54 protein-coding genes and 1 pseudogene (1 of these 55 only partly in view) are annotated in these 56310 nt (G+C 62.6%); 31 read left to right on the top strand and 24 right to left on the bottom strand.

The window, feature by feature from the left end; genetic code table 11:
• Both BLS08_RS21745 and BLS08_RS21740 read left to right on the top strand, forming a co-directional pair.
• Positions 1 to 924: the 3' portion of an efflux RND transporter permease subunit gene (locus BLS08_RS21745; RefSeq protein ID WP_017676912.1), read on the top strand. The gene continues 2256 nt to the left of window position 1, outside the view; the window shows 924 of its 3180 coding nt (coding positions 2257-3180); its start codon lies beyond the left edge, outside the window; it ends in the stop codon at positions 922 to 924.
• The gene (locus BLS08_RS21740) at positions 921 to 2309 is read left to right on the top strand and encodes an efflux transporter outer membrane subunit (RefSeq protein WP_017676913.1); all 1389 of its coding nucleotides are present in this window, start codon (positions 921 to 923) and stop codon (positions 2307 to 2309) included. Before BLS08_RS21745 ends, BLS08_RS21740 begins: the two co-directional genes overlap by 4 nt.
• A gap of 77 nt (positions 2310 to 2386) precedes the next feature.
• Here BLS08_RS21740 and BLS08_RS21735 read toward each other — a convergent pair whose 3' ends face one another.
• On the bottom strand, positions 2387 to 4231 hold the full coding sequence (locus BLS08_RS21735) for a sensor domain-containing diguanylate cyclase (protein ID WP_017676914.1): 1845 nt from the start codon (positions 4229 to 4231) through the stop codon (positions 2387 to 2389).
• Positions 4232 to 4462: 231 nt separating this feature from the next.
• On the opposite strand from BLS08_RS21735, the gene BLS08_RS21730 reads away from it, so the two are divergent.
• Positions 4463 to 4816 (top strand): MmcQ/YjbR family DNA-binding protein, encoded by a 354-nt coding sequence (locus BLS08_RS21730; RefSeq protein WP_017676915.1) that lies wholly within the window; start codon positions 4463 to 4465, stop codon positions 4814 to 4816.
• Here BLS08_RS21730 and BLS08_RS21725 read toward each other — a convergent pair.
• Both BLS08_RS21725 and BLS08_RS21720 read right to left on the bottom strand, forming a co-directional pair.
• Positions 4802 to 5524, bottom strand: coding sequence for a DUF1294 domain-containing protein (locus BLS08_RS21725; RefSeq protein WP_017676916.1), 723 nt, complete (start codon positions 5522 to 5524; stop codon positions 4802 to 4804). The genes BLS08_RS21730 and BLS08_RS21725 overlap by 15 nt on opposite strands.
• A complete protein-coding gene (locus BLS08_RS21720; RefSeq protein ID WP_017676917.1) occupies positions 5521 to 6351 on the bottom strand; it encodes an undecaprenyl-diphosphate phosphatase in 831 nt (276 codons plus the stop codon). Before BLS08_RS21720 ends, BLS08_RS21725 begins: the two co-directional genes overlap by 4 nt.
• Before the next feature lie 251 nt (positions 6352 to 6602).
• Between BLS08_RS21720 and BLS08_RS21715 the strand changes: the two genes are divergently transcribed.
• Genes BLS08_RS21715 through BLS08_RS21700 form a run of 4 tightly spaced genes read left to right on the top strand, consistent with a single transcriptional unit; the run spans position 6603 to position 10027 of the window.
• Positions 6603 to 8237, top strand: a complete 1635-nt coding sequence (locus tag BLS08_RS21715) for a methyl-accepting chemotaxis protein (RefSeq protein ID WP_017676919.1) — start codon at positions 6603 to 6605, stop codon at positions 8235 to 8237.
• Positions 8238 to 8244: 7 nt separating this feature from the next.
• On the top strand, positions 8245 to 8859 hold the full coding sequence (locus BLS08_RS21710) for a hypothetical protein (RefSeq protein ID WP_017676920.1): 615 nt from the start codon (positions 8245 to 8247) through the stop codon (positions 8857 to 8859).
• A gap of 50 nt (positions 8860 to 8909) precedes the next feature.
• On the top strand, positions 8910 to 9479 hold the full coding sequence (pnuC, locus tag BLS08_RS21705; protein ID WP_017676921.1) for a nicotinamide riboside transporter PnuC: 570 nt from the start codon (positions 8910 to 8912) through the stop codon (positions 9477 to 9479).
• Complete coding sequence (locus BLS08_RS21700) at positions 9476 to 10027, top strand: AAA family ATPase (protein WP_017676922.1); 552 nt, start codon at positions 9476 to 9478, stop codon at positions 10025 to 10027. Before pnuC ends, BLS08_RS21700 begins: the two co-directional genes overlap by 4 nt.
• Here the strand turns inward: BLS08_RS21700 and BLS08_RS21695 are convergent.
• Entirely contained in the window at positions 9995 to 10462 is a 468-nt protein-coding gene (locus BLS08_RS21695; protein ID WP_017676923.1) for a DUF3429 domain-containing protein, read from the bottom strand. The two genes, BLS08_RS21700 and BLS08_RS21695, sit on opposite strands and share 33 nt — an antisense overlap.
• Before the next feature lie 69 nt (positions 10463 to 10531).
• Positions 10532 to 11557 (bottom strand): sigma-54-dependent transcriptional regulator, encoded by a 1026-nt coding sequence (locus BLS08_RS21690; protein ID WP_236699062.1) that lies wholly within the window; start codon positions 11555 to 11557, stop codon positions 10532 to 10534.
• A gap of 413 nt (positions 11558 to 11970) precedes the next feature.
• Between BLS08_RS21690 and BLS08_RS21685 the strand changes: the two genes are divergently transcribed.
• From BLS08_RS21685 to BLS08_RS21670, 4 genes are all read left to right on the top strand, one after another.
• On the top strand, positions 11971 to 13845 hold the full coding sequence (locus BLS08_RS21685; RefSeq protein WP_017676925.1) for a di-heme-cytochrome C peroxidase: 1875 nt from the start codon (positions 11971 to 11973) through the stop codon (positions 13843 to 13845).
• A gap of 33 nt (positions 13846 to 13878) precedes the next feature.
• Positions 13879 to 15072 (top strand): catalase family protein, encoded by a 1194-nt coding sequence (locus BLS08_RS21680; RefSeq protein WP_017676926.1) that lies wholly within the window; start codon positions 13879 to 13881, stop codon positions 15070 to 15072.
• 181 nt (positions 15073 to 15253) lie between these two features.
• Entirely contained in the window at positions 15254 to 15523 is a 270-nt protein-coding gene (locus tag BLS08_RS21675) for a hypothetical protein (RefSeq protein ID WP_003460201.1), read from the top strand.
• A 101-nt stretch (positions 15524 to 15624) separates the two neighbouring features.
• The gene (locus BLS08_RS21670; RefSeq protein WP_003460203.1) at positions 15625 to 15852 is read left to right on the top strand and encodes a DUF1272 domain-containing protein; all 228 of its coding nucleotides are present in this window, start codon (positions 15625 to 15627) and stop codon (positions 15850 to 15852) included.
• A gap of 51 nt (positions 15853 to 15903) precedes the next feature.
• On the opposite strand, the gene nfuA is transcribed toward BLS08_RS21670, so the two are convergent.
• Positions 15904 to 16488 (bottom strand): Fe-S biogenesis protein NfuA, encoded by a 585-nt coding sequence (gene nfuA / locus BLS08_RS21665; protein ID WP_003460205.1) that lies wholly within the window; start codon positions 16486 to 16488, stop codon positions 15904 to 15906.
• 142 nt (positions 16489 to 16630) lie between these two features.
• On the bottom strand, positions 16631 to 18907 hold the full coding sequence (locus BLS08_RS21660; protein WP_017676927.1) for a fatty acid cis/trans isomerase: 2277 nt from the start codon (positions 18905 to 18907) through the stop codon (positions 16631 to 16633).
• Between the two features lie 152 nt (positions 18908 to 19059).
• On the opposite strand from BLS08_RS21660, the gene metH reads away from it, so the two are divergent.
• Positions 19060 to 22770 carry a methionine synthase gene (metH, locus tag BLS08_RS21655; RefSeq protein ID WP_017676928.1) on the top strand — a complete coding sequence of 1237 codons (3711 nt, stop codon included), beginning with the start codon at positions 19060 to 19062 and terminating at the stop codon, positions 22768 to 22770.
• A 152-nt stretch (positions 22771 to 22922) separates the two neighbouring features.
• Entirely contained in the window at positions 22923 to 23258 is a 336-nt protein-coding gene (gene osmE, locus BLS08_RS21650; protein WP_003460211.1) for an osmotically-inducible lipoprotein OsmE, read from the top strand.
• Between the two features lie 41 nt (positions 23259 to 23299).
• On the opposite strand, the gene BLS08_RS26855 is transcribed toward osmE, so the two are convergent.
• Together BLS08_RS26855 and BLS08_RS21645 are read right to left on the bottom strand one after the other, a co-directional pair.
• The gene (locus BLS08_RS26855) at positions 23300 to 23386 is read right to left on the bottom strand and encodes a small membrane protein YohP (RefSeq protein ID WP_442873392.1); all 87 of its coding nucleotides are present in this window, start codon (positions 23384 to 23386) and stop codon (positions 23300 to 23302) included.
• Between the two features lie 88 nt (positions 23387 to 23474).
• Positions 23475 to 23768 (bottom strand): DUF1883 domain-containing protein, encoded by a 294-nt coding sequence (locus tag BLS08_RS21645; protein ID WP_003460213.1) that lies wholly within the window; start codon positions 23766 to 23768, stop codon positions 23475 to 23477.
• 139 nt (positions 23769 to 23907) lie between these two features.
• Here BLS08_RS21645 and BLS08_RS21640 point away from each other — a divergent pair, with 139 nt between their 5' ends.
• From BLS08_RS21640 to BLS08_RS21630, 3 genes are all read left to right on the top strand, one after another.
• Positions 23908 to 24933 carry a DUF5924 family protein gene (locus BLS08_RS21640; protein WP_017676929.1) on the top strand — a complete coding sequence of 342 codons (1026 nt, stop codon included), beginning with the start codon at positions 23908 to 23910 and terminating at the stop codon, positions 24931 to 24933.
• 15 nt (positions 24934 to 24948) lie between these two features.
• On the top strand, positions 24949 to 25989 hold the full coding sequence (locus BLS08_RS21635) for an RNA methyltransferase (RefSeq protein WP_017676930.1): 1041 nt from the start codon (positions 24949 to 24951) through the stop codon (positions 25987 to 25989).
• A 147-nt stretch (positions 25990 to 26136) separates the two neighbouring features.
• Complete coding sequence (locus tag BLS08_RS21630; RefSeq protein WP_017676931.1) at positions 26137 to 28020, top strand: methyl-accepting chemotaxis protein; 1884 nt, start codon at positions 26137 to 26139, stop codon at positions 28018 to 28020.
• 69 nt (positions 28021 to 28089) lie between these two features.
• Here the strand turns inward: BLS08_RS21630 and BLS08_RS21625 are convergent, their stop codons facing one another.
• Genes BLS08_RS21625 through BLS08_RS21610 form a run of 4 tightly spaced genes read right to left on the bottom strand, consistent with a single transcriptional unit; the run spans position 28090 to position 31865 of the window.
• Positions 28090 to 29166 (bottom strand): polyamine ABC transporter substrate-binding protein, encoded by a 1077-nt coding sequence (locus BLS08_RS21625; protein ID WP_017676932.1) that lies wholly within the window; start codon positions 29164 to 29166, stop codon positions 28090 to 28092.
• Positions 29167 to 29215: 49 nt separating this feature from the next.
• On the bottom strand, positions 29216 to 29557 hold the full coding sequence (locus BLS08_RS21620; RefSeq protein WP_090337532.1) for a cupin domain-containing protein: 342 nt from the start codon (positions 29555 to 29557) through the stop codon (positions 29216 to 29218).
• Positions 29558 to 29591: 34 nt separating this feature from the next.
• Complete coding sequence (locus BLS08_RS21615; protein ID WP_090337529.1) at positions 29592 to 30998, bottom strand: NAD(P)/FAD-dependent oxidoreductase; 1407 nt, start codon at positions 30996 to 30998, stop codon at positions 29592 to 29594.
• Positions 30999 to 31043: 45 nt separating this feature from the next.
• A complete protein-coding gene (locus BLS08_RS21610) occupies positions 31044 to 31865 on the bottom strand; it encodes a helix-turn-helix domain-containing protein (protein ID WP_090337526.1) in 822 nt (273 codons plus the stop codon).
• 118 nt (positions 31866 to 31983) lie between these two features.
• Here BLS08_RS21610 and BLS08_RS21605 point away from each other — a divergent pair, with 118 nt between their 5' ends.
• The gene (locus tag BLS08_RS21605; protein WP_017676936.1) at positions 31984 to 32211 is read left to right on the top strand and encodes a DUF2970 domain-containing protein; all 228 of its coding nucleotides are present in this window, start codon (positions 31984 to 31986) and stop codon (positions 32209 to 32211) included.
• Here BLS08_RS21605 and BLS08_RS21600 read toward each other — a convergent pair whose 3' ends face one another.
• Positions 32212 to 33240, bottom strand: a complete 1029-nt coding sequence (locus BLS08_RS21600; RefSeq protein WP_090337537.1) for an ABC transporter substrate-binding protein — start codon at positions 33238 to 33240, stop codon at positions 32212 to 32214. It abuts the gene before it with no gap.
• 465 nt (positions 33241 to 33705) lie between these two features.
• Between BLS08_RS21600 and BLS08_RS21595 the strand changes: the two genes are divergently transcribed.
• The 3 genes from BLS08_RS21595 to BLS08_RS21585 all read left to right on the top strand — a co-directional run bounded on the left by BLS08_RS21595 (position 33706) and on the right by BLS08_RS21585 (position 36388).
• Positions 33706 to 35364, top strand: coding sequence for a nitrite/sulfite reductase (locus BLS08_RS21595; RefSeq protein WP_090337523.1), 1659 nt, complete (start codon positions 33706 to 33708; stop codon positions 35362 to 35364).
• On the top strand, positions 35348 to 35845 hold the full coding sequence (locus BLS08_RS21590; RefSeq protein ID WP_064494784.1) for a DUF934 domain-containing protein: 498 nt from the start codon (positions 35348 to 35350) through the stop codon (positions 35843 to 35845). Before BLS08_RS21595 ends, BLS08_RS21590 begins: the two co-directional genes overlap by 17 nt.
• A gap of 141 nt (positions 35846 to 35986) precedes the next feature.
• On the top strand, positions 35987 to 36388 hold the full coding sequence (locus tag BLS08_RS21585; RefSeq protein WP_090337522.1) for a transcriptional regulator: 402 nt from the start codon (positions 35987 to 35989) through the stop codon (positions 36386 to 36388).
• Positions 36389 to 36618: 230 nt separating this feature from the next.
• Here BLS08_RS21585 and BLS08_RS21580 read toward each other — a convergent pair whose 3' ends face one another.
• Together BLS08_RS21580 and BLS08_RS21575 are read right to left on the bottom strand one after the other, a co-directional pair.
• The gene (locus tag BLS08_RS21580; protein WP_090337520.1) at positions 36619 to 38310 is read right to left on the bottom strand and encodes a DEAD/DEAH box helicase; all 1692 of its coding nucleotides are present in this window, start codon (positions 38308 to 38310) and stop codon (positions 36619 to 36621) included.
• 289 nt (positions 38311 to 38599) lie between these two features.
• Positions 38600 to 39379, bottom strand: coding sequence for a spermidine synthase (locus tag BLS08_RS21575; protein WP_017676943.1), 780 nt, complete (start codon positions 39377 to 39379; stop codon positions 38600 to 38602).
• Between the two features lie 136 nt (positions 39380 to 39515).
• Between BLS08_RS21575 and BLS08_RS21570 the strand changes: the two genes are divergently transcribed.
• The 8 genes from BLS08_RS21570 (at position 39516) to BLS08_RS21535 (ending at position 47870) form a co-directional block, all read left to right on the top strand.
• Entirely contained in the window at positions 39516 to 40844 is a 1329-nt protein-coding gene (locus tag BLS08_RS21570) for a flavin-containing monooxygenase (protein ID WP_090337518.1), read from the top strand.
• The gene (locus BLS08_RS21565) at positions 40841 to 41779 is read left to right on the top strand and encodes a bile acid:sodium symporter family protein (protein WP_017676945.1); all 939 of its coding nucleotides are present in this window, start codon (positions 40841 to 40843) and stop codon (positions 41777 to 41779) included. The genes BLS08_RS21570 and BLS08_RS21565 overlap by 4 nt, the downstream gene beginning before the upstream one ends.
• Complete coding sequence (locus tag BLS08_RS21560; protein ID WP_017676946.1) at positions 41779 to 42561, top strand: SDR family NAD(P)-dependent oxidoreductase; 783 nt, start codon at positions 41779 to 41781, stop codon at positions 42559 to 42561. Before BLS08_RS21565 ends, BLS08_RS21560 begins: the two co-directional genes overlap by 1 nt.
• Entirely contained in the window at positions 42561 to 43301 is a 741-nt protein-coding gene (locus BLS08_RS21555) for a sulfite exporter TauE/SafE family protein (protein WP_017676947.1), read from the top strand. Before BLS08_RS21560 ends, BLS08_RS21555 begins: the two co-directional genes overlap by 1 nt.
• Positions 43298 to 45091 (top strand): N-acyl-D-amino-acid deacylase family protein, encoded by a 1794-nt coding sequence (locus tag BLS08_RS21550; RefSeq protein ID WP_055985620.1) that lies wholly within the window; start codon positions 43298 to 43300, stop codon positions 45089 to 45091. Before BLS08_RS21555 ends, BLS08_RS21550 begins: the two co-directional genes overlap by 4 nt.
• Positions 45092 to 45165: 74 nt before the next feature.
• Entirely contained in the window at positions 45166 to 46512 is a 1347-nt protein-coding gene (locus BLS08_RS21545; RefSeq protein ID WP_017676949.1) for a class II 3-deoxy-7-phosphoheptulonate synthase, read from the top strand.
• Positions 46513 to 46673: 161 nt separating this feature from the next.
• Positions 46674 to 47429 (top strand): metalloprotease LoiP, encoded by a 756-nt coding sequence (gene loiP, locus BLS08_RS21540; RefSeq protein WP_017676950.1) that lies wholly within the window; start codon positions 46674 to 46676, stop codon positions 47427 to 47429.
• 51 nt (positions 47430 to 47480) lie between these two features.
• Positions 47481 to 47870 carry a lysozyme inhibitor LprI family protein gene (locus tag BLS08_RS21535; RefSeq protein ID WP_017676951.1) on the top strand — a complete coding sequence of 130 codons (390 nt, stop codon included), beginning with the start codon at positions 47481 to 47483 and terminating at the stop codon, positions 47868 to 47870.
• Here the strand turns inward: BLS08_RS21535 and BLS08_RS21530 are convergent.
• Genes BLS08_RS21530 through BLS08_RS21515 form a run of 4 tightly spaced genes read right to left on the bottom strand, consistent with a single transcriptional unit; the run spans position 47867 to position 50765 of the window.
• Positions 47867 to 49060 (bottom strand): winged helix-turn-helix domain-containing protein, encoded by a 1194-nt coding sequence (locus BLS08_RS21530; protein WP_017676952.1) that lies wholly within the window; start codon positions 49058 to 49060, stop codon positions 47867 to 47869. The genes BLS08_RS21535 and BLS08_RS21530 overlap by 4 nt on opposite strands.
• Before the next feature lie 38 nt (positions 49061 to 49098).
• The gene (locus tag BLS08_RS21525; RefSeq protein ID WP_017676953.1) at positions 49099 to 49545 is read right to left on the bottom strand and encodes a DUF3291 domain-containing protein; all 447 of its coding nucleotides are present in this window, start codon (positions 49543 to 49545) and stop codon (positions 49099 to 49101) included.
• A 26-nt stretch (positions 49546 to 49571) separates the two neighbouring features.
• A complete protein-coding gene (locus BLS08_RS21520; protein ID WP_017676954.1) occupies positions 49572 to 50516 on the bottom strand; it encodes a DMT family transporter in 945 nt (314 codons plus the stop codon).
• A gap of 24 nt (positions 50517 to 50540) precedes the next feature.
• Positions 50541 to 50765, bottom strand: a complete 225-nt coding sequence (locus BLS08_RS21515) for a DUF1127 domain-containing protein (protein ID WP_017676955.1) — start codon at positions 50763 to 50765, stop codon at positions 50541 to 50543.
• A 97-nt stretch (positions 50766 to 50862) separates the two neighbouring features.
• Here BLS08_RS21515 and BLS08_RS21510 point away from each other — a divergent pair, with 97 nt between their 5' ends.
• A complete protein-coding gene (locus BLS08_RS21510; protein ID WP_017676956.1) occupies positions 50863 to 51717 on the top strand; it encodes a LysR family transcriptional regulator in 855 nt (284 codons plus the stop codon).
• On the opposite strand, the gene BLS08_RS21505 is transcribed toward BLS08_RS21510, so the two are convergent.
• Positions 51712 to 52479, bottom strand: coding sequence for a sulfite exporter TauE/SafE family protein (locus tag BLS08_RS21505; protein ID WP_017676957.1), 768 nt, complete (start codon positions 52477 to 52479; stop codon positions 51712 to 51714). The genes BLS08_RS21510 and BLS08_RS21505 overlap by 6 nt on opposite strands.
• 100 nt (positions 52480 to 52579) lie before the next feature.
• Between BLS08_RS21505 and BLS08_RS21500 the strand changes: the two genes are divergently transcribed.
• A complete protein-coding gene (locus BLS08_RS21500; RefSeq protein WP_017676958.1) occupies positions 52580 to 53542 on the top strand; it encodes a LysR family transcriptional regulator in 963 nt (320 codons plus the stop codon).
• A gap of 99 nt (positions 53543 to 53641) precedes the next feature.
• Here BLS08_RS21500 and efp read toward each other — a convergent pair whose 3' ends face one another.
• The 3 genes from efp to BLS08_RS21485 form a co-directional block, all read right to left on the bottom strand.
• Entirely contained in the window at positions 53642 to 54214 is a 573-nt protein-coding gene (gene efp / locus BLS08_RS21495; RefSeq protein ID WP_003460252.1) for an elongation factor P, read from the bottom strand.
• 34 nt (positions 54215 to 54248) lie between these two features.
• The gene (gene earP / locus BLS08_RS21490) at positions 54249 to 55391 is read right to left on the bottom strand and encodes an elongation factor P maturation arginine rhamnosyltransferase EarP (protein ID WP_017676960.1); all 1143 of its coding nucleotides are present in this window, start codon (positions 55389 to 55391) and stop codon (positions 54249 to 54251) included.
• Positions 55392 to 55499: 108 nt separating this feature from the next.
• Positions 55500 to 55706 (bottom strand): hypothetical protein, encoded by a 207-nt coding sequence (locus tag BLS08_RS21485; RefSeq protein WP_017676961.1) that lies wholly within the window; start codon positions 55704 to 55706, stop codon positions 55500 to 55502.
• 381 nt (positions 55707 to 56087) lie between these two features.
• Here BLS08_RS21485 and BLS08_RS21480 point away from each other — a divergent pair.
• Positions 56088 to 56310 (top strand): annotated as a pseudogene (locus tag BLS08_RS21480) (IS21 family transposase); the annotation flags it as partial.

Below are 56310 nucleotides of genomic sequence, written 5' to 3'. Positions count from 1 at the left end.
ATCAGCGACATCTTCGACACCCTGCAGGTGTACCTGGGTTCGCTGTATGCCAACGACTTCAACCGTTTCGGCCGCACTTACCAGGTCAACGTTCAGGCCGACCAGCAATTCCGCCTGGAGCCGGAGCAGATCGGTCAGCTCAAGGTGCGTAACAACCGTGGCGAGATGGTGCCGCTGTCGACCTTCGTCAAGGTCGATGACAGCGCTGGCCCGGACCGGGTGATGCACTACAACGGCTTCCTCACCGCCGAGATCAACGGTGCCGCCGCGCCGGGTTACAGCTCGGGCCAGGCCGAAGCGGCTATCGCCAAGCTGCTCAATGAGGAACTGCCGATCGGCATGACCTTCGAGTGGACCGATCTGACCTACCAGCAGATCCTCGCCGGCAATACCGCGATCTTCATTTTCCCGCTCTGCGTGTTGCTGGCCTTCCTGGTGCTGGCCGCCCAGTACGAAAGCTGGAGCCTGCCAATGGCGGTGATCCTGATCGTGCCGATCGTGCTCTTCACCGCCATCACCGGGGTGATCATCGCGGGCCTCGACAACAACATCTTCACCCAGATCGGCCTGATCGTGCTGGTAGGCCTGGCCTGCAAGAACGCCATTCTGATCGTCGAGTTCGCCAAGGAGAAACAGGAAGAGGGTCTCGATCACGTCGCAGCGGTGCTGGAAGCCTGCCGCCTGCGTCTGCGCCCGATCCTGATGACCTCGATCGCCTTCATCATGGCCGTGGTGCCGCTGGTGCTGTCCAGCGGCGCAGGCGCCGAAATGCGCCATGCCATGGGCGTGGCGGTGTTCTCCGGGATGATCGGCGTGACCTTCTTCGGTCTGCTGCTGACTCCGGTGTTCTATGTCCTGATCCGCGGCTTCGTCGAAAAACGCGAAGCCCGCAAAGCCGCCCGTCTGCAGGAGTCGCATGCATGAAAGCCTTTGCCCCCGCTCTCCTGACCCTGGCGCTGTCGGCGTGCGCCGTCGGCCCGGACTATCGAGCGCCCGTGACCGATCCAGCGCGCATTGCCGCGCTGGAAGCGGCCGATTACGACCGCAGTCGCTTCGAAGCCGCCTGGTGGCAGCAGTTCGACGACCCGACGCTGAACCAGCTGGTGCAGCGTTCGCTGCAGGACAACCGTGAACTGCGCGTGGCGTTCAACCGCCTGCGTGCAGCACGGGCGATACGCGATGACGTGGCCAACGACCGCCTCCCAACCGTCACCAGCCGCGCCAGCGGCGAGTTCGGCAAGGCCCAGCAGCCGCCGGTCAGCGAGGAACGCATCCGTCAGGAACGCTACGACCTGGGTCTGGACATGGCCTGGGAAGTGGACCTGTTCGGCCGTATCCAGCGCCAACTGGAAGCCAGTGAAGCGCGCATCGAAGTGGCCGAAGCGGATTATTACCAGTTGCAGGTCAGCCTGATCGCCGAGCTGGTTGATGCCTACGGCACCCTGCGTGGCGCACAGCTGCGCGAAAGCATCGCCCGCGAGAACCTGAAGAACCAGCAGGATTCGCGCTCCATCACCGAGCAGTTGCGCGACGCCGGCGTCGGCAACGAGTTGGACGTCCTGCGCGCCGATGCGCGCCTGGCCGCCACCGAAGCCAGCCTGCCGCAACTGCAGGCGCAGCAGGTGCGGGCGCAGAACCGCATCGCCACCCTGCTCGGCCAGCGCCCGGAACAGCTGCAGATCGACCTGTCGCCCAAACCACTGCCGGTGATCGCCAAGGCATTGCCCATCGGCAACCCGAGCGAACTGCTGCGCCGTCGCCCGGACATCCAGGCGGCCGAGCGGCAGCTGGCGGCGGCCACGGCCGAAGTCGGCGTGGCGACTGCCGACCTGTTCCCGCGGGTCAGCCTCTCCGGCTTTCTCGGCTTTACCGCCGGGCGCGGCTCGCAGCTGGGTTCATCAGCAGCCCGTGCCTGGGGCGTAGCGCCGAGCATCAGCTGGGCGGCCTTCGATCTCGGCAGCGTACGAGCGCGCCTGCGCGGCGCCGAAGCCGAGGCTGATGGCGCGCTGTCGCAGTACGAACAGCAGGTATTGCTGGCACTGGAGGAGTCTGAAAACGCCTTCAGCGACTACGCCAAGCGCCAGCAGCGCCTGGTTTCCCTGGTGCGCCAGGCCGAAGCCAGTCGTGCTGCAGCCGATCAGGCCGCGATCCGCTATCGCGAAGGCACGGTGGATTTCCTCGTGCTGCTGGACGCCGAACGTGAGCGCCTGGCCGCCGAAGATGCCCAGGCCTCGGCTGAGGTCGAGCTCTACAGCGGTATCGTCGCGATCTACAAGGCGCTCGGCGGCGGCTGGCAGCCTCAGGCCTGAACCCACTCTCCCCGGTCGGCGCCATGCCGACCCTCCTCAGCCCCAGGGTTCGATGCTCTGGGGCTTTTTTATTTCTCTCAGCCGCACTCCACCCGATTACGGCCTTGTGCCTTGGCCCGATACAGCGCCGCATCGGCCCGCTGCACGAGCGTTTGTGCCGGGCTGTTGCCATCGTTTCGCATCGAGGCAATGCCGACACTGATACTGACGTGGCCCAAAGGCGAGCGCTCATGTGGCAACGCCAGGGCCTCGACGGCCCGGACCAGTTTCTCGGCCATGCTGTGCGCCCCATCGGGCCCGGTCGACGGCGCGAGAAAGACGAACTCCTCGCCGCCATAGCGCGCCACCAGATCGGTAGAACGGCTGATGGTGGCGGCCAGGGTTTGCGCGATCTGCTGCAGACAGCTGTCGCCAGCCGGGTGGCCGTAGTGGTCGTTGTAGGTCTTGAACCAGTCGACATCCAGCACGGCCAGGGCCAACGGCTCGCCGACGCGCTGGGCGCGCTTCCATTCCTTGTCTAGCACCTCGTCGAAGTGGCGACGATTGGCGATGCCGGTCAAGGCATCGGTCAGGCTCAGGGTCTCCAGACGGCTGTTGAGCACCTGCAGCTCTTCGGTGCGCGCGGCGACGCGTTGCTCCAGTTCGCGCTCGGACCGTTGCAGGGTATCCACCAATTGCTCCCGGGTTTGCAACAACCTGGCCTGGGCCTGCAGTTTTTCCTGACGCATGACGTTGATGCGGTCGGCCAGGGCGAAGGCCAGCAACAGCATCTCCAGCGACGAGCCGAGCTGCAGGCCGTCGACCGTGAAGGCGTTGGTCGGCAACAGGCCCATGGCGCGCAGGCTGGTGCTGGCACCGCCGAGGATCAGCAGGCCGAAGGCAGCGAGGAAGAAGTAGGCGCTGCGCTGACGCTTGAGGGCGCAGGCCACGCCCACGCCGAGCATGACGAAGGCAGTGAGCAGGTTGACCACGATGGCCACGCGCGACACCTGGGGCAGCGCGAAGGCATAGATCAGCGGCGAAAGCAGATACAGAGCAATCAACGCGCGCAAGCCAGGATCGACCCGTGGCAGCAGGCGCGCGGTCTGTAGCATGCCGCGCATGAACAGCAGCATGGCGCTCAAGGTCAGCGAGACCGCCGAGTAGTAGACCACGTTGCTGTTGAGCGTCTGGCCGAGCAGCTTCCAGTCCGGGGCCATGCCGTTCTTGATCGTCAGGGCGCTGGCGGTGATCAGCACGAAGGTCACATAGAGCAGATAGAGGCGATCTCGCAGGGCGATGAACAGCATCAGGTTGAACAGCAGCATCGCGACGGCGATGCCCATGTAGCCGGCGCGGGCCATATCGTCTTCGCGCTCGTAGCCGCGCAGCGCGTCGGCCGTCCAGAGTTGTAGCGGTACGTGCAGGCCGATGCTCGACTCGACGCGCAGGTACACCACCTGTTGCGCGTGCGCCGGCAGGTGCAGCGGGAAAACGAAGTTGCGGTTGGCGTAGGCCTTGCCCGTCTGCGGGCGATCCGCGCCGGTGAACCAGGTGCGGTAGCCACCCTGCCCGTCCGGCACGTACGCATCGACCAGGGATATACGCGGGTTGTCGACCACCAGCAGGCGCGTCAACGGCTGGTCGCCGGAGTTGCCAACGTCAAGCCGAAACCAGTAGGCCGAACGGGTGAAGCCCAGGGCGAAGGAAGCGCTGGGGGACTCCTGATAACGGAAACGTGCGGCCATCTCTGCTGATCGCACGTCCGAAAGCTGCAGCGCCCGCGAGGCATCCTCCAGGATTCCGGCATGGGTGGTTAGCGACAGCGGCTGCTCGCTCGGCTGGGCGACATCGAGAGGGACGGCACCGGCCCATGTCGACCAGCACAGCAACAGGCTCAGCAACAGCCAGGGAGAGAAGCGCAGGCGGCGACGGGCATTCATGGCGGGTATCGACGGGGCTCGGACGAGCGATGACCACGGGGAGGCAGAGTCTACAAGACAACCGGGCGGCGCCAAAACGGGCCCTGAGGCTTGCCGGCGCTGCTGCGGGCGATCTGCCTGAACGCGCGCAGGCAGCGACACAATGGATCGCCTGCCGGCGAAAACGGAGCGCGCCTACGCAGGCTCTTCAGCCTTCTATAGACTGACCTGCGTACCACCAGGGAAAGACCAATGACACCGGATCAGATCGCCGCCTTCTGCCTCGCCCTGCCCGGCGCCCGCGAAGACCTCAAATGGGGCAGCAACCGGGTGTTCTCGGTGGCTGGCAACAAGATGTTCGCCATTCTTGATTTTCTTGGCGAGGATCTGGCCTTCAAGGTCGATAACGACCTGTTTCTCGGTCATGTAGACCGTCCGGGCATCCGCCCTGCCCCGTATCTGGCTCGTGCTTACTGGATCAGTATGAGCGCCCACCGGCCGCCGCTGGGCGACGATGAGCTGCGCCAGTTGCTGACGCGCTCGCATCAACTGGTGGTGCGCCGCCTGCCCAAGCGCCTGCAACCCGGCCTGCTACTGGACGAATAAGGGTATGTGGCGGGCGATGTAGGTACCGTCGAGCAGCAGCAGATCGATCCAGAACAGTTGATGAACTGCGACGATCAGCCAGAAAACAGCCTGATAGGAAGCCTTACGCGTCTTGTGCCGGAATGTCTGCTGAGCGATCAGCGCACCTGGCCAACCACCAGCCAGTTCGACCAGATGCAGGGTGTTTTCCGCCGTGCGCCGGTCACCGCTCTGAGCGCTGCGTTTATCCAGCCAGTACTGCAGGAAACTCAGCAGACTGGCCAGCAGATAAAGCGGCAATACCCACCAGAGCCCCTTGCCGAACAGCGTCACGCAGCCGAGCAATGGCAGGATGCACAGCAAAGCGAGCACCAAGGCCTTGCTGGAGAAGTTCTGGATGGAGCCTTGAGTCGCTGACCGGTGCGTGGATTTGGCAGCAGCCTTGCGCACTACCGGTGCCGCCGTGCTGGGTGTTTTCGGTTTGCGCCGGATCGACTGGCGATCAAGGCTGAACTCGCCAGCCAGGCGCAAGTGCTCGGCCCTTGGCCGCCCTCTTTCGTCACGCCCTTCGATGAACAGCACCTCGTCACCCGGCAGCGGGCGGCGATCACCGCGCATCGCCGAGATATGCGCGAAGACTTCAGCACCGCCGCTCAGCGGCTGGATGAAACCAAAACCCTTGGCGTCATCCCAGCTTTTAAGGCGCCCCTTGCGTTCGGTACCGATCACGGTTGCGCCGTGCTCCAGTCGATCAGGTGCAGCTGCCAGGTGGCGAGAATCACCAGGCCGAAGGCAATGCGGTACCAGGCGAACACCGCATAACTGTGGCTGGTGATGAACTTGAGCAGTGCGCGCACGGTAATCATCGCCACGATGAAGGTGCTGACGAAACCGATGGCGAAGATCGGCAAGTCGCTCATCTGCAGGATGTCGCGGTACTTGACCAAAGAATAGACCGTAGCCGCGACCATGGTCGGCATGGCCAGAAAGAAGGAGAACTCGGTCGCGGCCTTGCGCGACAAACCAAACACCAGGCCGCCGATGATGGTGGCGCCCGAACGCGACGTACCCGGAATCAGTGCCAGACATTGCGCAAGACCAACCTTCAATGCCAGCTTCCAGGTCATGTCGTCGACCGTTTCGGCCTTGATCGCGTGTTCGCGCTTCTCCGCCCAGAGCATGATGATGCCGCCAATGATCAATGCCATGGCCACTGTGATCGGATTGAACAGCCAATGCTCGATCAGATCGGCGAAGGCCAGGCCAAAAATCACCGCAGGAATGAATGCCAGCAGCAGGTTGAAGGTGAAACGCTGCGCGTTCGGGTCGCTGGGCAAACCGACGACGACGCCGAGCACCTTGGCTCGAAACTCCCAGATGACCGCCAGGATGGCGCCGAGCTGGATGATGATCTTGAACGCCGTCGCCTTTTCGCCATTGAAGCCCAGCAAGTCACCGACCACGATCAGGTGCCCGGTGCTGGAAATCGGCAAGAACTCGGTCAAGCCTTCCACTATGCCCAGAATCAGAGCCTGAAAGGCCACCCAGAAATCCATCAAATCCCCCAAAGCGCGGCAACTACCTACGCGTAAAACTCAGAACGTGGAGCGTGGCCCCGGCCCTGGGACACAAAACCGTCATGGAGGTTCCTTGCAACGGTCTAGCCCGGTGCTCATTCAGGTTCTGCGCCGGGCTGCCGAAATGCTATCAGACAACTAGAGTGAATAATGCCTCGATGTGACAGTATTGCTCTGCGCCCTTCGAGGCAGCCCTGAAGCCGACAATTACAACAATCAGGAATTCGTCCATGAACAGCTTACGTAGTCTTCCTATCAGCCGCCGTCTATGGCTGATCCTGGCGCTGGCCATTCTGACGCTGATCTTGCAGGGCGCCTACATGCTGCGCCAGATCCACATCGATCTTTACGCCGGCAAATCGGAAAAGACCGAGCATGTGGTGCAGAGTGCGGCCGGCATTCTCAAGCACTTCCATAGCCTGGAAAGCGCCGGCAGCCTGAGCCGCGAAGAGGCGCAGAAGCAGGCCATGGAAGTGGTGCGCGGTTTACGCTACGACGGCCAGGAGTACTTCTGGATCAACGACCAGACCCCGGTCATGCTCATGCATCCGATGAATGCCAAGCTCGAGGGCCAGAACCTTTCAGGTTTCAAGGATCCGGACGGCAAGGCGCTGTTCAACGAGATGGTCGCCATCACCCGCAGCCAGGGAGCCGGCCAGGTCGACTACCGCTGGCCGAAACCTGGCGCCACTGACCCGGTACCGAAAATCTCCTACGTCGAGCTGTTCCAGCCCTGGGGCTGGATCATCGGCTCCGGCGTCTATGTCGATGACGTACAGGTGGAGTTCCGAGCCCAGGCGGTGAAAGCCATGAGCATCGGTCTGCTGATCGCCCTGCTCCTGACTGGACTGGTGGTGCTGATCACTCGCAGCATCGTGCAGCCGCTGCAGGCCGCAGTGGACGCCATGGCCAGCATTTCCAGCGGCGAAGGTGACCTGACTCGCAACCTCGACACCCACGGGCGTGACGAATTGACTGCCCTGGCGACCTATTTCAACGCCTTCACCGCAAAGCTGCGCCATGTGATCCGGCAGATGCTCGATTCGGCAGGCTCGCTCGATCAGGCTGCCCGCTCGCTTGGCGACATTTCCAGCGAAGCGCAGCGCCATAGCCAGCAACAGGCGCAGCAGATGGAGCTGGTGGCGACCGCCGTCAACGAGGTGACCTACGGCGTACAGGACGTAGCGAAGAACGCCGAACACGCCTCCAGCGAGATGCATACCGCCGAAGACCAGGCCAGCCAGGGCCAGCAGAACATCGAGGCGAGCCTGCGCCAGATCGATCAGTTGTCGGGCACCATCGACAAGGCCGTCGAGGTGATTCAATCACTGGCCAGCGAGAGCACGCAGATCGGCAGCGTGCTGGAGGTGATCCGTTCCATCGCCGAGCAAACCAACCTGCTCGCCCTCAACGCCGCCATCGAGGCTGCCCGCGCCGGTGAGCAGGGCCGCGGTTTCGCCGTGGTCGCGGACGAAGTGAGGCTTCTGGCGCAACGTACCCAGCAGTCCACCGCTGAAATTCAAGGTATGATCGAGCGCCTGCAAGGCAACTCCGAGGCTGCCGTCAAGGTGATCAACGAAAGCAGCCGCGCTTCCCAACTGACCGTGGAACAGGCTAGCCAGGCCGGTGAGAGCCTCGCCCAGATCGCCCAATCGCTACGCAACCTGACCGGGCTCAACGCCTCGATCGCCAGCGCCACCCTGCAGCAATCCCACGTGGTGGAAGACATCAATCAGAACGTCACGCAGACTGCTGCACTGGCCCACAACACCGCCGAGGCTGCCGAACAGTCGAGCGCGGCCAGCCAGCACCTGAAACAGCTGGCCGACCAGCTCAATCGTCTGCTTGGGCAATTCCGCGTATGAGTCGAGCATGAGCAGCATGCAACATCAGGAGGTCGATTTCAGTCGGCCGCAGAACCAGGACCTGATCTGGGACCTGGACAGCATGGCCCGCCGCGAGCTGGCCGAGCGTTTCATCAAGCTGTTCGAGAATCGCCTGTGCGTCTATTCCGAATCGGTGGGGCAGCTGTACACCAACTACAGCCTGCACTTCCCCACCGATCTCGGTCGTAAGATGGTGGTGCTGCCCAACCCCTATGCCTTCCACGACACCCTGCACGGCATCGACAGCCAGGCCATCCGCAAGACGGGTCTGTGCGTGTTGCCGGGCAAGGTTCTGGGCAAACCTGGGCTCCTACTCAGCACCCAGATCAAGGACGATGGGCCTGCGCCCAAGACCATGCCCTTCAAACCGGCACTGGCGCAGATCATCAGCAACCAGAAGAAAATCGGTGATCTGTTCCTGCCGGTGCTGATGAAGGGCGACCTGCGCGAATTCGACCAGCAGATGCCCTATATCCACCTGCATCGCCTGCAACTCGCGCGCCTAGAGCGGCTGTCGAGCTTCGAGCGCGACGACATCCAGCAAACCATCACCCGCAAGCTGCTGATGCTCTATCGACAAGCCGACAGCCTGGTGTGCTGAACCGCCGGCATCAGTACAATCTGCACCCTTTTCTGATTTGAGGACGCCGGATGTCCTGGCTCGAACTCGTTGCTGCCGGGCTCGGCATCGTCGCGGTGTGGCTGACGGTCAGACAGAACCCCTGGTGCTGGCCCATCGGCCTGGTGATGGTGTTGCTCTACGCCTGGCTGTTCTATGACTGGCGCCTGTACTCCAACCTGCTTCTGCAACTGTTGTTCGCCGCGCTGCAGCTCTACGGCTGGTGGCAGTGGACCCGTGGCGGCGAACGCCATGATGGGCGCAAGGTCAGCCGCCTGGGCATGCTCGAAGCCCTGACTGGATTGTTGATCGGCGCGCTCGGTGCCGGGCTGCTCGGCTATCTCATGGCGACCTACACCGACGCCAGCTCACCCTGGCTGGATTCGGCGCTGACTGCCTTCAGCCTGGTCGCGCAGCTGTGGATGGCGCAGAAACGCCTGCAATGCTGGGCACTTTGGGTGGTGGTAGACCTCTGCTATGTGGCCTTCTTCCTCTATAGCGAGCTGTACCTTACTGCTGGTCTCTACGCTGCTTTCACCGCATTGGCCATCAGCGGCTGGCTGAGCTGGCGTCGCGACCCGGCGTTGCAGTACGCGCCATGAAGGTACTGGTGCTGACCGGGCCGGAGTCCAGCGGCAAAAGCTGGCTGGCGGCGCACATACAGGCACGCTTCGGTGGCGTGGTGGTGGGCGAGTACGTGCGCCATTTCATCGATGAGCAGCAGCGCGATACCTGTTACGCCGACATCGCCGAGATCGCGCGCGGCCAGTTGGCCTGGGAGGACGCGGCGCGGGCAGCCAGACCGCCGCTGCTGATCCTCGACACCCACCTGCTGAGCAACATGCTCTGGAGCCGATGTCTGTTTGGCGACTGTCCGCAGTGGTTGGAGGCCGAATTGCTGGCGCGTCACTACGACCAGCATCTGTTGCTCGACCCCGCTGGCGTGCCCTGGGTCGAAGATGGCCAGCGTTGCCAGCCACAGCTGGCAGAGCGCCAGGCTTTTCATCAGGCCTGCCGGGGCTGGCTGCAGGGTAACGGGCAGCGTTTCTGCGAACTTTCAGGTGGCTGGGACGAGAGGCGCCAGGCAGCGCTGAAGCAGGTCGCAACGCTGCTCGGCTCAGCGGATCAGTACGCTGGCCCAGGCCACTAACAGGCTCAGGCACACCACCAGCGTCAACGGCGTACGCAGTGCCGGATACCATTGCGGCGCCAGTCCTACGCGTACCGCGTGCATGTCTGCCAGATACAGGCCGATAAAGGCAAAAAGGAAAATCGGTAGCGACAAGCCCATCGGCAGTCCGCCAGCCAGTGCAGCCCAGCCCAACAAGGGCGGGATCACCGAGAGCCCCAACTGCAACTTGGCATTCTCGTCGGTTTCCTCCGCCCGCATCGCCAGCCCCCAGTGGATGGCGCCCATGAAAGCCAGGATCACGGCTGCGAAATCCAGCAACGCAGCCAGCACGAAAGGTCGCCAGCCCATGGGAATCACCCAGATACCCAGCGCACCGCCAACGAATGGAACCAATCCGGCATAACCCAGCAACACGGCCAGTTGCGGCGGCTTCTCGGCGTCGAACGGGTGCATGACGATCTCCTTGACGATAGGTGTGCCGAGCACCTTAGCAGTGTTTCTTAAGCGTTACAGCCATGAGTCTCAGCGCAGGCGATGCTTGTGCAGCAAGCGATAGAAGGTTGGCCGAGACACCCCGAGCGTCCGCGCCGCCTGGCTCATGTTGTTGGCGTAGCGGCCCAGGACGTCGTTCAGCGCCTGCCGCTCGGCCCGTAGTATGTAGTCCTCCAGCGTTACCGGGGTGTCGATGCTGACCTGTGCCGGGCGCAAGCCAAGGTCGGCTGCAAGAATCTGTCGTCCTTGAGCCTGCACCAGTGCGCGTATCACGCGATTGCGCAGCTCGCGCACATTGCCTGGCCAGGGATGGCTGATCATGGCTTCGATCGCTTCTTCACTGAAACGCCGGTGATGCCGCCCGATCATCGCCCCGTGCTGTTTGGCGAAATGCTCGGCCAGCAGCGACAGATCACCTGGATGTTCGCGCAGATTCGGCGTTTGTAGCTGTTGCGCCGCCAATTGATGAAACAGATCCCGCCTGAAACGTCCCTGCTGCAGTGCCTGCACCAACTCGCCTCGGTCCAGGGTCAATAGATGTGCTTGAGGATGGCGCTGCAGGTAGTCCAGCAACCTTTGCTGGTCAGCCGCAGAAAGCAGGGAGGCGTTTTCGAGCAGTACGCTGGTAACGCTCGATGCGGCGAGCGCGGCCTCGTCGAGAGGCTCGGCGCAGTCGATAGCGCGCATGGCCTGGCCAGCAAAGGATGAGCGCTGATGGAGCAAACGGGCCAGAAGATGCTTGCCGCTACCACGTTCCCCACTGACAAGTAGCGGCCCTTCGATACGGCTCAGGCGATCCAGCTGCCGCCGCAGACTGCGCGCTGCACCGCAATTGCCCAAGAACTGCGGCAGTTGTCGTCCGCTTTTCAATCTGCGCAAGCGAGTGGCTGCCTGCGCCTGTTGCAAGGTTTCCAGTAAGCGGGGCATTTCCCCCGGCAATGTCAGCGCGGCGAAACACCATTCGCCGACCAGCTCTTCGCCGCCGATCTGCATCAATCGCTCGGCATCCGCCAGCACGATGCAACCCAGTCCCGTCAGTTGCAGCTGTTTGAGCAATGCATGACTCGGTCGCTGATCGAGGTGAAGCAGGAGTGCATCACCTAAATGGCCGTTGAGCGTTTCTGGCGTGCAGTGCTGCACTGACCAGCCAGCGGCCTGCAATGGTTGAAGCAGCGCTTCGCATGCATCGAAAGGATCGAGCATCAGTAATTGCCGGGATGCGACGGAAACAACCTCCAACATACTCCATCCTTGGCGCCATTATTTTGTAATCCCAATAAAAACAACAATTTGGCGCTCGCAAACGTAAAGCTAGCAAGAACTTTGACGCTTCATGGATCATTTCTCTATATGCATTGTTCCTACTGGTTATTGCAGAGTTTTCATGATCAAGGCGATGGCACCTTGCCAATAGTCTGCAGTATTGGCATAACAGACCAATTAATAAGAACGCTACAAGGAAGTCTCCGATGCGTCTGCTCCGCCGTGCCCTGAAACTTTTCATCTTGCTGGCGCTGATCGGCCTGGCGGTGGCGCTGTATTACGTCGCCAACCCCAACCTGCCGACCTATCAGCAGCCCAGCGATTTGCACTATCTGGACCAGTGGGGCGAAGAGCAGCGCCAGACCTATTACTACACGCCGCAGGGCACCACGGTTAAAGGCCTGCGCTATGACTGGTTCAGCGCGCTGGAAATGCCGTTCGGTACCGAGAAATTCGCCCGCCTCGATTATCTGGCCCGCTTCGGCTTTCTCACCGATCCCAAGCAGCAGCCAAGCGCTCTGAATCCCGGCAATCTGCCGGTCGGTTTTACCCGTCACCAGGACAGCGAAAGCGGCGAGCACTTTCTCGATATCAGCTGCGCCGCCTGCCATACCGGCGAGCTGCGCTACAAAGGCCAGGCTGTGCGTATCGACGGTGGTGCCGCCCTGCACTCTCTAGCCTCTACCGTGCCGACCCTACGCGGCGGCGGTTTTGGCCAGGCGCTGGGTATGAGCATGGCCTTCACCTATTACAACCCGCTGAAATTCCGTCGTTTTGCCCAGGAAGTCCTGGGTGATCAATACCCGCAAGGCCGTGACCAGCTACGCGAGGATTTCAAGCAAGTGCTCGACCGGCTGCTGGCAACTGCCTTCAACGACTGGCACCGCGGCCTGTATCCGACCGAAGAAGGCTTTGGCCGTACCGATGCATTCGGTCGTATCGCCAATACCGTGTTCGGCGATGTGCTGGATGACGCCAACTACCGCGTCGCCAATGCCCCGGTCAGCTACCCGCAACTCTGGGACATCTGGAAATTCGACTGGGTGCAATGGAATGGCTCGGCCATGCAACCGATGGCGCGCAACGTTGGCGAAGCCCTGGGCGTAGGCGCCAGCCTGCATCTGCTCGACGAACACGGCAAAGGCGTTGCCGAGGCTGATCGCTACGCCTCCAGCGTGCGCCTGCATGACCTCTACACCCTTGAGGAAACCTTGAAACGGCTGCAGCCACCCAAGTGGCCAGAGGCTGTATTCGGCAAGGTGGATCTGCCGCTGGCCAGCCGTGGCAAGGCGCTCTACACCGAGAATTGCGCCTATTGTCATGCCCCCGATCCCAAGCCGCGCGACCAGCGCCTGGCACCGTCGCGCGATCCTGAGTGGAAGATGCGCGTCGTACCGATCAGCATCGTCGGCACCGACCCAACTACCGCCGACAACATCGCTGACCATCGTTTCGACATCAGTCGCCTGGGCTGGACCAAGGCCGAGTTGTCGAAGCTGGACGTGCGTCTGTACGGCGCCAGCCTCGATGAGGTCGATTTCAAGAGCATTTCCAGCGCCAAGGGCCTGGCCTATATCACTGCTTATGTGGAGAACCGCGCCTATCAGGACGCCGGTATCGGGCCACGCCAGCGCAAGGAAATGGACGGCTACGGCCTGCCCATCGGCGTTCAGGAGAAGCGCGGCTACAAGGCCCGCCCACTCGATGGTATCTGGGCCACCCCGCCCTTCCTGCACAACGGATCGGTGCCCAATCTGTTCGAGCTGCTCTCTCCTGTATACGAGCGGCAGGCCCAGTTCTGGGTCGGTAATTTCGAATTCGACCCGGTACGCGTGGGCTATCGCAGCGACAAGTTCCCGGGTGGTTTCCTGCTCGATACCCGCGTTACCGGCAATGGCAATGGTGGCCATGAGTTCCGCGATGGCTGCCGTCAGGAGGGCGTCATCGGGCGCGCCTTGTCGCCGGACGAACGCCTGGCGCTGATCGAATACCTCAAGGTGCTCGGCAACGCTGACCTGGAGACTCAGCTCAGCGACGTGCCGGTACAAACCTGGACACCCGGGCCGAGCTGCGAAGGCTGATTTCAACCGATATCTAGAACAAGGATTGCAACGATGTTGAAACGCTTCTGGCTCTGGCTCGGTCGCCTGCTCGGCAAACTGCTGTTCACCGTCGTTCTGGTCGGCCTGGTTGGCTGGGGTTTGGGCGAAGCCTATTACGCCTGGAAATTCTCCGGCCCGGTCTCCACGCAAGAACAGATCGCGCCGGATGAAAAAGCGCTGACCAGGCTGATCATCGAAGATGCGGTACGCATCGTCGAGCAACACCGTGATAACACCCGCGTACTGCGCGATGCGCATGCCAAGGCCCACGGCTGCGTCAAAGCCGAGGTGCAGGTGCTGGATACACTGGACGAGTCACTGCGCCAAGGCGTGTTCAGCGAACCTGGGCATACCTGGCAGGCCTGGATGCGCCTGTCCAACGGCAACGCTTACCCGCAGTTTGATCGTGCCCGCGATGCACGTGGCATGGCCATCAAGCTGCTCGACGTGCCTGGCAAGAAACTCATGAAGAGTCCGGCGCATGCTGGCGAACAGGATTTCGTGATGTTCAACCATCCAGCCTTCTTCGTTCGCGACGTGGCCGAGTACCGCACCAATTTCGCCGCTCAGGCAGATGGCAAGAAGGTCCAGGCTTTCTTCCCAAGCTGGGACCCGCGCACCTGGGAGGCACGCCACCTGATTATCGCCCTGAAGACCCTGGCTCCGGCGCCAGAGAGCCCCGTGGCCACTACCTACAACTCCATCGCGCCGTTCAAGCTCGGCGAATTGAACATCAAGTACCGCGTGGTGCCCGCCCCACAGAATTGCCCACCCTACGAGCTGCCGGAACAAAACACCGACCTGCCCAACTTCCTGCGTAATGCGCTCTACCAGCAGTTGTCACTGGACCGTGCGCCGGCGTGTTTTGAACTTCAGGTGCAAAAGCAGAACGCGCAGTACTACATGCCCATCGAAGATCCGACTGTCGAATGGAGTGAAAAGATATCGCCCTTCGAGAGCGTTGCGCGTATTACCGTACAGCCGCAGGACTTCGATAGCCGCGAACAAAACCTGTTCTGCGACAATTTGTCCTTCAACCCCTGGCACGCACTTCCTGAACACCGGCCTATCGGGGGCATAAACCGTTTGCGCAAATCGGTATATGAGGCGGTAAGCGCCTATCGCCATCAGCGCAACGCCCCAGCCCTCGCTAACGCTGCGCCGCAGCCAGTTACGCAAGAAACAGAGGTGGAACTTTCGCAGTAGAAAGTTGTAGCCGGCGAGACGCCTGAAGTTTTTATCAAGGCACACTACGCCGGTAATAAAACTTTTTTCAGCCATGTGTGACTTATGGGTCTACTGAGTTCATCAACAACATTGAAAGGCCAACATCAATAACCTGTTGGCCGCCATTGATTGTTGGGAACAACTCGGAGAAACCGACCCCATGAACACACCGCTGCGTTTCAACGAAGCCCTGCTGATTGCCGATCGCGCCTTCCGCCCGTTCCAGTGCGTGGCCTGGGCTCCGCAGGACGGCACCGGCGTCGTCAGCATCAGCGTCATCGACCGCACCAACACCCGCCTGCTCGGCCGCACCCAGCTGTCCAGCGCCACCTACAGCGACCCGCAACAGCTGGAAGACGCACTGCAGCGCTCCCGTGATGAGCTGCGCAGCCAGGGTTTTGACCTGGCGCCTTGGAGCATGCCGGAATAAACCCCGTCGGGGCGCCTTGCGCGCCCCCAGATTTGCCCGTTGCGCTTGGCCGCCAGCGACTGCAGACTGCTGCGATCACCCACTGTGCCGAGCCTCGCGCCATGCTTGAACTGCGCCCCAACTGCGAGAACTGCGACTGCGATCTGCCTGCGTCCAGTGTTGACGCCTTGATCTGCTCCTTCGAGTGCACCTTCTGCCGCTCCTGCGCCGAATCCATCCTGGCGCTACGCTGCCCGAACTGCGGCGGCGAACTGGTGAAGCGGCCGATTCGCCCGGCCGAAAAGCTCGAACGCTTCCCCGCCTCCAGCAAACGTGTACTCAAGGCCTGAAATGAAAAAGGGGCGACTCCAGTCGCCCCTTTTTCATGTGCAAGACGCCTATCAGTAGTAGGCGTTCTCGCGATTGCTGTGGTCGGTCACGTCACGCACCCCCTTGAGCTCTGGAATGCGCTCGAGCAGGGTTTTCTCGATGCCTTCCTTGAGGGTGTAATCGGCTTGGCCACAGCCCTGGCAACCACCGCCGAACTGCAGCACGGCAATGCCCTCTTCGACCACGTCGATCAGCGTCACCTGGCCGCCATGGCTGGCCAGGCCGGGATTGATCTCGGTCTGCAGGTAGTAGTTGATACGTTCGTTGAGCGGACTGTCTTCGTTGACCATCGGCACCTTGGCGTTCGGCGCCTTGATGGTCAACTGGCCGCCCATGCGATCGGTGGCGTAGTCGACGACTGCGTCTTCCAGGAAAGGCTCACTGACGCCATCGATCCAGGCGGTGAAACTGGCCAGGCCAACGGCGGTGTCTTCAGGCTTCTGCTCACCCGGCTTGCAGTAGGCAATGCAGGTTTCCGCGTAAGGCGTACCTGGCTGGGTGATGAAAACTCGGATGCCGATACCCGGAGTGTCCTGCTTGCTCAGCAGCTCGGCCAGGTAATCTTCGGCAGCTTGGGTAATGATGATGGCGCTCATGGCAACTCCTCGCGAACATGGACGCAGTGTACGCCAGAGCGCCGCCCGGTTAAAGCCCAACTAAATTAGTAGGAATTGATCGCAACCATAGCCGCCATGCGACAAGCAATCTGGAGCGCACTTCACGTGCGCTCCGGTGCATTTAGAGGTTCTGGTAGCGGTTCATATCCAGCACGCCTGTCTCCAGCGGCTGGGTTTCGCGAATATGCTCGGCGAGATCGTGAAAATAGCGCCAGAACTCGGGATGACTGCGCCGTACACCCCAGCGCTCGACGATTTGCTCGAAGGATTTTGCGTCGCTGACAGCTTCCATCTGCTTGACGAAGGCATCCACCGCCCCCGCTTTGACCGTGAACAGGAAATTCGGATAGCTGCTCAGCACTTCCGGGTAGATGGTCAGGGTGTCCAGGCGCGGTTGATAGCGCAGCTCCTCTCCCAGCATGAACGCCACGTTGCTGTGCGCACGGTTGCGCAGCAGGCTGTAGATCTCGCGCGAGCCATCGCTCAGCTCTACCCGCAACATCGTCGCTTCTGGCAGTTGATCAATCACCCGCAAGCCGCCCGCCGGACGACTGGCCAGGCGCGCCAACGTCTGCTCGACATCTTGCAGCTCCCTGGGCAAACCGTCGCGATAACACTGCGCGCCTGTGCAGCGGTTGATCGGGTCAGGACGCGCGTTGAGCTTGGCGTAGCGCTGCAGCAGCTGTTCGGCGAACTGCTTCTTCGGATCCTCACCGGTCAGGCCAATGGCGCTCGGTGAACGATGATCGACTGAGGTGTAGTCCAGCAGCATCTTTAACTTGCCGCTGTTCTGATACCAGTCATCCAGGTAGGCCTCACGTGAGCGCGCTGGCAGCAGGCGCAGAAAGTTCACTTCGGCGCCATTGCGGATCAGATCGAAATACAATCGCGTCTGCGCCTGGTGCGAAACGTTGCCGAACACGTCGAAGTTGACCACCAGTTGGTAGTAGGTGCGCTCCAGCAGCGGGTAATCCATCCACCAGAGGGTCTGCGGAATCTCGCCGAGCAGGCCTTTGCGCACCGAGGCACTGTCGTGCTGGCGGAAGATCGACAGCAGCGCGTTGTCATTGCCGCTCCAGATATGTGCCCAGTCCGCAGGAGGTGCGTCGGCGTAAGCGTCCTTGCGCAGGTTCTCGTAATCGTTGCGCTTGTCGCGATAGTTGCGCCACAAGCCCAGCAGATCGCCGATATCGTCGAACTGGCCGGGCATGGCCAACAGCGGCGTGGCCTCGCGCTGGTAATTGGCATCGGTGATGTAGAGATCGTGCTCCGGCGCCTGGAACACGGCCCAGAAGTTGTCGCGAATCACGTCAGTGGCGATCTGCCCGCGGCACACCGGACCTCGGATGAAGGTACGCACGAAGTACTCGGCGTTATCCAGCATGAACTGATAGCGCGCACGCGCCGGAATCGCGGCGAAGGTTTCGAAGGGGTTGGCGCGGCGTTGTGCGCCGTAACCCGGCACAGCGTCCAGCGCCCAGTCTTCGCCGAAGAACAGCTCCTTGACCCGTGCCAGCTTGGCGTCACCCAGTGGGTAGGTGATATGCGTCTTGTGCACGATCACGCCCTGGATCGGCCATAGCCGGTAGTAGAACTCGGTGCCCGGATCGTCGTTCGGGCGGCGCGTGGCGATAGGATCGATGGGTTTGCCGCTAGGGGTACGCGAACGGACCATCTGGAAGAAGTGCCCGGGCTCCCCGCCCTCGAAGTGCAGATGCGCGAGGAACAAATGCTCGTACAGCCAGCGCGCAACCAGATCCTGCCGCGCACCGGGCGCATTCAAGAATTTTTCCCACTGCTCCACCTGGCGCAACTCGACTGCACTCGGCGTGAGCGCCTGTTCGGCGACCGGCGCACCCTGGGCCAGCCACTGTTCAAGGGTGGCGTACTCGTCATCGTTCAGCCCCGTCACGGCGAACGGCATGCCGCCATGGGGATTCTTCTGCGCATAGGCAGCGAACTCCCCCGGCAATGGGCAACTGTTGCTGCGGGTGATGGCTACGTCGAGATTGTCCGGGAGCTTGGCATTGGGCTCCAGTGGCTGACTGCGACCCAGCTCCAGCATGCGCTTGATCAGCGCAGCCTGGCCGTTCTCGCCATCGAGCACCGAATAAAAGTCGCGCTGGCGCCAGGCCGCCTCGCCCTGTGCATCCAGATAAAGCCGAGTGGTCGCTTGCGCCTTGCTGCGCGTACCGTCGTACACCAGTTGCTTGCTGGCGCCGCGCGCAATGCCTTCGCCACTGCCCAGATTGAGCTGGCACGGCGCGTCATAGCAGGTATGGCAGGCTACGCATTTGTGGGTGAGGATCGGTTGGACGTCATCGATATAGGAAATCGCTTCCGCACGGGCCAGGCCGGCTGCGAAAGAAAGAAGAAACAGAGCAGCGGGCTTGAGCATGGCCACGTCCTTGAGTGCGATGCTGGCAATTCTAACGAGACGGCGCCTCCAGCAACATGAATGAAATTCATGAAAAGCCCGCTGGTGCTCCAGAACCCTGCAGCTTTGCTATCATCGCCCACCTTTGTTTCCGCTTTGCTCAGGTAGTTCTCATGTCCGATCGCAGCGCCCGCCTCCAAGCCCTCCAGCAAGCCCTGAAGGAGCGCATCCTGATCCTCGATGGCGGCATGGGCACCATGATCCAGAGCTACAAGCTGGAAGAGGCCGACTACCGCGGCGAGCGCTTCGCCGACTGGCCGAGCGACGTCAAAGGCAACAACGACCTGCTGCTGCTCAGCCAGCCGCAGATCATCGCAGCCATCGAGAAGGCTTATCTGGATGCCGGCGCCGACATTCTGGAAACCAATACCTTCAATGCCACCCAGGTATCCCAGGCCGACTACGGCATGGAGGGCCTGGCCTATGAGCTGAACGTCGCCGGTGCCCGTGTAGCTCGTGAAGTGGCCGACGCCAAGACCCTGGAAACCCCGGATCGCCCGCGCTTCGTCGCCGGCGTGCTTGGCCCGACCAGCCGTACCTGCTCGATTTCCCCTGACGTTAACGATCCCGGCTACCGCAACGTTACCTTCGATGAACTGGTAGACAACTACACCGAGGCCACTCGCGGCCTGATCGCAGGCGGCGCCGACCTGATCCTGATCGAGACCATCTTCGACACCCTCAACGCCAAGGCGGCGATCTTCGCCGTGCAGCAAGTGTTCGATGAAGACGGCGTCGAGTTGCCGATCATGATTTCCGGCACCATCACCGACGCCTCCGGCCGTACACTGTCCGGCCAGACCACCGAGGCGTTCTGGAACTCGGTAAGGCACGCCAACCCTATCTCCGTCGGTCTGAACTGCGCCCTTGGCGCCAAAGACCTGCGCCCTTACCTGGAAGAGCTTTCCAACAAGGCAGACACCCACGTCTCTGCGCACCCCAACGCCGGCCTGCCCAACGCCTTCGGCGAGTACGACGAATCGCCTGCCGAGATGGCTGCGGTGGTCGAAGAGTTCGCCGCCAGCGGCTTTCTCAACATCATTGGCGGTTGCTGCGGCACCACGCCAGGGCATATCCAGGCCATTGCCGAGGCGGTCGCCAAGTACCAACCTCGCACCATTCCAGAGATTCCCAAGGCCTGCCGCCTGTCGGGCCTCGAGCCCTTCACCATCGACCGCAACTCGCTGTTCGTCAACGTCGGCGAGCGTACCAACATCACCGGCTCGGCCAAGTTCGCCCGCCTGATCCGTGAGGAGAACTACACCGAAGCACTGGAAGTCGCCCTGCAGCAGGTGGAAGCCGGCGCTCAGGTGATCGACATCAACATGGACGAAGGGATGCTCGACTCCAAGGCCGCCATGGTCAGGTTCCTCAACCTGATCGCCGGTGAGCCGGACATCTCGCGCGTGCCGATCATGATCGACTCCTCCAAGTGGGAAGTGATCGAAGCGGGCCTCAAGTGCATCCAGGGCAAGGGCATCGTCAACTCGATCTCGATGAAGGAAGGCGTCGAGCAGTTCAAGCACCACGCCAAGCTGTGCAAGCGCTATGGCGCCGCTGTGGTGGTGATGGCCTTCGACGAGGTCGGCCAGGCCGACACCGCCGCGCGCAAGAAGGAAATCTGCCAGCGCAGCTACGACATTCTGGTCAACGAAGTGGGCTTCCCGCCGGAAGACATCATCTTCGACCCGAACATCTTCGCCGTCGCCACCGGTATCGAGGAGCACAACAACTACGCCGTCGACTTCATCGAAGCCTGCGCCTTCATTCGCGACAACCTGCCCTATGCGCTGAGCTCAGGCGGCGTCTCCAACGTGTCGTTCTCGTTTCGCGGCAACAACCCGGTACGTGAGGCGATCCACTCGGTATTTCTCTACTACGCGATCCAGAACGGCCTGACCATGGGCATCGTCAACGCCGGCCAACTGGAAATCTACGACGAGATTCCCAAGGAGCTGCGCGACAAGGTCGAGGATGTGGTGCTCAACCGCACATCCGGCGGCACCGACGCCCTGCTCGCCATCGCCGACAAGTACAAGGGCGACGGCGCCGTCAAGGAAGTCGAGAACGAGGAGTGGCGCTCGCTGCCGGTGGACAAGCGCCTGGAACACGCGCTGGTCAAAGGCATCACTGCCTTTATCGTCGAAGACACCGAGGAGTGCCGCCAGCAATGCGCGCGCCCCATCGAGGTCATCGAAGGCCCGCTGATGAGCGGCATGAACGTGGTCGGCGACCTGTTCGGCTCGGGCAAGATGTTCCTGCCCCAGGTGGTCAAGTCTGCCCGCGTTATGAAGCAGGCCGTTGCCCACCTGATTCCCTTCATCGAAGCGGAGAAAGGCGACAAGCCGGAAGCCAAGGGCAAGATCCTCATGGCCACGGTCAAGGGTGACGTACACGATATCGGCAAGAACATCGTCGGCGTGGTGCTGGGCTGTAACGGCTACGACATCGTCGACCTCGGCGTGATGGTGCCGGCGGAGAAGATCCTGCAGACCGCCATCGCCGAGAAGTGCGACATCATTGGCCTGTCCGGCCTGATCACTCCCTCGCTGGACGAGATGGTGCATGTCGCCAAGGAAATGCAGCGCCAGGGCTTCACTCTGCCATTGATGATCGGCGGCGCCACCACCTCCAAGGCCCACACCGCGGTGAAGATCGACCCGCAGTACAGCAACGACGCGGTGGTCTACGTCACCGACGCTTCGCGCGCCGTCGGCGTGGCCACCCAGCTGTTGTCCAAGGAGCTGAAGGCCGATTTCGTGCGCAAGACCCGCGACGAATACGTGGTGGTGCGTGAACGCACCTCGGCCCGAGCCTCGCGCACCGAGCGCCTGGGCTATGCCGATGCCATCGCCAACAAGCCGGCCTTCGACTGGAACGGCTACGTCGCGCCCAAGCCGAGCTTCACCGGTACCCAGGTGCTTGACGACATCGACCTGGCGACCCTGGCCGAGTACATCGACTGGACACCGTTCTTCATCTCCTGGGACCTGGCTGGCAAGTACCCTCGCATCCTCACCGACGAAGTGGTTGGCGAAGCTGCCACCGCGTTGTTCGACGACGCCCAGGCGATGCTGAAGAAGCTGATCGACGAGAAACTGATCAAGGCCCGCGCGGTGTTCGGCTTCTGGCCGGCCAACCAGGTCGCCCATGACGACATCGAAGTCTATGGTAACGACGGCAAGCCCCTGGCCACCCTGCACCACCTGCGCCAGCAGACCATCAAGCCCGACGGCAAGCCGAACCTGTCGCTGGCCGACTTCGTCGCGCCGAAGGAAAGCGGTGTGACCGACTACGTCGGCGGCTTCATCACCACCGCTGGCATCGGTGCCGAGGAAGTGGCCAAGGCCTATGAGGCCAAGGGCGACGACTACAACTCGATCATGGTCAAGGCCCTGGCCGATCGCCTGGCCGAGGCCTGCGCCGAATGGCTGCACGAGCGTGTGCGCAAGGACTACTGGGGTTATGCCAGGGATGAACAGCTGGACAACGAAGCACTGATCCGCGAGCAGTACAAGGGCATCCGCCCTGCCCCCGGCTACCCGGCCTGCCCGGATCACACCGAGAAGGCCACGCTGTTCAAGCTGCTCGACCCCGAGGCTGACTACCACAAGGCCGGCAAGAGCGGCGTGTTTCTCACCGAGCACTACGCCATGTTCCCTGCGGCAGCAGTGTCCGGCTGGTACTTCGCCCACCCCGAGGCGCAGTACTTCGCCGTGGGCAAGGTGGACAAGGATCAGATCGAGCAGTACAGCAAGCGCAAGGGCCAGGACATCGCTGTCAGCGAACGCTGGCTGATGCCGAACCTGGGCTACGACGACTGATGCAAAAGAGCCCGCAATCGCGGGCTCTTTTCATTCATGCAGCGACGAATGAGGCGCGACTCGCGCCGATCATCGAAAAACTCGAACTCTCATGCACGGACGCGGCTCCAAAACATGTCGAGCCATTTCGGCTCAATCGACGGAGCGATGACATGTACAAGCACAGCCTTGCAGTACTGGCCGTAGCGGCTGCGGTGAGCGGTTGCTCGACCTTCGAGAACCCGGCCGATTACCTGACCTTCCGCAATGAGCCATTGGTCAAGCAGGTCGACCACGGCATGACTCAGGAACAGGTACGCACCCTCGGTGGGCCACCCTCTTCGGACGTGCGCAACAGTGTCACAGGCGGCACCTGCAACAACTACGTGCTGAATGTCGACGGCCTGGAGCAGCCCTATTACGTGGACTTCGACGTCAACGGCCGGGTCGACAGCAAGGGCTTCATGACCTGCGAGCAGCACCAGGGCAACCAGCGCAAACGGCTCTGAATGCGATCAGCCCCGCTGCACGCAGCGGGGCCATTCATTGGCTAGAAGATCAGTGAGAGCAATCCCACCACCACGATCAGGCCGATGATGAAAATGATACCGACGGTACCGCCCAGAAACTTCAGCATGCTGACTCTCCTTTTTCGAGGTTCACGAGTTGTGACCTCGACCTGGCTGTCAGCGTTTAGCTTTTTTCTTCACCTGCAGCGGCGAGCATCAGGCGCCCGGGCGACGGACGATCTTGATGCTGTACTCCATCTGCGGCTTGCGCGTCACGCTCACCGCACGACGGCTGACGGTATCCAGCGTGATGTTCCAGAAACCACTGGAGGGCACGCGAATCTTCGCTGGGAACTTGATGAAGGCGCCGCCGTGATAACTGTGCCGACCACGGTTCCTGAACGCGCGAAAGTTGGCATCGTTCATCAGGCGGATGTTGCAGGGCTGCGAACACTGGATGACCACCAGATCGCCCTCTTCCAGATGCTCGCGTTGATGGATGAATTTCATCGTTTTCGGACTCGGTGGTGAAACGGGGGCGCAATAGTGCCGCAAGCGGCCCGACACCGCCAGCGCAGCTGACGACTCGCTTGCAGCCAAGGCTCGGGCTACCTAGGATGCGCGCCCAACACTGTCATTTGCTGCTGCCATGAAAGTCGTGCTCGACCGCATCCCCACGCTGATCGCCCTGCTGCGCCGTTACCCAGGCCTGGTCGCCCTGTTCGGCTTCTGCTCGGGCGTGGCCAGTTTTCTCCTGGTCGACCGCCAGGCGTACCTGGCCAAGGTGCTCGGCGTGGTATTGCTGGTCAGTTGGGTCTGGTTGATTCTGGAGAACCTGCTGCGTGAACGCATTGCCCGGCGCTTCGGCTTCGAATTGCCGTTGCCGCTGCTGCGCTACGGCACACAGATGATCCACCAGGAAAGTCTGTTCTTCGTCTTGCCATTCTTCTTCATCACCACCACCTGGAACAGCGGGCAGTTACTGTTCAGCGGCCTGCTGGCGATCGCCGCCCTGGCCTCGATCACCGACCCGATTTACTACCGCTGGCTGGCGCCCAGGCGCTGGTTGCTGTTGATCTTTCACAGCCTGGCGCTGTTCGCGGTGATGCTGACCGCGTTGCCGATCATCTTTCACCTCAGTACCCCGCAGAGCTACCGCATTGCCCTGCTGATCGCCACGCTGCTGGCGCTGCCGAGCCTGCCGGGCCTGATCGGTTTCACCGGCTGGCGACGCATTGTGCTACTGGCCGCCCTGCCTCTGGCGATGGCCAGCGCCGGCTGGGTGGCGCGCGCCTGGGTGCCACCGGCAACGCTATGGCTGACCGAGGTGGCGATCAGTGATCGCTTCGATGGCGAACAACGCACGCCAGGCGAGAGCCTGCAACAGATCAGCCCGGAACAGCTGCGCGATGATGGGCTTTACGCCTATACCTCGATCAACGCCCCACGCGGCCTCAACGAACGCATCTACCACGTCTGGCAGCACAACGGCCGGGAAGTCGACCGCATTGCGCTGGACATCAACGGCGGGCGCAAGGAGGGCTATCGCGCCTGGACGCACAAACTCAACTTCCCGGCCTCACCCGAAGGCCGCTGGCAAGTGCGAGTCGTCACCGAAGCAGGGCAGATGATCGGCGTACTGCGCTTCGACGTGGTCGCTGCCACGGCCAAGTGATAGCATGCGCGCCCCATGCAGCTCACCGAACTCAACCAACGCCTCGCCGACCTTGGCGCCAAACCCCAGCATATCGGGCGCATTACCCGTGCCTGGCTGCAGGGCAAGCCGTTGGATACCGGCACCAAGCATCAGAAGACCGAGAACTTCTTGCCCCTGACGGTACGTGAAGGGCTGCCAGCTATCGCCAGCGAACTGGACGCACTGGCCCGGCTGCGCTCCGAACATCCTGGCGCCGACGGCTCGGCTCGCCTGCTGGTGGAGCTGGCCGACAAACAGATGGTGGAAAGCGTACTGTTGCCACGTGATGGCCTGTGCATCTCCAGCCAGGTGGGCTGCGCGGTAGCCTGTGTGTTCTGCATGACCGGCAAGAGCGGTCTGCTGCGCCAGCTCAGCAGCGCCGAGATGGTCGCCCAGGTCGCCCTGGGTCGGCGCTTTCGTCCGGTGAAGAAAGTGGTATTCATGGGCATGGGCGAGCCGGCGCACAATCTCGACAACGTTCTTGAGGCCATCGATCTGCTCGGCACCGAGGGCGGTATCGGTCAGCGCAACCTGGTGTTCTCCACCGTTGGTGACCCGCGGGTGTTCGAGCGCCTGCCCAAGCAACGCGTGCGCCCTGCCCTGGCGCTGTCGCTGCATACCACTGACGCCGAACTGCGCCAACGCCTGCTGCCCAAGGCGCCTCGCATCGATCCTGAAGAGCTGGTGGAACTGGGCGAAGCCTACGCGCGCACCATCGACTACCCGATCCAGTACCAGTGGACCCTGCTCAAGGGCATCAACGACAGCCAGGAAGAGATGGACAACATCCTGCGCCTGTTCAAGGGCAAGTTCGCCGTGCTCAACCTGATCCCCTACAACAGCCTGGAAGCCGACGACTACCAGCGCCCCGACGGCGAGCGCATCGTCGAGATGGTGCGTTATCTGCACAGCCGTGGCGTGCTGACCAAGGTGCGCAATTCGGCAGGCCAGGATGTCGACGGCGGTTGCGGTCAACTGCGCGCCCGCGCGGTGGATGTGGTCAATACCAGTCGCTTGCACAGAAAGCGCGGCTGAGGCTCAAGAACGGCACCTGAGAGCCGATACAAAAACGTACAGAGAGACCACACGTCCCGCCGGCGAAAAGCCAGCACTGTATTTGCCTTGCAGACAACTGCCTTGCATGGATGCAGCCCCGTCGTCTTGGTGCCCAGGAGCCCATTCATGAAAATCGCCCACAAGGTCGGTATCGCGGCCGCTACCGTGCTGTTCCTTACCACCAGCCTGCTGTCGCTATCCCAGGTCAGCCAGGTCCGCGACACCCTGCGCAGTCAGGTCGAATCGAGCATTGCCGAATCGAGCAATGCATTGGCCAGACAGATCGAGAACTGGCTAAACGCCAAACTGCGTCTGATTGACCTGGTGTCGCAAACCATCGACAGCAGCTACAGCCCTGAAGAAAACCAACGCGTATTCGATGCGCCACTGCTCAAGAACGAGTTCATTCTGGTCTTCGGTGCGCTGGAAGCGGACGGCAAGCCCATCAAGAACAGTGACGACTGGAAACCCAGCGCCGACTGGGACGGCCGTAAACGCCCCTGGTATGCGACCGGCAAGGCTGGCAATCAGGCAGTGCTGACCGAACCCTACGTCGACTCCACCACCAATGAAATCCTCATTTCCGCCGTGGCCCGGATCAGCGACGCGGGTCAGTTTCTCGGCGTATTCGGTGGCGATATCCGCCTGCAATCGGTCGCCGATGCGATCAACACCCTGGACTTCAATGGCGCCGGCTATGCCTTCCTGCTCAGCCGCTCGGGCAATATCATTTCCCACCCCAATGCCGAGTACAACGGCAAGTCCTACAGCGAACTGTTCGACGGCCAGAGCCCGGCGCTGAGCAAGGAACTGCGCGAAGTCGAGGCCGGCGGCAAGAACCTGCTGGTCTCCTTCACCCCGCTACCCAACCTGCGCGGCATGGACTGGTACATCGGCGTGGTGCTGGACGAGAGCGTGGTGATGGCCGAAGCCAACCGCCTGACCTGGCTGGCCGTGGTCGGCACCGTGGTCGGTGTGGCAATCAGCCTGGTGGTGCTGGGCCTGCTGATGAACAGCCTGCTCAAACCACTGAGCCTGCTCAGCACCTCGTTGCGTGAGATCAACAGCGGCGAAGGTGACCTGACTCGCCGCCTGGCGATCACCAGCAACGACGAGATCGGCGAGCTGTCGCAGGAATTCAACCGCTTCCTGCAGACCCTGCAGACGTTGATTGGCGACGTCATGGGCAGCTCGCGCCAGGTCCGCGAAAGTACGGCTCTGACCTCAAACGAGTCGGAACAGGCCGCGCGCCGCCTGCAGGAACAGCTGCAAGAGCTGGATCAGCTTGCCACCGCCATGCAGGAAATGGCCTCCACTGCCGAGGAAGTGGCGCGCAACGCCCAGGCCGCAGCCCAGGCCGCCGTCGCCGCCAACGAAGAAACCGAAAACGGCGTGCGCGTGGTGTCGCAATCCAGCGCGGCGATCCGCCATCTGGCCGACGAGATGGATGGCACCAGCCACGCGATCAACGAGCTGGCCAAGCTCAGCCACAACATCGAGTCGATTCTGCAGGTCATCACCAGCATCGCCGAGCAGACCAACCTGCTGGCACTGAACGCCGCCATCGAAGCCGCGCGCGCCGGTGAATCCGGCCGTGGCTTTGCCGTGGTCGCCGATGAGGTGCGCTCGCTGGCCTCGCGCACGCAGCAGGCCACCCAGGAAATCCGCCAGATGATCGATCAACTGCAAGGCGGTGTGCGTCAGGCCGAAAGCCGCATGCAACAGAGCCGCGACACGGCCAGCAAGACGGCCGAAGACGCCGGCGCGGCCAACGACATGCTCGGCCGTATCCGCGAGGCGATCACCCGCATCAACGACATGAACCTGCAGATCGCCACCGCGGCCGAGGAGCAAAGCGCCACCACCGAGGAGATCAACCGCAACACCACCAACATTCGCGACATCAGCCATGAACTGGCTGGCGGCGCCGAACAGCAGGTGCGCCAGTGCGGCTCGATGGTGGAACAGGTTGGCCAGCAGGATCGCCTGCTGGGGCGTTTCAAGGTCTGAACCATGAGCGATTGAATGACGCACAACAAAAGCCCCGGCATGCCGGGGCTTTTTTCATCGAGTAGACGCTCAGACGCCGCTCTTGACCTTGCTCCAGATACGCGTGCGCACACGGTCGATCTTCAGCGGCATGGCCTCCAGGGTGTACAGCTTGTCCATCACCGCCTCTGGCGGATACACGGTCGGATCGGCCTTCAGCGCCGGGTCGACCAGCGCGTCGGCCTTGGTGTTACCGTTGGCGTACTTCACATGATTGCTGATGGCCGCCATTACCTCGGGCTGCAGCAGGTAGTTCATGAAGGCGTAAGCGCCATCTTCGTTGCCGGCATCGACCGGCATGGCCACCATGTCGAACCAGATCGGCGCGCCTTCCTTGGGAATCTCGTACTGGATCTTCACCCCGTTACCCGCCTCAGCGGCACGGGCGCCAGCCTGCATGATGTCGCCGGAAAAGCCCACCGCCATGCAGATCTCGCCATTGGCCAGATCACCGACGTATTTGGAAGAGTGGAAATAACGCACGTTCTTGCGCATCTCCATCAATAACGCTTCGGCGCGCTTGTAGTCCTCAGGGTTCTTGCTGTGGTGTGGCAGGCCCAGATGATGCAAGGCGATCGGCAGCATTTCCGGGCCGTTGTCGAGGATCGCGACGCCGCACTCGTTGAGCTTGGCCAGCTTGATCGGGTCGAACAGCACGTCCCAGCTGTCCATCGTCACCTCATCGCCCAGCACGGCGCGCACCTTGTCTACGTTGTAGCCGATACCGGTGCTGCCCCACAGATAGGGGAAGCCGTGCTCGTTGCCCGGGTCGTTCACCTCCAGCGTCTTCATCAGTACCGGGCTGAGGTTGTTCCAGTTCGGCAGCTTGCTGCGGTCGAGCTTCTTCAGCGCACCGCCCTGAATCTGCCGGGCCATGAAGTGGTTGGAAGGGAACACCACGTCGTAGCCGGAGCGACCAGCCATCAGCTTGGCGTCCAGCGTCTCGTTGCTGTCGTAGACGTCGTAATGGGTACCCCGGCCGCTGCTCTTTTCGAACTGCTTGAGGGTGTCCGGGGCGATGTAATCGGTCCAGTTGTAGATGCGCACGCTATCAGCGGCATGAGCGGTGCCGGCCAGGATCAGGCACGGCAGGAGTTTCTTCAGCATGGGATACCTCGTGAGTTGTTGTTCTAGGCAGTACTGAAAAGGGGCTGACTCAGAAGATCAGCACATAGGTCTTGCGCACCGTTTCTTGTATGTCCCAGATGCCAAGGGTATTGGCCGGCATCATCAGGGCGTCGCCGGCGCGAATCTCGATGGGCTCACCGCCGTCAGGCGTGAAGGTGCAGCGCCCAGCCACGAAGTGACAGAACTCCTGCCGCACAATCTGTCGGCGCCAGCGCCCCGGCGTGCATTCCCAGATGCCGGTCTCGACGCCGTCACTGCGCTCGACGCTGGTGGTCGAAGTAACCGCCACCGGCTCGCTCAGGGGCACGGCAACCGGATTGGACTCGTCCAGGCCGACGTTGGGAGTGTTACGAAAATGGGTGATATTCATTGGTACTCCGGATAAAGGAACGGCTGGCATTCACTCAGCCCATCAGGCTTTCCATGCGCGCCGCCACCGCCTGCGCCAGACGCCGGCGCCAGGCCGGGCTGCGCGGGTTGGCGAGGACTTCGTCCTCATGCACGAAACTGCGGATGATGGCGTTGTAGCCAAGCCAGCGGCAGGGTTCGGGCTCCCAGCGCCTCAGGCTGGAAATCGGGCTATCACTCAGCACCCAGGGCTGGCGCAGCAGTTCGCTGTCCCGACCGAGAATGAGATCGGCCAGGGTGCGCCCGCCCAGGTTGGTGGCTCCGACGCCCTCGCCGCCGTAACCGCCAGACAGCGCGATGCGGTTGCGGGTGTCGCGCAGCATGTGCGGCTGGAAGCGCCGCGCCATGCCCAGGTTGCCACCCCAGGAATGGGTGAAACGCACGTTGCGCAGCTGCGGGAAGATTTCCCCCATCAGGTAACGGCGTAAACCCAGCTCGTCGTCGGTTAAGTTGAAGTCGGTGCGCAGGCGCCCGCCAAAGCGGTAGCCACCACGCGCCCCGAAGATCAGACGGTCATCGAGGCTGCGCTGGCCGTAGGTGACCTGACGGCTGAATTCGCTGAACGCCTGCCCGCGCTCCAGGCCGATACCGGCCCAGACATCCGCCGGCAATGGCTCGGTGGCAACGATCAGGCTCTGCACCGGCAACTGGTGATTACCCAACGGCGGCAAGCTGGCGGCGTACCCCTCGATGGCCGGCACCACCCAGTCAGCCGTGACCAGGCCGTGAGCGGTACGCACCAGGCCGGGTTGCCAGTCGATCACCGGGCTGCGCTCGTAGAGTTCGACACCCAGGTCCTCGACGCAGCGCGCCAGGCCCCGCACCAGCTTGGCCGGTTGGATCGTCGCGCAATGCGGGCTGTACAGCGCGCCGTAGGCATTGGCCACGCGCAACTGGGTGGCCAGTTCGCTCGGCGGCAGCCAGCGGTAGTCGTCTTCGCTCAGGCCCAGCGCACGCAGTTCCTTGAGATAATCACGCAGGCGCACTTCCTGCTCCGGGTAGCGCGCCGCGCAATACAGCACGCCGCCCTTGCGCAGATCGCAGTCGATGCCCTCGCGGGCGACCACCGAGACCACTTCATCGGGAATGCCGTGCAGCAGGTCGAAGCCCGCCTTGCGCTCCGACGCTGGCACACCGGCCAGCAGACGATCCTCGCCGAGCAGGTTACCCATCAACCAGCCACCATTGCGCCCGGACGCACCGAAGCCGGCGGTCTCGGCCTCGACGATCACCACACGCAGCTGCGGCGCCTGGCGCTTGAGGTAATAGGCCGTCCACAGGCCGGTATAACCCGCGCCGATGATAGCCACGTCGGCGTGCAGCTGGGCTTGCAGGCTGGGCCGCGCCTGCAGCGGATCATCGAGCTGATCCATCCACAGACTGATGTTGCGCCAGGAATTCATCCACGCCTCCGTCATCAATCGATGACACAAGGCTAGTTGGGGCGATCAGTCGCTGTCTTGCGTGCGTGCCCGCGCGGAAATCTGCTTGAGGTAGGCCGTGGGCGAAAGCCCGGTGTGGCGCTTGAAGCAGCTGTAGAAGGCCGACAACGAGTTGAAGCCGGCGGCAAAGGCCAGCTCGTCGATACGCTTGAGGTCGCTGCCCGCCTGCAAGCCATCGAGCAAGTACTGCAGGCGGGCGCGGTTGACGTAGCGGTAGAAGCTCTCGCCCAGCACCTGATTGAGCAGATGGGATATCTGGTTGCGGCTGTAACCCGTCGCTGCCGCCACCTGCTGCAGATCCAGCTCGGGGTCGAGAAAGGGCTGGCTGCGCTGAAAGTAGTCCTGCAGGTCCTGCGCCAGCTGACCGAGCTGGCGGGTCGACAGCCCCAGGCGGCTGATCGCCGGGCGCGAACTGGCCGCTTCGCCAGTGCCACGCGCCTCATGCACCAGGGTGGCGTATTCGTTGATCCGCCAGATCAGCCCGTCGCGCACGGTGATGGCTTCACCGGTGCGGAACGACACAAGCCCTTCCCCGCCCTGCAAGCTGGTGCAGTACTGGATGAAGGCGGTATGCCCGTCGATGCGGATGCGGTCGACGTGCTCCAGCAGTTCGCCCGGGCGGCGCGGCAGGTTGTTCTCGACGTACTCGCGCAGCTCAGCCAGGCGCATGCAGCGCTGCTGGTAGAAGTCGTTGTACTCGATCTCCGGGTGATACAGCGCCATTACAGCATCGAGGTCGCGGTGCTTCCAGCTCAGGTGGTAGCGCAGGATGGTTTCGCGGGTGCGCTCGGTTTGCGCGGCATCGTCAGGAAAGAGATCGTCAGACATGGTCAAGGTCGGTGGTCAGCGCTCGCGCAGATTGCCTGATTCGCCGCGGCCAGCCTAGTCCCTCGTGCTGGCGTGGCGGTTGCGGACTATGCTTGCAGGACCGACGGAGAGGCTGACCATGAGCGATCAGGACAAAGACCCCCAGCAGGCCCCGCTGACCCTGCGCGAAATGCTGCAGAGCGTGCTGGCCGCCGCCCTTGGCGTGCAGAGCGGGAAGAACCGTAGCCGCGACTTCAGTCGCGGAAAGCCCAGCCATTTCATTCTGCTCGGGGTGCTGTTCACCACCCTGTTCGTGATCGTATTGCTGGTGACGGTTAAGCTGATCCTGCACCTGGCGACTGGCTGATCAGTCCAGCAGGGATGCTATCGAGCAGTCGTAGCGCTGCTGTTGGGGCTGAGTCAACGCGCTGAACTGGCCAAAGTCCATGTCGATGTCCGCCTGGCCAAGGCGTGCCAGCAGTTTCTGCGATTGCGCCCTGTCGAGCAGGCGCAGCAGGGATGCCACCTGGTCCTGGCCGCCGCGCTCGATGAAATCCATGTCACGGGCATGGTCACTGAGCATCACCAGGGCACAGCCCCCCAGAACGAAGTGGCCACTCGCCAGGACATCGATTCGTCCATCGATATGTGCCTGCAGCACCCGAGCTGAGTTATTCAAGGCTGCATAGCGCAGGTCTCTGCCCAGCTCATCAGCCGCACGCATCACGCCGAATGCCATTGCATCGTTTGCGGACCACACCAGGCTCACCCCCGGATAGCGCGGCAACAGGCTCATCGCCTGCTCATAGGCGCGCTGCTCCTGCCACTCGCCATGCACTGCCTGCACCAGACGCACATGCGGCGCCTCGTTCAGCGCACGTTGCAAACCGGCCAGACGCAAGATCGATGACGGCGTTTGCTTGACCCCGGAAAATGCCAGCAGCTCGGCCGGTTGCCCCTTGGCAAGCGCGATCAGTTCGCGCCCCATGAGGTAACCTGCCTCTTCATCATTGGGCACCAGGCTACCCAGCCAGTTGCGGTGACGCTCGCGGCTGCCACCGATCAGCTCCTGCTGCTCGTCGGTGAGCGTGCTGTGGAGGGCGAAAAGACCAACCTGGCTAGCTTCGAACAGGCGCAGCAGCACAGGTCCCTGGAACTGCTCGTTGGTGAAGATCAGGTAATCCGGGTGTTCACCGTCGAGAACCTGGCGGGCATTGCTCAGCATGCGCGCTGGATCACGCTCACCGTAAAGTACCTTCAGGTCGATGCCGAGGTCGCCTGCGGCGTCCTGCATATAGCGGGTGTAATCGGCCCAGAACGGCTCGTCGGAATAGCCGGGATTGAGGAAGATCACAGACGGCGCACGGGTTTGTGCTGACGCCAATGCGCAGCACAGTAATAGCCACAGGCCCAACACCCACCGGATCACGGCACCGCTCCCCAATTAACCGGGGCGCAGTATAGGGCGCAAATGACAAAAGGCCGACCGCTAATGCGTATCGGCCTTCGCCCTCACTGTCCGCTGACCCAGAAGACCGCCGTACCTACCGCGATCAGGATCAGGCAAAAGATCGCCCAGGCATCGATGACGCTGTCGGAATTGTCCACTTCAGTGTGCTCGGTCATGGTTCCCCCTCTTCTTGTGCTTTTGGGTGATGCACACTGCATTTAAGACCAGCCTTGGCCATCGCTCAAACCATATGGTTATGCTCTAGGGCAGTCTTATTCCTTAAACCAAGGTTTATATATTCAAACATCACTTTTACGCATAAACCTGAGCTGGTATCGTGCCCCGGCTCCTCGGGGAGTGCGCGGCCGTGCGCGCTGATTGGCAGTAAGTAGCCTGAAAACAGGACCCTTCATGTACGTATATGACCAGTACGATCAAAAGATCGTCGAGGATCGCGTCAAGCAGTTCCGCGATCAAACCCGCCGCTACCTCGCCGGAGAGCTGAGCGGCGAGGAATTCCGTCCGCTGCGCCTGCAGAACGGTCTGTATATCCAGCGCTACGCGCCCATGCTGCGCGTGGCCGTGCCTTATGGCCTGCTGTCGTCCACCCAGGTGCGCATGCTGGCCAAGATCGCCCGCGACTACGACAAGGGCTATGCCCATATCAGCACCCGCCAGAACGTACAGTTCAACTGGCCGGACCTGGAAGACGTGCCGGAGATTCTCGCCGAGCTGGCCACCGTGCAGATGCACGCCATCCAGACCAGCGGTAACTGCATCCGCAACACCACCACCGACCAGTTCGCCGGCGTGGCCAAGGACGAGATCGTCGATCCGCGTCCCTGGTGCGAGATCATCCGTCAGTGGTCGACCTTCCATCCCGAATTCAGCCACTTGCCGCGCAAGTTCAAGATCGCCGTCAACGGCGCCGTGGGCGACCGTGCCGCCATCGAAGTGCATGACATCGGCCTGGAAGCGGTGAAGAACGCAGCCGGCGAGCTGGGCTTCCGTGTTTCCGTCGGTGGCGGCCTGGGTCGTACCCCGATCGTCGGCAGCTTCATCAACGAATTCCTGCCCTGGCAGCACCTGATCAGTTATCTCGACGCCATCCTGCGCGTGTACAACCGCTATGGCCGTCGCGATAACAAGTACAAGGCGCGTATCAAGATTCTGGTCAAGGCGCTGACCCCCGAGGTGTTCGCCGAGCGCGTGAACGCCGAGTGGGCGCACCTCAAGGACGGGCCGACCACCCTCACCGAAGCCGAAGTCGCCCGCGTTGCCACACACTTCGTTGATCCGGCCTATCTGACCCTGCAGGACGAAGACGCCCTGCTCGCCCAGCAGAACGCCGAACACCCGGGCTTCGCCCGTTGGCGCGAGCGCAACACCTTCGCCCACAAGAAGCCTGGCTACGTTGCCGTGACCTTATCGCTCAAACCCACCGGCGTGGCGCCAGGCGACGTCACCGACAAGCAGCTCGATGCCATCGCCGACCTGGCCGACCGTTATTCCTTCGGCGAAGTGCGCAACAGCCACAACCAGAACATCATCCTCGCCGACGTCGAGCAGCGTCAGTTGCTGGCTCTTTGGGGCGAACTGCGCGAACAAGGTTTCGCCACGCCGAACGTAGGCCTGCTGACCGACATCATCTGCTGCCCGGGCGGCGACTTCTGCTCGCTGGCCAACGCCAAGTCGATCCCGATCGCCGAAGCCATTCAGCGTCGTTTCGACGATCTCGACTATCTGTTCGACATCGGCAATATCGACCTGAACATCTCCGGCTGCATGAACGCCTGCGGTCACCACCACGTCGGCCATATCGGCATTCTCGGCGTCGACAAGAAAGGCCAGGAGTTCTATCAGGTATCGCTCGGCGGCAGCGCCGGCCGTGACGCCAGCCTGGCGCAGATCCTCGGCCCATCCTTCGCCGAAGCGGACATGGCCGATGTGATCGACAAGATCATCAAGGTCTACGTCGAGCAACGCACCGAAGAAGAAAGCTTCCTCGACACCTACCGCCGCGTCGGTATCGATCCGTTCAAGGAGCGCGTCTATGCAGCGAATCATTAAGAACGGTCAGGTGGTCGACGAGACCTGGCACCTGCTGGCCAAGGACGTGACCCTGGACGTCATCCCCAACTGCGACGACATCATCGTCCCACTGGCACTGTGGCGCGAGCATGCGCACGCCCTCAAGGCCCGCGACGGCGGTCTTGGCGTCTGGCTGGAAGCCGGCGACGAGATCGAGGAAATCGCCGATGACCTGGCGCATTTTCAGGTCATCGCCCTGGAGTTCCCGGCCTTTACCGATGGCCGCCACTCCTCTACCGCCTACTTGCTGCGCACCCGCTACGGCTACAAGGGCGAAGTTCGCGCCATTGGCGACGTGCTGCGCGACCAGCTGTTTGCCCTCAAGCGTGTCGGTTTCGATGCCTTCGCCGTGCGCGCGGACAAGGATCCGTACGATGCGCTGAAAGCCTTCGAGGACTACAGCGAGGTTTACCAGGCTTCGGCCGATCAGCCGCAACCGCTGTTCCGTCGCCGCGCCTGATCACGGCAGCTGAAACGCCTCAAACGCCCCGACTGGTTCGGGGCGTTTTGCTTTGTGTACTCCGCTCGCAGAATTCAGGTCGAACCGTAGTGCGTTGCTGAAGTCGGACTCTATAAGCCCATCGCATAGGGAGAGACCGCCATGAAGCACGACTGGGACCTGATCGAACGCCTGCTGCACGAGGCACAGAACTCCGCCGGCAAACCCTTCGCCCCGCGTCGCTACGCCGAAGACCTGGCCGAAGAGCATAAGAATGCCGGCGACCCCGTGGATAATCTCGACCATCTGCGCGCCGAGGCTGCACGCTATGAAGCGCGCCTGCTGCAAAACGGCTTTATCGAACCACGCCCGGAAGACGAAGGTGGCAACGGCGAAAATTTCATTCTCACCGCGCGCGGCGCGCAGCTGCTGAGCATGCTCGACAGCAGCATCCCCGGCAGTGAGCGACCACGCGAAGTGCTCGACGAAGCGGGTGAAGCGGCGTTGACGCCGGAGGTGTTCGATCGCCTGGCGCCCAGGGCCAATCTCAGCGAAACCGGCTGACAGGCTGCTGAAAAACTACCTGCGTTGCCATTGCTGCGTTAAAAACAGGCTCAAAATGCTCATTTACAACTCGTAAACTGCGCTTTTTCGCCTGTTTTTGCCTTGCACTGACTGCCTCGCCTACGTTTTTCAACGACCTGTTCACCTGCCCTTAACAAACAAAAACGCCGCAACCCGGTAAGGGTTGCGGCGTTTCGTTGATCCTGCCATGAGCCATCAGGCACGCGGGATCAATCCTCGCGGTAACGACGCAGCTTCAGAGCCTTGCCAGCCACGCGGGTATCTTTCAGCTTGCCCAGCAGGCGGTCCAGACCGTCTTCCGGCAGCTCGACCAGGCTGAAGGTTTCGCGGATCTGGATACGACCGATCGCTTCGCGAGCCAGACCACCCTCATTGAGGATGGCACCGAGCAGGTTCTTCGCGGCGATACCGTCACGAGTACCCAGTGCAGTGCGGCAACGCACGCGACCTTCGGTCAGCGGCACCGGCGCGCGGCGCTCGCGGAATTCACCACGATCACCGCCACGCTCAGAACGCTCGCCGTCACGTTCACGACGCTCACGCGGAGCGCCGCCAGCGCCCGGCACCAGTGGCTGCTCGCGCTCGACAGTGGCCAGATCCAGGGCCTGGCCGTTGGTAGCCTTTTTCAGCAGCGCAGCGGCCAGAGCACGTGGGCTGCAGCCGATATCGGCGGTCAGACGGTCAAGCAGATCGCCGTGGCTGGCTTCGGCATCGGCCACCAGCGGCGCCAGGCTGTTGGTCAGTTTCTTGATGCGAGCATCGAGCACTTGCTGGGCGTTCGGCAGTTTGACTTCACCGACCTTCTGCCCGGTGACACGCTCGATCACCTGCAGCATGCGACGCTCACGCGGCGTCACCAGCAGCAGCGCACGGCCATCACGACCGGCACGGCCGGTACGACCGATACGGTGCACGTAGGACTCCGGGTCGTACGGCATGTCGACGTTGAATACGTGGGTGATGCGCGGCACGTCGATGCCACGGGCAGCCACGTCGGTCGCCACGACGATGTCCAGACGGCCATCCTTGAGCGATTCGATGACGCGCTCACGCTGGTTCTGGGCGATGTCGCCGTTCAGCGCAGCGGCCTTGTAGCCTTTGGCTTCCAGAGCGCTGGCCAGGTCCAGGGTGGCTTGTTTGGTACGCACGAAGGCGATCAGCGCGTCGAAATCCTCGACTTCCAGCAGACGCAGCACGGCGTTGGTCTTCTGGTCGGCGTGGATCATCAGATGCGCCTGCTCGATGCGCGAGACGGTCTGAGTCTTGGCAGCGATCTTGATGTGTTGCGGCTCACGCAGGTGCTTTTCGGCAATGGCACGAATCGAGTGCGGCAGCGTGGCGGAGAACAGCACGCTCTGGCGGCTTTCCGGCATGGCTTCGAAGATCACTTCGAGGTCATCCATGAAGCCCAGCTTGAGCATTTCGTCTGCTTCGTCGAGTACCAGGTACTGGATGGTCGACAGCACTTTCTCATCGCGACGCAGGTGGTCGACCAGACGGCCCGGTGTGGCAACGATAACCTGGGCGCCCTGGCGGATGGCCTTGAGCTGCGGGCCCATGGGCGCGCCGCCGTAGACGGCGACCACATTGAGGCCAGGCATCTGCTTGGAATAGGTTTCAAACGCGGTGGCGACCTGCAGGGCCAGCTCGCGGGTCGGCGCCAGAATCAGCGCCTGTGGTTCACGCTTGGTCGGGTCGATTTTCGACAGGATCGGCAACGCGAAGGCTGCGGTCTTGCCAGTGCCGGTTTGGGCCTGACCGATCATGTCCTGGCCGGCGAGGATCACCGGAATGGCCTGCGACTGGATGGGAGACGGCTCTTCGTAACCGACGGCGGTCAGAGCGGCGAGAATATTGGGGTGAAGTCCGAGCGCGGCGAAGCCGCCGATTTCCTGGGTCATGGGTCTGCCTCAAGTGCATCCGCAAAGACCCATGTTCCAAAGCTGCGCATGCCGTGTAAGACCTTTTGGGTCACCCTGGCAGCCTGGTCGGCGGGGATTTGCGAAAACGTGATGAAAGTGAATCGTCAAGGATAGTCCGCTGGGGACTGGCTGCCGGGTGTTAATTTCCCGGGCGAGTTGCACTACCTGAACGTGGCCAGAAAATTGGCCGGCGCGAACTATACCGGAAAATCCTGTCTCGGGTGCTGGTTTTTATCGATTGGCATGCATCCAACCGCTCAACGGCGCATCAAGTGGCCGGACGCAGCGCTTCGATCAGCGGCTGTAGCGAATAACCCAGGCGCGGCGCCAGCTCGCCCGCACGCATCTGCAGGCGTCCCATGTTCAAGCGTTGCTCGAGGTCAGCCGGGATCAGCAGTACCACGTTGCCCTCCTTCACCGGGCACTCCCAATAGTGTCGGTGATAGAGGCCACGCAGCAATGCCGCGCCAAGCGGCTTGCCGTCGTTGCCTGCCCATTGGTTGATGATCAGCCAACCACCTGGATTGAGCTTCTCGCGGCAGCGCTCGAGAAAGCGCCAGGCCAGATGCCCGACACCAGGCCCCTGGTCGGTGTACAGATCGAGAAAGATCAGGTCAGCGGTTTCCGCGCTGTCGAGCAGTTCGGTGGCGTCGCCGATGCGAATGGTCAGCCGTGGGTCATCGTCCAGACCGAGAAACTCCATGGCCAGGCGCGGTACGTCCGGGCGCAGCTCGATGGCCTCGACGTCCTCCAAGGGCAGGAACTTCAGGCAGGCCTGGGTCAGGTTGCCGGCGCCCAGACCAAGGAACAGTGCGGTTTCCGGCGCATCGTGGCACAGCGCGCCCAGCAACATGGCGCGGGTGTAGTCGTATTCCAGCCAGCTGGGATCGCCCTGGAACACGCAACTCTGCTCGATGGCATCACCAAACTCGAGAAAGCGGTAGGCGCCGATCTGCACCACACGGATCACCCCGAAGGCGTCGTGCACCTCGGCCAGCAGAACCTCGTCCTGCTGCTGCAACTCGTCGTCCGGCGGCAACCCTGGCATCGATACCTCTCCCACAGTGACATCCCGTACCACAAGAACCGGGCTAAAGGCGCCGATTGTCATTGAAGCAGCCGCCCCCGGTCACGCAATAATTCCAACACTTGCGCTGCTACTCATAACAATAACGAGGTTCGCCATGTACGCCATCATAGGTGCCGGCCCCATGGGCCTGTGCACGGCTCGGCAATTGAAGAAGCACGGTATCGATTTCATCGGTTTCGAGCTGCACAGCGACGTTGGCGGCCTGTGGGATATCGATAACCCGCACAGCAGCATGTATCACTCGGCGCATCTGATTTCCGCCAAGGGCACCACCGAGTTCCGCGAGTTCCCCATGCGTGCCGAGGTGGCGCCCTACCCGCACCACAGCGAGATGCGCCGCTACTTTCGCGACTACGCCAGGCAGTTTCGTCTCTACGAGCATTATCAGTTCGACACCCGCGTGCTACAGGTGCAACGCGAGCAAGATGGCTGGAAACTGATCAGCGAGCGCAACGGCGAGCAACGCGAATGGCGTTTCGACGGTGTGCTGATCGCCAACGGCACCCTGCATACGCCCAACCTGCCGCGCCTGCCTGGTGACTTTTCCGGCGAGTTGTTGCATTCGAATGCCTACAAGAGCGCGGATATCTTTGCCGGCAAACGGGTGCTGGTGGTCGGCTGCGGCAACTCGGCCTGCGATATCGCCGTCGATGCCGTGCATCGCGCCGCCTCGGTCGACCTCTCGGTACGCCGTGGCTATCACTTCCTGCCCAAGTTCATCCTCGGCAAACCCACCGATACCTTCGGCGGCGCGATCAAGCTACCGCGCCGTCTCAAACAGCTGGTCGACGGTCTGCTGGTGCGCGCCCTGGTCGGCAAACCCTCGCAGTACGGTCTGCCCGACCCGGACTACCACCTGTACGAGTCGCATCCGGTGATGAACTCGCTGGTGCTGCACCATATCGGCCACGGCGACATCCACCCTCGCGGCGATATCACGGCAGTGAGGGGGCAAAGCGTGACCTTTGCCAATGGCGAACAGGCCGAGTACGACCTGATCCTCATGGCCACCGGCTACAAGATCGACTACCCCTTCATCGCTCGCGACGAGTTGAACTGGCCGCAAGGTGCCGGTGCACCGCAGCTGTATCTCAACGTATTCCACCCCGAGCACGACGACCTGTTCATGCTCGGTATGGTCGAGGCCTCCGGCCTGGGCTGGCAGGGTCGTGACGAGCAGGCGGAGCTGGTCGCGCTGTATATCCGCCAGTCGCGGGCTGGCAGCCCCGCTGCTCAGGCCCTGCGCCAGACTATTCGTGCTCAAGCCAGCCAGCGCCTGGATGGCGGCTATCGCTACCTGCAACTGGAGCGCATGGCCTATTACGTGCACAAGGACAGCTATCGTAGACGCATAGCCGAACACAGCGCCGCGCTGCGCCGTGAGCTGGCCAACGATGGCGCACTCGCTGCGCAGGGGGCATGAGCATGGAACAGGTGAATATCGCCTTTGACCCCAGCAGCCTGGTGCTGATCAACCTGATCGTTGCGTTGATGATGTTCGGCGTCTCCCTGGACCTACGCGCCGAAGACTTCCGCCGCATCGCCCGCGCGCCCAAGGCCCCGGTGATCGGTATGCTGGCGCAATTCGTGTTGCTGCCGGCGCTGACCTGCCTGGCTTGCTGGGCCCTGGCCATCGAGCCGCAACTGGCGCTGGGCATGACCCTGATCGCTGCCTGCCCAGGCGGCAGCTTCTCCAACATCATGACCTGGATGGCTCGCGGCAACGTCGCGCTGTCGGTGAGCATGACCGCCGTTTCCAGCGTCGTCGCCAGCGTGCTGACACCGCTCAACTTCGCCCTGTACGCCTGGCTCAATCCACATACGCGACCCTTGCTGACGCAGATCGAACTGGACCCGCTGAGTTTGCTGCTGCTCGTGCTGCTGGTGCTCGGCCTGCCTCTGCTGGCTGGCATGTGGATCGGCCGGCGCTTCCCGCAACTGACACTGAAAGTGGAAAAGCCCCTGCGTCTGTTCGCCTTGCTGGTAATGCTCGGTTTCGTGGCGCTGGCGTTCAGCCGCAACCTCGAGCAGTTCACCCGACATTTCCATCTGTTCTTCTGGCTGGTGGTGGCTCACAACGCTCTGGCACTGAGCATTGGCTACCTCAGCGCACGCCTGAGCGGGCTGCCGGTGGCCGACCGCCGCGCCCTGACGCTGGAAGTGGGCATCCAGAATTCAGCGCTGGGCCTGGTGATCATCTTCACCTTCTTCCCGCAGGCCAGCGGCATGTTGCTGATCGCGGCCTTCTGGGGCTGCTGGCATCTGGTATCCGGCCTCAGCCTGGCCTGGCTGTGGTCACGCAGGCCGCCTGCAGCCGACGCGTTGCTGACGCCCTTGCCCAGCGCAGGAGAGCGGTGATGCGCGTGGTCCTGATTACCGGCGCCGCCAGCGGCCTCGGCTGGCAACTGGCGCGCGCTTGTCACGCACGTGGCGATGCCCTGCTGCTCACCGATATAGACGCCAGCGGCCTCTCGGCTCGCGCCGATGAATTGGGCAGCGAGCGCGTAATGGCCCTTGCTGGCGACATCACCGAACCCGAGCTGCATGAACGTCTGCTCGATGACTGCCGGCAGCGCTTCGGCCGGCTGGACGTGCTGATCAACAACGCCGGCATCACCCACCGCTCGCCCACGCTGCGCACCGATCCAGCGGTGTTTCGCAAGGTCATGGCGGTGGACTATCACGCGCCGCTGGAGCTGACCCTGACCGCCCTGCCGCTGCTGCGTGAAAGCCGCGGCCAGGTGATCGCCATCGGCTCCATGGCCGGCTGGATGCCGGTGCTCGGCCGTGCCGGTTACTGCGCCGCGAAAAGCGCCTTGGGCCAGGCCTTCGAGGTGCTACGCGCCGAGATCGCCCGTGACGGCATCGGCCTGCTCATGGTCTATCCGAGCTTTCTCGATACGCCCATCGATCGCAATGCCCTGGGTGGCGATGGCAAACCGGCCGGCCATGCCCGCTCGACCATCGGCAGGATTCGCAGCGCCGACTGGATGGCAAGCCTGATTCTCGATGCACTGCAACAGCGCCGCGAACGCCTGTTCCCGGATCGTGGCAGCTGGCTGGCGAGCCTGCTCTGGCGCCTGGCACCGGCGCTGTACCACCGCAAGATGAGCCAGCGTTTCGCCGGGGAAATGAGCTGATGGCCCTGGCGCCCTACGCCCTCGGCGGCTTCATTCTGCTGGCCTACACCCTGGAAGCCGTTACTGGCTTTGGCAGCGTGGTCATCGCGCTGTCGCTCGGCGCATTGCTGCTGCCCATCGATCAGCTGTTGCCGATTCTGGTGCCGCTGAACATCTGCATGACCGGCTATCTGGTGCATCGCCACTGGCAGCAGATCGACCGCCGCCTGCTGCTTGGTACCCTGCTGCCCGGCATGCTTATCGGCACGCTGCTCGGCTATTGGCTGCTGCCTTATTTGGACACCCAGGCGCTGAAGCTCGGCTTCGGTGCGCTGATCGTCTGGTTCGCCGGCCGCGAACTGTGGCGCCTGCGCCGGGCGAGCGCACTGCCGCAACGCCCGGCCTGGCTGACTCGCGTCATTACCCTGGCCGCAGGCCTTAGCCACGGCCTGTTCGCCTCGGGCGGCCCGCTGCTGGTCTACGGCCTGGCTGGCACCCAACTGGACAAGGCGCGACTGCGCGCCACCCTAGTTACTGTCTGGTTCACCCTCAACAGCCTGCTCACCCTCGCCTTTCTGCTCGACGGCCGCCTGCTGCCAGCGCTGCCCCAGGTGCTCACCTACGCCCCGCTCCTGCTGCTCGGTGTGTGGCTGGGCGAACGCCTGCATCGACGCTTCGACGAGCGTCATTTCCGCCTCGCCATCTACGTCCTGCTGTTGGTCACCGGCATCCTGCTGCTGGCGCCCTGGAGACTGCCATGAGCTACGACATCATCATCAACAACGGCCTGTACTTCGACGGCTCCGGCGCGCCGGGGGCAATCCGCCATATCGGCATCCGTGACGGCAAGGTCGAGGTGCTCAGCCTCAGCCCACTGGAGGGGGCCGGTTGCCCCGAGGTGATCGACGCCAAAGGCCAGTGGCTCACCCCCGGCTTCCTCGAGATCCACTCGCACTACGATGCCGAGGTGATCGCCGCACCAGCACTGAAGGAGTCGGTACGCCATGGTGTCACCAGCGTAACCATCGGCTCCTGTTCCATCAGCATGGTGCTGGCCGACGCCGAAGACTGCTCCGACCTGTTCACCCGCGTCGAAGCGGTGCCGCGCGAGTACGTGCTGCCGATCCTCAAGGAAAAGAAAACCTGGCGCGACGCCGCCGGCTATCGCGCCTTCTACGACCAGTTGCCGCTGGGCCCGAACGTCAATTCCTTCCTCGGCCATTCGGAGCTGCGCGTGGCGGTGATGGGCCTGGAGCGCGCCACCAGTCGGGTGAAGCCCAGCGAAGCCGAACTGGCGCGCATGGAACAGTTGCTCGAAGAGGCGCTGGACGCCGGGTGTATTGGCCTGTCGGTGATGACCACCCGACTGGACAAGATGGACGGCGACCGCGCCTGGTCCAGCCCGTTGCCGTCGACCTTCGCCAGTTGGAAGGAGTTCTCCCGCCTGTTCGCCGTACTGCGGCGGCGCGGCGCCGTGCTGCAGGGCGCGCCGAACGCGGTGACCAAGGTCAACGTGTTCGCCTTCCTCTGGCAGGCCCACGGCTGGTTCAGGAAGCCGCTGAAATGCACCATGCTGACGGCGCTGGATCTCAAGTCGCAGCCACTGCTGCATCGCTTCACCCGCCTTTCCGGCTGGCTGGCGAACAGGGTGCTGCGCGGCCACTTCCGCTGGCAGACCTTGCCAGCGCCCTTCACCCTGCGCCTGGAAGGACTCAACGTGAATGCCTTCGAGGAATTCGGTGCCGGCGAGATCCTGCGCAACATCAAGGACCCGGATGAGCTCTACGCCAAGGTCAAGGAGCCAGCGTTCCGCGCCCTGTTCAAGAAGCAGGTAAAGGCCGTGCTGACCAAGGGCCTGTGGCACCGCGACTTCTCCGACTGCTGGGTGACCGAATGCCCGGCCCCCAGCCTGGTCGGCAGGAACTTCAAGCAACTGGGCCAGGCGCGCGGCCTGGATGCGGTAGACGCCTACTTCGAACTGGCCTGCCAGTACCGCGAGGCGCTGAAGTGGACGACCTGCTACGGCAACCAGCGCGAGGCGATCATGCGCAAGCTGCTGGCCAGCCCCTGGACGCACCCTGGCTTCGCCGACTCCGGCGCGCACCTGCGCTCCATCGCCCAGTACAACTTCCCGCTGCGTTTTCTCAAGTACGTGCGCGATGCCGAATTGGCCGGCGAGCCGTTCATGGAGCTGGGCAAGGCCGTGCGCCGCTGCAGCGGCGAGCTGGCCGACTTCATCGGCATCGATGCCGGCTACCTGCGCGTCGGTGACCGTGCCGGCCTGGTGTTGATCGACCCCGCCGGCCTCGATGACACCCTGGACGAACTGCACGAAGCGCCGATGGAGGTGCTGGGCCTGATGCGGGTGGTCAAACGCAACGATGCAGCGGTCGCGCTGACGATGATCAACGGTCGCATCGCCTATCGGCGCGGCCTGGAATACCCGGATGATCTGGGCAAGGCACAGCGCTACGGGCGCTTCCTGCCGGCGCGCGATGTATCGCCGCGCATGCGGCCTGCGCGCGCATTCGAGCCCGCCCCGGCGTCATGAGCCAATACACGTACGAGCTGCGGGGCTTATCGGTTACCATGCGTCTCCGCCTGATCAATTGCTAGAGACGCAGCATGTCGAATGCCTGGAGCCCCGAAAGCTGGAGGGCCAAGCCCATCCAGCAGCAGCCTGAATACCCTGATGCCGCGCACCTGAATCGCGTCGAGCAAACCCTGGCCGGCTACCCGCCGCTGGTATTCGCCGGCGAGGCGCGCGAGCTGCGTCGCCAGTTCGCCGAGGTCACCCAGGGCCGCGCCTTCCTGCTGCAGGGCGGCGATTGCGCCGAGAGTTTCGCCGAGTTTTCCGCCGCGAAGATCCGCGACACCTTCAAGGTGTTGCTGCAGATGGCCATCGTCATGACCTTCGCCGCCGGCTGCCCGGTGGTCAAGGTCGGACGCATGGCCGGCCAGTTCGCCAAGCCACGTTCGTCCGGCAGCGAAACCATCGATGGCGTTACCCTGCCCGCTTACCGCGGCGACATCGTCAACGGCATCGGTTTCGACGTCGCCAGTCGCGTACCGGACCCGGAGCGCCTGCTGCAGGCCTACCACCAGGCCACCGCCAGCCTCAACCTGCTGCGCGCCTTCGCTCAGGGCGGTTTTGCCGACGTGCATCAGGTGCATCAGTGGAACCTCGACTTCATCGCCAACTCGGCGCTATCCGAGAAGTACCACCAGTTGGCCAATCGCATCGACGAAACCCTGGCGTTCATGCGCGCCGTCGGCATGGACAGCGCGCCGCAGCTGCGCGAAGTCAGCTTCTTCACCGCCCACGAAGCGCTGCTGCTCAACTACGAAGAGGCCTTCGTCCGTCGCGACAGCCTCACCGGCCGCTGGTATGACTGCTCCGCGCACATGCTGTGGATCGGCGACCGCACCCGCCAACTGGACGGTGCGCACGTCGAATTCATGCGCGGCATCGAGAACCCCATCGGCGTCAAGGTCGGTCCGAGCATGGACCCGGACGAGCTGATCCGCCTGATCGACACCCTCAACCCGGACAACGATCCCGGTCGCCTTAACCTGATCGTGCGCATGGGCGCCGATAAGGTCGAAGCGCACTTCCCGCGTCTGCTGCGCAAGGTCAAGGAGGAAGGCCGCCAGGTGCTGTGGAGTTCCGACCCCATGCACGGCAACACCATCAAGGCCAGCAGCGGCTACAAGACCCGCGATTTCGCGCAGATCCTCAGCGAAGTCCGGCAGTTCTTCGCCGTGCACCAGGCCGAAGGCACCTACGCCGGTGGCATCCATATCGAGATGACCGGGCAGAACGTCACCGAGTGCATTGGAGGTTCGCGCCCGATCACCGAGGACGGCCTGTCAGACCGTTACCACACCCACTGCGACCCGCGCATGAATGCCGACCAGTCCCTGGAACTGGCGTTCATGATCGCCGAAACGCTGAAGCAGGTACGCCGCTGACGAGCCGCGCCCTGGCCAGTGGCCAGGGCGCGAACCGGCTCGCACATCTTCTGTGCGGTATCCGGCATAATGCTGCCCCATCGCGAGCACCGGACAGGTGCCCCAGTTACACCCAGCCGGAAAGGACTCGCGGCCAACACCCCCAACAAGGACGATGAACCATGCAACTGCGCACCACCCTCTCCGCTTTCGCCCTGTCCAGTGCTGTCTTGCTGACTGGCTGCCAGAACATGTCCCCCGACGCCATGCTGCAATCCGGCCTGATGGCCGTGCAGGCCGCGACCCTCAGCGACGCCGAAGTACGCAGCATGTCCGACCAGGCCTGCGCTGAAATGGATGCCGAAGCCAATATCGCCGGCCCGAACAGCCCGTACAGCAAGCGCCTGGACAAGATCGCCAACAACCTCGGCCATCAGATCAACGGCACGCCGATCACCTATAAGGTGTATCAGGCCGATGAGGTCAACGCCTGGGCCATGGCCAACGGCTGCGTGCGCGTATACAGCGGCCTGATGGACCTGATGACCGACAACGAAGTGGAAGGCGTGCTCGGCCATGAGATCGGCCACGTCGCCCTCGGTCACAGCAAGAAGGCCATGCAGACCGCCTACGCCACCACCGCCGCGCGCAATGCTGCAGCCGCGTCGGGCAACGGCACCATTGCCGCATTGTCCGCATCGCAGCTCGGCGCCCTGGGTGAGCAACTGGTCAATGCGCAGTTCTCGCAAAGCCAGGAAAACGCCGCCGATAACTTCTCCTTCGACCTGCTGACCCAACGCAACATCCCCCGTGAAGGCCTGGTCACCGCGTTCGAGAAGCTGGCCAAACTGGGCGGCGGCGAAGGCAGCATGTTCTCCTCGCACCCGGGTTCCAGCGACCGCGCCGCCAACATGCGCACCCGTCTGGCTGCCAAGTAAAGGTAATGTTCAGGGGCTGCATTGCAGCCCCTGTTTCATTGGGAGATTGCCATGTCGATACTGCGTAACGGCTTGCTACCGTTCACTCTGCTGCTGCCGCTCGGCGCCTGGGGTGATTACGACAAGCATTACCAGGCCTGCCTGGACGCCAGTGGAGTGATCGACAACGCCAGCGTCGCCGGCTGCGCCGAAGGCGTATCGGAAACGGTGAAGAAGGAGATGAACCGCATCTACCAGCAGCTGTTCCTCAAGCTGCAGGACGACGCGCCAGAGGACGCCGAACAGCTGGAAACGGCGCAGAAGGCCTGGTTGATCTACCGCAACGGCCAGTGCGACCTGCAGGGCAAGCACGTCGGCTCGCCGATGTACTACACCTGCCCGATGGAGCTGAATATCCAGCGCGTTGAGGAACTGAGGTTCCTGCTGGAAAACGGCGGCTAACCGAGCAGTCCGCGCAGACTGACGCTCGGCGCCAGCCACACCTCATCCAGGCCCAACCAATGCGCCAGCGCTCGCAGTGAATCGCTCAGCGCCAGGCGCGCCTCCTCGCTCAACACCGCGTCCTCCAGATGCACGGCATGCACCGCCAGGCGTCCGGTAGCGCGCTCGCTGCGCAGATCCACCCGCGCCAGCAGGCGTTCGTGGTGCAGGAACGGCAGCACGTAGTAGCCATACACGCGCTTGGCCTGCGGGGTGTAGATCTCCAGGCGATAGCGAAAACCAAACAGCCGCTCGGTGCGCTCGCGTTCCCAGATCAGTGAATCGAACGGCGACAGCAAGGCGCTATGGCGAACACGCCGGGGAATGCGCGGCTCACCACGGCAATAGGCCACCTGCCGCCAGCCTTGCACCGCGACGGGCAACAACTCGCCCGCCTCCACCAATTCGGCGATACGGCGCTTGCTGTCACTGACGTCCAGCCGGTAGTAGTCGCGTAAATCGCGCTCGGTCGCGACGCCAAGGGCATCGGCAGAACGCAGCAACAGGCGGCGCTGCGCCTCGTCCTCATCGAGATCCGGGTGATTCAGCATATCCGCGGGAATGACCCGCTCCGGCAGGTCGTACAGCCTTTCGAAGCCGCGGCGCCCGGCCACAGTGACCAGACCTGCAGCGAACAGCCATTCCAGAGCCATCTTTTCCGCGCTCCAGTCCCACCAGGGGCCGGCCTTCTCGGTACGCGAGGAAAGGCTGCCGGCGCCCAGCGCACCGCGCTCGCGCACGGCCTGCAGCACGCTGTCTATGGCGTCACGCCGCTCCACGCCGAACTTCGCCAGCTGGCTGTAGATGCCCTGCCCATCCGCGGCTCGGCGCATTCGCCAGCGCAGCAGCGGATAAAGCTCGAGCGGCAACAGCGAGGCTTCGTGCCCCCAGTATTCGAACAGCCGCCTGCGCCGCACCCGGCCCCAAGCCAGTTCATCGAGGTGCTCGGCCTGGTAATGACCAAGACGGGAAAAAGCCGGCAGGTAGTGCGAGCGCACCAGGGCATTGACCGAGTCGATCTGCAACACACCAAGGCGCTCGATCTGCGCCTGCAGCTGCTTGTGGGCGATGGCGCCGCGTGGAGTACGGCCGAACCCCTGAGCGGCCAGGGCCAGGCGGCGGGCTTCGGCGAGAGAAAGTGAGAGCGTCATGGCGACCAGCCTATCAGGCAGTTTGGCTGCCGACGAGTTCAGGCCGGCGCGGCGAACGCGTGGCGAAAGGTGAAGGCCTGCGCCGTCGCGCCATACTCGCGCAGATGCGCCAGGCGCTCGGAGGCCTCGACCACGCTCGGCCGATGCCCGGCTGGCACCCACCACAGCACCTGGTGCGCCTGCTCGACACGCTCGAACCATTCACGACGGCGCTTGAGCATCTCGGTATGCGCCGATTTGTAGACGTAATCGCTGAGCGACTGTACGTCGTGCCAGACCGACATGTTCACCAACACCTCGTCACCAAACGGACGGATTGCCGTGGCATCGCCCGCCTCGTCCTGCAAACGCCAGACATAGCCGGGCGAGCCTTCAGCCAGTGCATTGATACGCTCCAGATTGGCGACGAAGTCAGCCATCTCCGGTGACTCCAGCGGCGTCTTCATCCAGGCAATGTTCAGTTGGGCCAAGTGATAAGCGGACAATTTCCAGCCTCCATGCAAACGAATGATCAGGGTTGCTGAGGCAGGCCACGCCAGCCGGACAGACGTCGACGCAACCAAGCCTCGCTGCTGACCAGAGTGATACCCGACAGCACCAGCGCCGCGCCGATGATGAAGTTCAGGGTCAGTGGCTCGTCCAGCACCAGCACGCCGAAGGTGACGCCAAACAGAGGTGTCATGAATGAGAACACCGCCATGTTCGAAGCCAGGTAGCGGCGCAGCAACCAGAACCAGGCCAGGTAGGTGAAGAACGACACCACCACGCCCTGCAGCAGGATGCTGGCAATGGCCACAGGCGTCCAACGCAGCTGGGAAAGGTCCACCACCACCAGCGCATAGGCCAGCAGCAGCACGAAGGCCACTGCCAACTGATAGAACAGGGTCAGCCCGGCCGGCGCCTCGGACAGGCGCGAGCCCCGCACCACGACCGTGGTCGCGCCCCAGGCCATGCCTGCGCACAGCCCCAGCGCATCGCCGAGCAGCATGTCGTGATCGATCTCGGCCCAGTTACCGCCCACACCGAAAGCCATCACCACGCCGCCGAAACACAGCGCGATGCCCAGCCACTGCAGGCGACGCAGACGCTCGCTGGGCAGTAGCAGGTGCAGACCCAGCGCCGAGAAGATCGGCGCCGTGTACAGAAACACCGCCATATGCGAGGCCGTGGTGTAGCGCAGGCCCAGCGCGATAAAGAAGAACTCCAGCGCGAACAAGACACCGGCCAGGATCCCGGCCAGCCAGGTCGTACTGAGCCACTCGCGCCAGCCGCGCTGCCACAGCAACAGCAGGCCGACCAGCACCGCGGCAACACCCGAGCGCAACGCTACCTGGAGCATGGGCGCGATATCGTCCGCCGCCAGTTTGATTGCCACCTGCTGGCTACCCCAGATGGCGCATAACAACAGCATCAGTTGGAACAGAAAAAAATCGGCGCCCTTGCGTACCGCGGTCATTCAGCAACTCCCGTCATGTGCCACTCATTTTCTCAGCGGGTCATCCCAGAACGGCCGTTCGGCCTCCTGCAACACATCGGCTCGGGACAGTCCCAGGTCCTTCAATGCAGCATCATTCAGTTGCGCCAGCTGCGCCCGCTCGCGAGCCAGTTGACGCCAGCGCCGCAGCATACGCCATACGCCGACCAGTGACGGCAGCCGTTCGAAGTGGATGGCCTGAGCCAACGCATAACCTTTCTGACCTTTCATCTTTTCGCCCTCCCTGTGGGGTTGGCGTCAGTGTCGGGTCAGGCTTAAGATCAATCCAACGAATGTTTCTTATGGGATCCATCTCGAGGATTGATGAATGGCCTTCCACCCCAGTATTGATACCGAATTGCTGCGCAGCTTCGTTGCCATCGCCGACACCGGCGGTTTCACCCGCGCCGCAGAAACGGTCAATCGCACCCAGTCAGCCGTGAGCATGCAGATGAAGCGGCTGGAGGAAGACGTGGTGCAGCGCCCGTTGTTCGAGCGCGACGGCCGCCAGGTGCGGCTGACACCCGAGGGTCAGGTACTGCTGGGTTATGCGCGGCGCATTCTCAAGCTGCATGGCGAGGTACTCAACACCCTGCGCGAGCCGCATATGGTCGGTGCCGTGCGTATCGGTACGCCGGACGACTACGTGATGCGTTTTCTGCCGGAGATTCTCTCGCGCTTCGCCCAGGCCTATCCACTGGTGCAGGTGGAGGTGCATTGCGAACCCTCCGGCCAGCTGTTGCTGCGCCAGGATCTCGACCTGACCATCGTCACCCGCCAGCCCGGCAAGGAGATCGGCCAGCTGCTGCGCCAGGAGCGCTTCGCCTGGGCCGTGGCCCAGAGCTTCTGCCCACATGAACAGAACCCCATGCCATTGGCCATGTTCAACGCCGACTGTTTCTGCCGCGAATGGGCCTGCAACGCGCTCGATGCGATGAGCCGTCCCTACCGCATCGCCTACACCAGCCCCAGCCTGTCGGCGATCTTCGCCGTGGTGCGCGCGGGCCTCGCGGTCACTGCGCAGCTGCAAAGCCTGATCACCCCGGATCTGCGCATGCTCGGCGAAGCCGAAGGCCTGCCGCTGCTGCCGCTGACCAGCATCGTGCTGCTGCGCAACGAGAGCAGCCAGTCACCCGTCACCGAATGCCTGGCCGAGCATATCGTCGAAGGTTTTCGCCTATAGGCGGCCACCCGACTCCAGCGCGAGCAGCAGCGCACAGAGCAGCAGGAAGCCACAGAACAGGCTGCGTAGCAGACGCTCCGGCAACGAGTGCGCCAGGCGTACACCCCAACTGATGCTGAGCAGGCCACCGATGGCCAGCGGCACACCCATCCACCAGTTGACGTGATCGTGCAACGCGTAGGTAAACAGCGTAACCCCGGTGCTGGGCAACGCCAGCGACAGCGAGAGCCCCTGCGCCACCACCTGCGTGGTGCCGAACACACTGGTCAGCACTGGCGTAGCCACCACCGCGCCACCCACACCAAACAGCCCGCCCATCGCACCAGACACCCCGCCCAGCACGCCGAACCAGCCCCAGTGATGACGCAACTCGCCACTGGCCGGCGCCTGAGCCATCAGCATGCGCAGCAGGTTGTAGGCCGCCAGGGCCAGCAGAAAACCGACGAAGGCCCAACGCATGGTGCGCGAATCCACCTCCACCGCATACAGCGAGGCCAACCAGGCGCAGAAGAAGCTGGTGACACCGAGCAGCAGGGCATGTCGCAGGTCGATACGATTGCGTTGATGGTAACGCCAGATCGCCAGCATCACGTTCGGCACCACCATCACCAGCGCAGTCCCCTGAGCAAGCTGCTGATCCAGGCCGAAAACGATGCCCAGCACCGGAATGGCGATCAGGCCGCCGCCGATGCCGAACAAACCACCCAGCGTCCCCAGGCCCAGCCCCAGCAACAGATTCAGCAACAGGTCGAACAGATTCATGACACCTCCAGACAGTGGGCGCATGTTAATCAGCCGCGGCTAGCGCGGAAACGCATAGCAACGCACAATGGCTTTGCTTATCTCGCATAAGAAGGCTGCCATGAACCCCGATGCACTGACCGACCAACTGGAACTCTTTCTCGACGTGCTGGAGACCGGCAGCTTCTCCGCAGCGGCAAGGCGCCATCCGCTCACGCCTTCGGCAGTGGCACGGCGCATCGACGCCCTAGAGCGCGCCATGGGCAGCAGTCTGTTCAGTCGCACGACTCATGCGGTACGCGTCACCCCGGCGGGCCTGGCCTTCGCCGAGCGCGCCCGGCGCATCCTCGCCGAGCTGCACCTGGCCCGCGCCGAAGCGGTGTCGTTGAGCAGTGCACCGGAAGGCCTGATTCGCATCGACGCCCCCTCCCCCTTTGGGCGCCGCCACCTGGCTCCGGCGATTGCCGAGTTCCTGCGCGCCAATCCCGGCCTGGACGTGCAACTGCGCCTGATCGACAGCTTCATCGACCTACAGGGCGAACACCTGGGCGAGGTGGATATCGTCGTGCGTATTGGCCCCCTGCCCGACAGCCGCCTGGTGGCCACGCCGCTGGCGTCGATGACGCGCATCGTCTGCGCCAGCCCGGAGTATCTGCGTCGACGCGGCATTCCACGCAGCCCGCTAGAGCTGGAACAACACGACGGCCTGGACTGGGACAGCCTGGCGCCACCTTACGCCTGGCGTTTCGAAGTCGACGGCAAGCTGCAGCTGTGCAAGCCCAAGCGCCTGCGCCAGACCAGCAACAACGCAGAAACCCTGCTATTCAGCGCCCTCGCCGGCATTGGCGTGGCCCACCTGCCCACCTGGATGAGCAGCGAGCATCTGCAACGTGGCGAGCTGATCCCGCTGTTCTGCGAACAGGGCCTACCGCCCGTCGAGCCGGTGAGCATCTACGCCCTGCGCCTGGAACGCGAAGCCAGCCCGCGGACACGCCTGCTGCTGAGTTTCCTGAAGCAGCGCTTCGGCTTTCCGCCACCATGGGACCAGGCGCTGCAAACCAGCCTGGCCATCGCGCAGCAGTAAGATCATGACCCTAGGGTGCACCGCGCGCCCCACGGAAACCGCCGCGTGACGGCCACAAAAAACCCGGCACCTAGGCCGGGTTTCTCGTGCAGCTTAAGCTCAGGCCGGAGCCTGGGTGCGGCCCTTGTAGGAACCGTCACGGGTATCGATCTCGATCCAGTCGTCGATGTCGACGAACTCAGCAACCTTGATCTCGGTACCGTTGCGCAGCTTGGCAGGCTTCATGACCTTGCCGGAAGTGTCGCCACGAGCAGCGTTCTCGGTGTAGACAACCTGACGGACGATGGTGGTCGGCAGGTCGACGGAGATCACTTTGCCTTCGAAGAACACGGCTTCGCAGACGTCGCTCATGCCTTCTTCGATGAACGGCAGAACGCTTTCCAGATCTTCGGAACGCAGCTCGTAGGAGTTGTATTCCGGATCCATGAACACGTAGTCCTCACCGCTGATGTAGGACAGGTTCACTTCCTTGCGCTCGAGAATCACCGGCTCCATCTTGTCGTCGGCTTTGTAGACGGTCTCGGTCTTGGAACCGTTGAGCAGGTTCTTCAGCTTCATCTTGACGATGGCGCTGTTACGACCGGACTTGGTGAACTCGGCCTTCTGGATCAGCCACGGCTGGCCATCGATCAGGGCCACGCTGTTGACTCTCATTTCTTGTGCAGTTTTCATGCGAATATCCGAAATATGCGGGAGGTACAGAAATCTAGGCCGCGTATGATAGCCAATTTAGGTAAAACTGTTCCAGCATCGTGGCAAGATCCGACCGAACGGCCTGTTCGTCACACCATTGCTCGGCGTGTCGCTGCAGTACCGGCCATACTTCGAGAAGCGCAGGCCAGACCGTTCCCATCCCTTCCCCCGCATTCCAGGCTCGCCAGAATTCAGCCTGAACGGCAGCGGCTTCGGGCATCAAATCGGCGTTATAAATCGCCAGAAATGCCTCAAGTTTGTCCCAGTGCGCCCCTTCCTCCTGCGGGTAGATGTGCCAGAGCAATGGCCGCCCCGCCCATTGCGCTCGCACGAAGGAGTCTTCGCCACGCACCGCGTTGAGGTCGCAGCACCACAACAGGCGGTCGTAGTCATCCTGCGCCACGAAAGGCAGCACATGGATCAGCAGATTGCTGCGCTGCCGCTGATCACCAGGCACCAACTGCACCTCGCCCAGCCAGGCCTGCAGATTCGCCAAAACCTTGCCTTGCGGCACCAGCAATTGAGTCGACTGCGAATCGGCTGCCAGTGCATCTAACCATCCCGCCAGCCCCGCATTTTCATAAGCGAACAACGAAATCAGTCGCGCCCCGGGTTCCCTTATCACGCCAAGCGACTGCAGGAACGCCTGCTGCGCGTGCGCGTCTGCCTGAAAGGCGCGCCGCTGCGCCAGCAGATTGGCCTCGCGCAGCAAACCGCCCGTGCCCTCCACGAATCCGGGAAAGAAGAAGAACTTCTGCAAACCGCTTGGTTGCGGTGATGGCAGGCCATGGCAGCCTGCCACCCAGTCTTCGGCACTGAGATATTCCAGATTCAGCCACAAGCGACGCGTGCCGCTGGCCGCCATTGCCTCGATATAGGCAGACGGCAACTGACAGGCGAAGGCCTCGATCACCACCTGCGCAGGTTCAACCGCAGGGAACGGCTCACGCCACTGGCGCACCTCGACACCGCCCCAGTGCTGGCATTCAGCATCGACACTGGCCTCGGGGCACAAGCGTACGAAGGCCCCCAACTCGTCGACCCATAGGCGCACAGCATGTCCCTGCTCAGCCGCCAACTGTCGGGCCAACCGCCAGGTCACGCCGATATCACCGTAGTTATCCACCACGCTGCAGAAGATGTCCCACCTGGCCACGCTGCGCCCCTTCAGAAGATGATCGCCATTCTAACCGGCGAGCAAGAAAAAGCCCGCCAGAGGCGGGCTAAGGGGAGCGCTGGAGCGAGCGCGGGGTAAAACAGTGAATCAGGCCAGCAGCGAATCGCCCTCACGACGAATAGCGCTGCTGAGCAGCCAGACCGCCTGGCAAGCCAGCGCGGCCTCACGGGAAGCGAAAGGGCCGGCTTTGGGCTGGCCATCCACCATCACCAGCCAGCACGCCATATGACCATCGGACCTGAGCTCAGCCGGGACGGCGCTGCCAACCAGGGAAACCACATCGATACGGGACATCATGACCTCCAAGCCAATTCAATCTCTGTTGGGCTCAACATTAGGCCGATGCCTCGCCAGACAGAAATCAGTGCTCTCGATAGTGACCATGGATATTGCCAATGGCGGAAGCACAGGCGGCACAAACTGCGCCATGCGCGGTATGGGCATTAAAGTGCCTTTAATACCCAGCCTCAGAGCAATTTAAGGCATTTTATTGCCTTTATTTGCAAAGGCTACTAGTCTAAACGGCATTAAAGTGCCGGAGTCGATATGCATGTTGCCGCTGACCGAAAACTGACCCAGTAGAGGCTGTTCTGCCGACTGAAAACTGACCCAGGTGTTCAACTGCTTCTGCTCAATTTTTGAGCAGGAGAACACAGGGTGATCAGTATGGAAATGATGGGCAAAATTCGCCGGATGTATTTCCGCGACAAGCTGTCGCTGCATGAGATAGCCAAGCGCACCGGGTTGGCGCGCAACACGATTCGCAAGTGGGTCAGAGCACCTGAGGCCAAGCCGCCGGTCTACCAACGCCGCGCGATCTTCAACAAACTCAGCCCTTTTCACGCCACGCTGGAGCAGGCGCTAAAAGCCGATTCGCTGCGGCCCAAGCAACAGCGGC

It is taken from the genome of Ectopseudomonas chengduensis (genome assembly GCF_900102635.1).
Classification (GTDB): Bacteria; Pseudomonadota; Gammaproteobacteria; order Pseudomonadales; family Pseudomonadaceae; genus Aquipseudomonas; species Aquipseudomonas chengduensis.
This window is presented reverse-complemented; position numbering and strand designations above follow the sequence as displayed.

Bases quoted from the DNA above. Each gene is read 5' to 3' on its own strand.
- BLS08_RS21740 (WP_017676913.1), top strand. From the start codon at position 921: ATGAAAGCCTTTGCCCCCGCTCTCCTGACCCTGGCGCTGTCGGCGTGC.
- BLS08_RS21735 (WP_017676914.1), bottom strand. From the start codon at position 4,231: ATGAATGCCCGTCGCCGCCTGCGCTTCTCTCCCTGGCTGTTGCTGAGC.
- BLS08_RS21730 (WP_017676915.1), top strand. From the start codon at position 4,463: ATGACACCGGATCAGATCGCCGCCTTCTGCCTCGCCCTGCCCGGCGCC.
- BLS08_RS21720 (WP_017676917.1), bottom strand. From the start codon at position 6,351: ATGGATTTCTGGGTGGCCTTTCAGGCTCTGATTCTGGGCATAGTGGAA.
- BLS08_RS21715 (WP_017676919.1), top strand. From the start codon at position 6,603: ATGAACAGCTTACGTAGTCTTCCTATCAGCCGCCGTCTATGGCTGATC.
- BLS08_RS21710 (WP_017676920.1), top strand. From the start codon at position 8,245: ATGAGCAGCATGCAACATCAGGAGGTCGATTTCAGTCGGCCGCAGAAC.
- pnuC (WP_017676921.1), top strand. From the start codon at position 8,910: ATGTCCTGGCTCGAACTCGTTGCTGCCGGGCTCGGCATCGTCGCGGTG.
- BLS08_RS21700 (WP_017676922.1), top strand. From the start codon at position 9,476: ATGAAGGTACTGGTGCTGACCGGGCCGGAGTCCAGCGGCAAAAGCTGG.
- BLS08_RS21695 (WP_017676923.1), bottom strand. From the start codon at position 10,462: ATGCACCCGTTCGACGCCGAGAAGCCGCCGCAACTGGCCGTGTTGCTG.
- BLS08_RS21685 (WP_017676925.1), top strand. From the start codon at position 11,971: ATGCGTCTGCTCCGCCGTGCCCTGAAACTTTTCATCTTGCTGGCGCTG.
- BLS08_RS21680 (WP_017676926.1), top strand. From the start codon at position 13,879: ATGTTGAAACGCTTCTGGCTCTGGCTCGGTCGCCTGCTCGGCAAACTG.
- BLS08_RS21675 (WP_003460201.1), top strand. From the start codon at position 15,254: ATGAACACACCGCTGCGTTTCAACGAAGCCCTGCTGATTGCCGATCGC.
- BLS08_RS21670 (WP_003460203.1), top strand. From the start codon at position 15,625: ATGCTTGAACTGCGCCCCAACTGCGAGAACTGCGACTGCGATCTGCCT.
- nfuA (WP_003460205.1), bottom strand. From the start codon at position 16,488: ATGAGCGCCATCATCATTACCCAAGCTGCCGAAGATTACCTGGCCGAG.
- BLS08_RS21660 (WP_017676927.1), bottom strand. From the start codon at position 18,907: ATGCTCAAGCCCGCTGCTCTGTTTCTTCTTTCTTTCGCAGCCGGCCTG.
- metH (WP_017676928.1), top strand. From the start codon at position 19,060: ATGTCCGATCGCAGCGCCCGCCTCCAAGCCCTCCAGCAAGCCCTGAAG.
- osmE (WP_003460211.1), top strand. From the start codon at position 22,923: ATGTACAAGCACAGCCTTGCAGTACTGGCCGTAGCGGCTGCGGTGAGC.
- BLS08_RS26855 (WP_442873392.1), bottom strand. From the start codon at position 23,386: ATGCTGAAGTTTCTGGGCGGTACCGTCGGTATCATTTTCATCATCGGC.
- BLS08_RS21645 (WP_003460213.1), bottom strand. From the start codon at position 23,768: ATGAAATTCATCCATCAACGCGAGCATCTGGAAGAGGGCGATCTGGTG.
- BLS08_RS21640 (WP_017676929.1), top strand. From the start codon at position 23,908: ATGAAAGTCGTGCTCGACCGCATCCCCACGCTGATCGCCCTGCTGCGC.
- BLS08_RS21635 (WP_017676930.1), top strand. From the start codon at position 24,949: ATGCAGCTCACCGAACTCAACCAACGCCTCGCCGACCTTGGCGCCAAA.
- BLS08_RS21630 (WP_017676931.1), top strand. From the start codon at position 26,137: ATGAAAATCGCCCACAAGGTCGGTATCGCGGCCGCTACCGTGCTGTTC.
- BLS08_RS21625 (WP_017676932.1), bottom strand. From the start codon at position 29,166: ATGCTGAAGAAACTCCTGCCGTGCCTGATCCTGGCCGGCACCGCTCAT.
- BLS08_RS21620 (WP_090337532.1), bottom strand. From the start codon at position 29,557: ATGAATATCACCCATTTTCGTAACACTCCCAACGTCGGCCTGGACGAG.
- BLS08_RS21615 (WP_090337529.1), bottom strand. From the start codon at position 30,998: ATGAATTCCTGGCGCAACATCAGTCTGTGGATGGATCAGCTCGATGAT.
- BLS08_RS21610 (WP_090337526.1), bottom strand. From the start codon at position 31,865: ATGTCTGACGATCTCTTTCCTGACGATGCCGCGCAAACCGAGCGCACC.
- BLS08_RS21605 (WP_017676936.1), top strand. From the start codon at position 31,984: ATGAGCGATCAGGACAAAGACCCCCAGCAGGCCCCGCTGACCCTGCGC.
- BLS08_RS21595 (WP_090337523.1), top strand. From the start codon at position 33,706: ATGTACGTATATGACCAGTACGATCAAAAGATCGTCGAGGATCGCGTC.
- BLS08_RS21590 (WP_064494784.1), top strand. From the start codon at position 35,348: ATGCAGCGAATCATTAAGAACGGTCAGGTGGTCGACGAGACCTGGCAC.
- BLS08_RS21585 (WP_090337522.1), top strand. From the start codon at position 35,987: ATGAAGCACGACTGGGACCTGATCGAACGCCTGCTGCACGAGGCACAG.
- BLS08_RS21580 (WP_090337520.1), bottom strand. From the start codon at position 38,310: ATGACCCAGGAAATCGGCGGCTTCGCCGCGCTCGGACTTCACCCCAAT.
- BLS08_RS21575 (WP_017676943.1), bottom strand. From the start codon at position 39,379: ATGCCAGGGTTGCCGCCGGACGACGAGTTGCAGCAGCAGGACGAGGTT.
- BLS08_RS21570 (WP_090337518.1), top strand. From the start codon at position 39,516: ATGTACGCCATCATAGGTGCCGGCCCCATGGGCCTGTGCACGGCTCGG.
- BLS08_RS21565 (WP_017676945.1), top strand. From the start codon at position 40,841: ATGAGCATGGAACAGGTGAATATCGCCTTTGACCCCAGCAGCCTGGTG.
- BLS08_RS21560 (WP_017676946.1), top strand. From the start codon at position 41,779: ATGCGCGTGGTCCTGATTACCGGCGCCGCCAGCGGCCTCGGCTGGCAA.
- BLS08_RS21555 (WP_017676947.1), top strand. From the start codon at position 42,561: ATGGCCCTGGCGCCCTACGCCCTCGGCGGCTTCATTCTGCTGGCCTAC.
- BLS08_RS21550 (WP_055985620.1), top strand. From the start codon at position 43,298: ATGAGCTACGACATCATCATCAACAACGGCCTGTACTTCGACGGCTCC.
- BLS08_RS21545 (WP_017676949.1), top strand. From the start codon at position 45,166: ATGTCGAATGCCTGGAGCCCCGAAAGCTGGAGGGCCAAGCCCATCCAG.
- loiP (WP_017676950.1), top strand. From the start codon at position 46,674: ATGCAACTGCGCACCACCCTCTCCGCTTTCGCCCTGTCCAGTGCTGTC.
- BLS08_RS21535 (WP_017676951.1), top strand. From the start codon at position 47,481: ATGTCGATACTGCGTAACGGCTTGCTACCGTTCACTCTGCTGCTGCCG.
- BLS08_RS21530 (WP_017676952.1), bottom strand. From the start codon at position 49,060: ATGACGCTCTCACTTTCTCTCGCCGAAGCCCGCCGCCTGGCCCTGGCC.
- BLS08_RS21520 (WP_017676954.1), bottom strand. From the start codon at position 50,516: ATGACCGCGGTACGCAAGGGCGCCGATTTTTTTCTGTTCCAACTGATG.
- BLS08_RS21515 (WP_017676955.1), bottom strand. From the start codon at position 50,765: ATGAAAGGTCAGAAAGGTTATGCGTTGGCTCAGGCCATCCACTTCGAA.
- BLS08_RS21510 (WP_017676956.1), top strand. From the start codon at position 50,863: ATGGCCTTCCACCCCAGTATTGATACCGAATTGCTGCGCAGCTTCGTT.
- BLS08_RS21505 (WP_017676957.1), bottom strand. From the start codon at position 52,479: ATGAATCTGTTCGACCTGTTGCTGAATCTGTTGCTGGGGCTGGGCCTG.
- BLS08_RS21500 (WP_017676958.1), top strand. From the start codon at position 52,580: ATGAACCCCGATGCACTGACCGACCAACTGGAACTCTTTCTCGACGTG.
- efp (WP_003460252.1), bottom strand. From the start codon at position 54,214: ATGAAAACTGCACAAGAAATGAGAGTCAACAGCGTGGCCCTGATCGAT.
- BLS08_RS21485 (WP_017676961.1), bottom strand. From the start codon at position 55,706: ATGTCCCGTATCGATGTGGTTTCCCTGGTTGGCAGCGCCGTCCCGGCT.